This window comes from Coprobacillus sp. AF33-1AC (assembly GCF_003475785.1).
GTDB lineage: Bacteria > Bacillota_I > Bacilli_A > Erysipelotrichales > Coprobacillaceae > Faecalibacillus.
This window is the reverse complement of sequence record NZ_QRQB01000003.1, coordinates 1-57671: the sequence shown is the minus strand read 5'-3', so window position 1 is coordinate 57671 and position 57671 is coordinate 1. Positions and strand designations below refer to the sequence as shown.

Below are 57671 nucleotides of genomic sequence, written 5' to 3'. Positions count from 1 at the left end.
TATTAGGACTTGGAGTATTTGGTTCTACGGTAGCCACAACTTTAACGGATTTAGGTTGTGAAGTATTAGCAGTAGATAAAGATGTACGTTGTGTTGAAAGGGTAGCTGATCGTGTAACTAAAGCGGTTGTTGGTGATATTACTGATCGTGAAGAATTAGAAGAATTAGGTATAGGTGATTTTGATGCTGTTATTATTGGCGTTGGAAATCATTTTGAAGCAGCTGTTTTAGCGACAATGAATGTAAAAGATTTAGGAGCATCCTATATCGTAGCAAAGGCTAAAAATAAACCTAATATGCAAATTCTACAAAAGATTGGTGCTGATCGTGTGGTACGTGTTGAAAAAGAAATGGGTACCCGTATTGCTAAGTCATTACTGAGAAAGAATATTGTTGATTTAGTTGAGTTAGATGATGATCATTCGATTATTGAAATTAATGCACCACATCAATGGCTTGATAAAAAATTCATTGATTTAAATATTCGTCGTGTTTATAACATGAATGTTATTGGTATTAAACACGCCGGTGATGATCATTTAGTACTTAATATTGATCCTGAATATATTATTCAAAAGGGAGATCATTTTTTAGTACTTGGTATAACACATGAACTAGAAAGATTTGACTATATGACAGATTAAGATAGCAAAAGCTATCTTTTTTTGTAAGTAATTTTTTTTGTTATAATGAATAAAATTTATTTTTTCATTGGCAGTCATATAACGTTAAGATATGGTTAACAATGTTGAAATATATATACAATGAAAGTAAAATACAAATAGAGTAAGGAAGGCTGTATTTTTATGAAAATCATTGTTCTAGGGGCTGGTAAAGTCGGTAAGACTTTAATTGGTCATATGGCAAACGAGGATCATGATATTATTGTTGTTGATCAAAATGCTAAAAAAGTAGAAGAAGTTGTTAATTTATATGATGTAATAGGGGTAGTTGGTAATGGTGGTTCTTATGATATTTTACAAGAAGCAGGAGCTCAAGATGCCAATTTAATTATATGTGTTACGGCTTCAGATGAACTCAATATTTTAGCTGGTTTAATGGCAAAAAGAATGGGAACAAGACATACGATTGCCCGTGTAAGAAATCCAGATTATTCTTCACAACGTGAATTTATGCGTAATGAATTAGGATTTTCAATGATTATCAATCCAGAATTAGAAGCAGCACATGAAATAAGACGTGCTTTATCATTTCCTTCAGTAACGAAAGTAGATACATTTTCTCAAGGTAAAGTGGAATTAGTAGAGTTTATTGTTGAATCTGATAGTCATTTAGTTGGTCTTGCTTTGAATAATTTACATTTTATTACGAAAACGAATATTTTAGTTTGTGCAGTTAGCCATAATGAAAATGTGATTATTCCTGATGGTAATTATGTAGTCAAAGAAGGTGACCATTTATTTATTACGGGAACGCATCAAGATTTATCACATTTATGCTTAGATATTGGTGTGACGACAAGCCGAATTAAAAATGTGATGATTATTGGTGGGGGAAAAATTGCTTTTTATTTAACGAGATTACTCAGTGTTCAAGGAATTAAAGTTAAAATTATTGAAAAAGATGCAAACAGATGTTTACAATTAGCACAGAAATTACCCTATGCAACTATTATTCATGGTGATGGAAGTGATGAAGAATTATTACAGGAAGAAGGTATTGAACGCTGTGATGCTATTTTAGCGTTAACAGGATTAGATGAAGAAAATATTGTTTTATCTTTACAAGCTAAAAAGTTATTTAATAAAAAGACCATTGCGAAAGTAACAAGAATGAACTATACAAGTTTATCTGATATCTTGACAGTTGATAGTATTGTCGCTCCTAAAAAGATTGTAGCGAGTCAAATTATTCGTTATGTCCGTGCAAAAGTGAATAAAGATGATGATTCGTGTGTCAAAACACTTTATAAGATTGTTGATGGTGAAGTAGAAGCGATAGAATTTAAAGTAACAAATAAATTTAAATATTTACATAAACCAATTAATAAAATGAAAGTGAAAGAACATGTATTAATTGCTGCAATATGTAGGGGTAGAGATGTTATTGTTCCTAAAGGGGACACCACAATTGAATTAGATGACAGTGTGATTGTAGTTTCACGTGGTGAAACAATGAAAACACTGAGCGATATTTTAAGAGGTTAAGCTATGAATAGAAGAATGATTGTTTTTGTAATAGGTAAATTATTATCTTTAACGGGATTATTAATGATGATTCCATAATATACACCTTGATTTATCATGAAAATCAAGGTGTATATTATGGAATCATTGGTGTGATTGCTTTCATTTTAGGAGTTATGATTTCAAGAAAGCCCCCTAAGAAAAAAAATATTTATGCTCGTGAAGGATTTGTTATTGTAGCGTTAAGCTGGATTTTAATTTCTGCCCTTGGTGCTGTGCCTTTAGTCTTAACACATGAAATTCCTCATTATATTGATGCTTTCTTTGAGATGGTTTCTGGTTTTACTACGACGGGGTCCTCTATTTTAACTAACGTTGAAGCCTTGAGTCATACAAGTTTGTTTTGGCGTAGTTTTTCACACTGGATAGGTGGTATGGGAATTTTGGTTTTTGTCATTGCTTTTGTACCGATTGCTTCGGGAAGATCAATGCATATTTTAAAAGCTGAAGTTCCTGGACCGGTTGTAGGTAAACTGGTTTCTAAAGTTCGCGCGACAGCACGTATTTTATATGTTATTTATGCAGCCATGACTTTTATTGAAGTAATTTTACTATTGGCTGGAGGAATGTCTTTATTTGATAGTTTACTTAATGCCTTTGGTACGGCAGGTACAGGTGGTTTTGCTATTAAGAATGCCAGCATTGCTGCTTATCATAGTGCTTATTTTGATTGGGTTATTACCATCTTTATGATCTTATTTGGTATTAACTTTAATTTATTTTACTTTGTTTTAATTGGTAAGATTAAAGATGCTTTAAGAAGTGAAGAATTGCATTATTATTTAGGTGTTATTTTAATTGCTATCATTATTATTACCATCAATATTTTACCAATGTATAATAATATATTAGATGCTATTCGCTATTCAAGTTTTACAGTTGGTTCAACCATTACAACAACTGGTTTTGTTGTATGTGATTATGATAAATGGCCACTTTTATCACAAATGGTTATTTTAATATTAATTTTTGTAGGAGCGTGTTCTAGTTCTACTGGTGGAGGAATCAAAATATCAAGAATTGTGATGTATTTTAAAAATGCTAAAAGAGAGTTAAAACAATCTTTACATCCTCACAGTGTTCAAACTATAAAATTTGAAAATCAGCCCATAGATCAAGGTGTTATTCGTTCTATTCATGGTTATTTAGTTATTTATTTGATTATCTTTGTTATTTCTTTACTTATTTTATCTTTTTTTAAAATTGATTTTACAAGTGCTTTTTCTGCAGTTGCGACATGTTTAAATAATGTGGGTCCAGGAATGAATGTTGTTGGACCAGTAGGAAATTTCTCATCATTATCAGATATTTCTAAACTTGTTCTTTCTTTTGATATGTTAGCAGGAAGACTTGAAATTTTCCCAATGCTTTTATTGTTTGCCCCAAGTACATGGCGTAAATAGTATAGATAATGATAAATGGGTTAAAATAAGCATATGATGAAGTAGGTGAAATCATGAAAAATGAAGAATATATTATTAAAAATACTTTAAGATTGACGAAAAAATATGATGATGGTTTATCTAAGTATGCAACCAAGAATAGTCAATGTATTAAAGTAAAAAATACAATCAAACCTCATGATGAATTTGATATTCGTTGGCCATATGAAGAAGATATTGATCGTATTTTATATTGTAAATCATATCAAAGATATGTTGATAAAACTCAAGCTTTATCTTTTTTTAGGAATGCTCATATTTCTAAAAGATCCATTCATGTTCAATGGGTAAGTCGTATTGCTAGACAAATAGGTAGAGGTTTAAATCTTAATTTAGATTTATTAGAAGCCATTGCTTTAGGTCATGATTTAGGTCATGCTCCTTATGGACATATTGGTGAAAAAGTACTTAATGAATTATTACAAGAAAAAGGGTTTGGTTATTTTTGTCATAATGCAAATAGTGTAAGAAATATTTTGTTTTTAGAACGAGAAGGTATCGGTTATAATGTTTCCTTACAAGTATTAGATGGTATTTTATGTCATAATGGTGAAATGCTCTCTAAAAAATATGTGCCTGATTTAGATAAAAATGTAGCTCAGTTTTGGCAAGAATATGAAGACTGTTGGCATCAAGAAGGAACCAGCTTGAAGATTAGACCCATGACTTTAGAGGGTTGTGTAGTAAGAATTTCTGATGTGATTTCTTATATTGGTAAAGATATTGAAGATGCAATTACGGTAGGTATCATTGAAAGAAGTGATCTGCCTGAATCAATAACACAAGTTATTGGTAATGATAATAAAAGTATTATTAATAAACTTATAGGGGATTTGGTGATTCACAGTTATCAAAAGCCTTATCTTAGATTTTCTAGTGAAGTTTTCGATGCTTTAAGTGCATTGTTAGATTTTTTAACAACGCATGTTCATCATCATCCTATTTTATTACAAGAAAATATTAAACTTGAACGAATGATTAAAGAACTATATCATGTTTATTATGACCAACTTGTATCCGGTGAAGACTCACCCATTTGTCGTTATGTTCATAAAATGTTACCAACATATCAAAAAAATGATCCTGCTTTAATTGTGAGTGATTATATTTCGGGAATGACGGATAGTTATGTTTTAAGTGAATATCAAAGATTGTTTTTACCAATCCATCATGATGAAAAACTTTAATAAGTTTGTATTCAAGGACAGCAATTCGTGTTACAATAAAGTAAAGATAGGAGGTTACTTTTATGAAACTCATTATTGCGATTGTTAATTCAGATGATAGTTCTTCAGTACAAGGTGCTTTAACTGAAGCTGGATATTTTGTTACAAAACTATCAACAACAGGGGGATTTTTAAAGAAAGGAAATACAACTTTCTTTATTGGAACAAATCATGAAAAGGTAGATGAAGTCATTAATATTATAAAAGAACATTCTAAAAAAAGAGTGGAAAAAGAACCAACAGTACCACCAACAGAAATGGGAGAATTCTTTACTCCAATTATGGTAGATGTTTTAGTAGGTGGAGCAACAGTATTTGTTGTTGATGTTGATCGTTTTGAAAAATTCTAATAAAAAGTAGCGTTAGCTACTTTTTTTCATATATAATAGAAAAGGTGATAAAAATGGGGATAAAATTATTAAATAAAAAAAATTGGCAACAAGCCATAGTATTAGTCAATAAACAACTTGATAGTACAAATGATGAAACAGTAAAAAAACAATGGATGAAATACAACAACAAAGAATACTACATACATACTACTGTACTTACATATTTAGATGATCAAGGGGGAATGATCTCTTTAAATATGAAAACAGGTTTTATTCATTTTTTACTAGGTAATGAACTGTCAAAAAAAGAATTATTACAAGTAGCGCTTGATTTGACAACAATTGATTTATATGCAATATATCAAACATCAGATATATCATTATATAAACAATTTGGTTTTGTTCAAGAACAAAACCAAGTTCATTATACAAGAGAAACTAAAAAACGTTTTGATAGCTATGAACAAGTCTGTCACTTTATAGCGAGTCAAAAAGATCGGGTTTATAGTTTAGATAACTTTAAACATTATATGCAAGCTTTACATAATCCACAATTAGCTTTAAATTGTGTTCATATTGGTGGGACAAATGGTAAAGGTTCTACTACAAACTATATAAGAGAAGTATTACAAGATAGTGGTTATAAAGTAGGAACATTTACTTCGCCAGCAATGTATTCAAGATTAGATATTATTAGAGTACAAAATCAATTTATTGATGATGCAACGATGGTAAGATTTGCTAATCGTTATGTTGATTTATGGCTAAAATATGAAATTAGTATGTTTGAAATTGAAGTCTTTATTGCTTTGATGTATTTTATTGAACAAGGTGTCGATTTGGCTATTTTTGAAGTGGGTTTAGGTGGTAGTTTAGATGCTACGAATATTATTAGACCACTTGTAGCTGTTAATACCAACATTGGTATGGATCATGTCGATTATTTAGGACATACTTATCAAAGTATTGCCTATAATAAAGCAGGAATCGTTAAAGATGGAATTGATTATATTACAGGGGAAAGAAAAGCAGAATGTTTAGATGTTTTTAAAGAAGTATGTAAAAAGCATCATAGTAAGCTTATTCAAGTTCCTCAAGTACAAAATATGCAAGATGGTTATCAAGTAAGTTATGATTATCATGATTTACATATTGTTTTAAATACGCCAGCTCTTTATCAAGTTGATAATAGTATGCTTGCGATAAGTGTACTTGAATATTTAAAAGAACATAATGATTATCAGTTTAGTAAAGAAACATTACTTAAGGGATTATATGAAGCTTCTTGGCCAGGACGTTTTGAAAAGATTCATGAACACCCTTTAGTTATTTTAGATGGTGCACATAATAAAGAAGGAATTGCCCGTTTTGTAGAGGGAGCTAAAAAATACCAAGATATTAAAATTGTTTTTAGTGCTTTAAAAGATAAAGATACAAATCATATGATTGAACAATTGTTAACTTTAACAGATGATTTAACTATTACTCAGTTTCCTCATCCTCGTGGTACAACAGCTAAGGATTTAGCTAAAGATTATCCAGTCAAGATTGAAACAGATTTTAAAAAAGCTGTAGATGAAGCGTTTTGTCATCAAGGAACAGTTTTTATTACGGGTTCACTTTATTTTATTAGTCAAGTAAGACAATATTTACAAACAAAAGAAAGGGTATCTAAAGAATTAAAGTAAAAGCCATTAAAATGTTTACAATATGTAAGGAGGCTTAGTTATCATGCAAGATATTTATTATTTTAATGGGCAGGATATTACAATGAATGTATGTATTCAAATTCATAGAGTGATTAATCTTTTATAAGAACAGGAGCATATAGATTTTGAGGAAGCTGTTGGAAGATTTTATGGTTCAAGGACATACAAAACATTAACCCAAGTAGAAAACGGTTTATGGGCTGAAAATGCAGAATATATACTTGATCTTTTTAATGAAGAAAATAAGAGTATAGGTGAATAATGGGATATTTTCAAGGGTTATCTTGTTTTTATCCTTTTTTTGTAGTATGATGTCGATTGTATACAATTTGTATATAATATTAGAAAAAGGGGGAGTCTACTTTTTAAAGTAGCAATCATGTACGGTCATTGATCGGAATTAACGCCTGTGGACTAGAAAAGAGGACGAAGCAGGAAAGATTGATTTAAATTGTAGCAATCAAACAATGATTCAGATTATTTTAGGAATTTTAATCGTTTTGATTGGGGTGTTTGTTTTTTACAAATATCCGATGAAAAGTGATGTCAAGCAAATGGTGCTTGGAGCATTACTGGTCGTTTTATCCATTGTGTTAAAACGTTTAGCTATTATGGTACCTTTCTTAGGTTTTCCAAGTTTTAAGATTACCTTAGAAGTGTTTCCATTAATTGTTGCTGGTTTAACATTAAAACCAGGTTATTGTTATATTGTTGCTTTGGCAACAGATGGATTAGGTTTAATTCTTGCTAATGCAGGAGGATTTCCATTTTTTGGCTTTACTTTAAATGCCATTTTACAAACCTTAATTCCATGTTTTTTAAAACAAAATTTAGTGGGGGAAAAATGGGAAACAAAGATTGATAAAATTGTTTATGCAGGGATGAGTATTATTGCTTTGGCTGCTTCGCTTTATGTGGTTTTCTTAAATAAAGTAACAATCTCTGATCAAGTCTTTGTTATTACATCGTCAATGAAAATAACTATTATTGCCGTTGTATGGTTATTGATTATTGTTATATTTTTAGCGATGTATTTTTATAAAAAGAAAATATCTGCTAAGGAGTATCATCAATTTAATTTAGTTGTGATGTCAGTTATTTTAATTGATTTAGTCGTTACTTTTGTTTTAACTCCTTACTGGTTAGATGTGATGTATGGTATACCATTTTTTGCATCATCGTTTCTTAGAATGTTAAAAGCCTGTGTTATGATACCAGTGAGTATCATTGTGATTAACACAGTTTATCATATAATATCAAGAACATTAAAATTGGATTAACATCCAATTTTTTTGTTTATTCTGTTTAAATATGTCCATGCTATAAATGGAGATGAAGAAGATGAATATAGAAAAATATAATAAGGTAGCAAATAGTCATCAACCTCAAAAACATATCCTCAATCATACTTTGATGGCTTTTTTTTCAGGAGGAATCATTGGGATTATTGGAGAACTGATTTTGTGCTTCTATCAATATATATTTGATATATCTTTAAAAGAGGCAACACCTTTGATGATTATTACAATGGTTTTAATAGCCTCTATTTTAACAGGTTTAGGTATTTATGATCGATTGGGGGCAAAGTGTGGTGCTGGAACCTTTATTCCAATTACTGGATTTGCTAATGCGATGACTTCGAGTGCAATGGAAGGAAAAAGTGAAGGATTGGTTACTGGAATTGGGGCTAATATTTTTAAGTTAGGTGGCTGTGTGATTATGTTTGGTATCGTCTCGTCATTTATTTTAGGAGGAATTCGTTATGTCATCGGTTATTTCTGGTAATTCTTTTCTTTTAGAAAATGTCTATATTCAAAATTGTGCAACAACAGTCGGTCCTTTAGAACATCAAGGACCCTTAGGAGCTTATTTTGATCAAGCTTATCAAGATTATCATTTAGGTTATAAAAGTTATGAACAAGCAGAAATAGCCATGCTTCAAGATGCTATTGCATTAGTGTTAAAAAAATCTAAAGTAAAAAAAGAAGCGATAGATTTATACTATGGTGGTGATTTGAATAATCAGCTTGCAACAACTTATTATTTAGCACCCTTTTTAAAAAGACCAACAATAGGTTTATATGGTGCTTGTTCAACCCTTGCATTAGCTATTATTCAAGCTAGTTTGATGATTGAAAATCATGTCATTAATCAGGCAATCAGTTTTACTGCTAGTCATAATGCTACGGCTGAAAGACAATTTCGTTATCCCAACGAATATGGTATTCAAAGAAGGGAAACGATGACTTTTACAGGAACTGGTGCTGTAGCAGTTCATTTAGGTTTAAAACCATCTAAAATTAAAATTACTGCGGTAACTCTAGGTAAAGTTGTTGATTATATGCAAGATGACCCTAATGATATGCCTCGAGCTATGGCGCCAGCAGCCTATGATACTTATAAACAACATATGAAAGATCTTCATCGTCAAGGAATTGATTATGATTTGATTTTAACTGGTGATTTATCGCAAGCTGGTAAAAGTATTTTTGAAGATATGTTAAATGAAGAACATCTTCATTATAAATATTATGATGATTGTGGTTGTTTATTATATGATAAAAAACAAGCCGTTAATCAAGGTGGAAGTGGTCCCGTATGTTCAGGACTTGTGACTTTTGGCTATATCTATCAAAAAATGCTAGCAGGAAAATATCGTCGTGTTTTATTACTCGCAACGGGGGCGCTTTTAAATCCAGTGATGGTTAATCAAAAACTAACGATTCCTTGTGTTTGTCATGGTTTTGTTTTGGAGGTGGCTTCATGAATTTTTTACTGGCTTTTGTTTTTTGTGGTTTTGTTTGTGCACTAGGACAACTGATTTATGAATATACAAAATGGACACCGGGACATATTACGAGTTTATTTGTTGTCATTGGTTCATTTTTAGATTTGTTTCATATTTATGATCAGTTAGTAAAAATTTTTCGTGCTGGGGCACTTCTTCCGATTACAAGTTTTGGACATTCTTTAATGCATGGTGCTTTAGCTGCTACAGAGAAGTTTGGTATTTTTGGATTAAGTATGGGAATGTTTGATTTAACGGCGGCCGGTATTTCTTCAGCAATCTTATTTGCTTTTTTAGTGGCAGTATTGGTTAAACCTAAATCATGATGAAGAATCCATCTTTTGATCTTAATCAAAGGTATCTTGATTATCGTGGCCGTAAAATTGAGGTTGATTATGTATCAAGTCTATGCAGTGATGATTTAATTGCTTATTTGGTTGAAGGAATTGTCAATGATCGGGGAGAAACTTTAAAAGATTGTTTAAATAATGGAGATGTTAAAGAAGAAAATAATCCTGAAGTTTATCAGTATGATTTATTGTGTGGCTGTGCCATAGTTAAAGATGGTCAACATGTCTATGTTTTAGATACTAGACATTTTCCTAGTCGTTCAATTGAACAACCGGATACTGAAAAATCAGTAAGAGGGAGTAAAGATGGATTTAATGAAACTTTACTTAATTGTGTAGGACTTATTAGAAGAAGAATTAGAACTTTAGATTTAGTTATGGATAAACAATCAGTAGGTATTTATAATAAAATGGATATTTGTGTTTGTTATTTAAAAAGTCGGGTAGATCAAACAATGTTAGATGAAATCCTACATCGTATTAAAAATTTAAAAAATGATGATTTAATTATGTCTGATCGAGCTTTAGAAGAGTTGATCTTTGATCAAGGTTACAATCCTTTCCCATTAGTACGATATAGTGAAAGACCAGATATTGTGGCTACCCATATTATGCATGGTTATATTGCGATTATTTGTGATACATCAAGTTCTGTGATGATGCTACCGACGACATTATTTGAAATTTTAGAACATGTTGAAGAACATCGGCAAACACCGATTATTGGTACTTGTATTCGTTTGATTCGTTGTGCATCTGTTTTTCTTTCTTTGTATTTAGTGCCTATTTGGATGTTACTTTCATCAATGAATTTAACCAAAGTATATCAAATCTTATTAGTAGAACTGGCAATTGAATTGTTGAGGATTGCAACGATTCATACACCTGATTCTATTAGTAATGCGATGGGGATGATTGCTGCTGTATTACTTGGACAATTTGCAATTGATTTAGGTATGTTTTCAGCAGAGATACTTTTATATTGTGCGATTGGGAATGTTTGTGGTTTTGCTACACCTAATTATGAATTGTCACTTACGAATAAGTATTTAAAGATTGTCATGATTATTCTTGTAGGATTATTTGGTATTATTGGTTTTATTCTTTTTCAAATTGTGATGTATGGTTTTTTGATTTATTTAAGGCCTTTTGGTTTTTCTTATCTTTATCCTCTTATTCCTTTTGATGGTAAGAAATTAGGACAATTTTTAATTCGTAAACCTAAACAAGAAAAGTAAAATCTATTGAAGATTTTACTTTTTTATTTACGAATATGTCATTATTTGTTAGAATTTATGCATTGTGTAAAGAAGGTGAGCGCAAATGGTATCAGGACAAATAATAGGTAAAAATATTTTAGATATGCGTTTAGAATTTGAAATGTCACAAGTAGAATTAGCAAATCAATTACATGTCAGTAAATCATTAATTTCTGCTTATGAAAAAGGAAATCGTAAACCCTCATTAGATGTATTAGAAAGTATGGCTGCTTTATTTTATGTAGAAGTTGATTATTTTTTAAAGGAACATCATGAAGGTGAAGAAGTGAGTCAAAGTGTAGATGTTTCAGATTTAAAAAGTGATCAAAAAGAGCTTATTTTTAAAATGATAGCCGAATTTAAAAAGCAAAATTATTATGAAAGATTACTCATGGAGGAATCTTAAATTTTATGATATAATGACGACAAATGGGGTGAAATCATGGAATATCAAATTATTTTAGATGATTTTCAAGGTCCTTTGGATTTATTGTTACATCTAATTAAAGAAAAGGAAATGGATTTACAAACAATTGAATTATCAGTGATTATTGATCAATATTTAGAGTATATTCATATGATGGAATCCTCACAACTTGAAATCATGTCTGAGTATTTAGTCATGGCGGCAGATTTGATTGAAATGAAAAGTAAGATGTTGTTACCTAAAGCTAAGGTAGAAATTGAAGATGAATATCAAGAAGATCCTCGTGAAGCATTGATTAGAAGATTAATTGAATATAAACGTTATAAAGACGTTTTAGATGAACTGAAAGAAAAATATGAACAGCGTCAAACAATGTATATTAAACCAGCTGATGATATGGAAGAATATGTGGTCGATACTTCTACAATGATTCCAGATCATTTAGAAGTGTATGATTTAATGAAAGCAATGCAAAAGATGTTTCAACGAAAGGCTTTATTAAAGCCTTTAGATACGCATATTTCACGTAAAGATATTTCTATTGATCAAAGATCAGATGAAATTCGTGAGTTTTTAAAACAAAGAGTTCAAAAGAAAGTAAAATTAGAAGAATTATTTGATCGCGCAGATCGTTATTATTTCATTGTTACTTTTCTTTCAGTGTTGGTGTTAGCTAAAGATCACGAATTAGAAATCATTCAAAATGATCTATTTGATGATATTTATGTGGAGGGAAAATATGAATAATAGAATGTTTGATATTATTGAAGGAATGCTTTATTTAAGAGGGGATGAAGGCATTGATATAAAAGAGCTAGCACAAGTCTTAGAAATCTCTAAAAAAGAAGCTGTTCAAGCTATGGATCAATTTATAGAACATTATCAAAGACGAGGTTTTCATGGAATTCAAGTTGTTGATTTTGGAGGACGTTATAAATTAGCAACAAATAGTGAATATGTGATGTATTTTCAAAAACTTGTAGAACAATCCAAAGCCAGTTTATCTAATGCTGCTTTAGAAACCTTGGCTATTATTGCTTATAATCAGCCTATTACCCGCGCTAAAGTTGAAGATATTCGTGGTGTAGGTTGTGATGCGATGATAAGAAAATTGATTGCTAAGGCATTAATTAAGGAAGTAGGAAGAGAAGAAACACCAGGACTACCTATTTTATATGGAGTAACGGATGAGTTTATGGATGCTTTTTCTTTAACTTCATTAGACGAACTTCCTGAACTAGGAGATATCATTGAAACAGAAACAGATGAAGATATTTTTAGTACACGTTATCGAGAAGAAGTAGGTGAAGATGATGAAACTACTGAATCATCTAAAGACAATTAATAAACATAAATATTATGTAACAAAACTTTGTTTTCGTTGTGGTTTATATAAACAAGGTTTGCTTCATGATTTATCTAAGTATTCCTATACTGAATTAAAAACTGGAGCAAAATATTGGTGCGGAACTCGTTCTCCTAATTCTATAGAAAGAGAGACAATAGGTTATTCTTCAGCCTGGTTGCATCATAAAGGCCGTAATAAACATCATTGGGAATATTGGGTTGACTTTTCTCATCAAGGAGTGACAGCGGCAAGAATGCCTGATCGCTATGTCGTTGAAATGTTTTGTGATCGGGTTGCTGCAACATTAGTCTATCGTGGCAAAGATTTCGATAACAGTGCACCATTAGATTATTATTTAAAAACGCATGATTATTATGTTATGCATCCTGAAACAGATGCCATGATTAAAGATATGTTAGAACATTTAGCTAATAGTAATCTTGATGAAACGATTGCTTACATAAAAGAAAGATACTTATAAGAATCATTTGATTCTTTTTTATTTTATAAAGAGAATATCTTGTAAGAAATGATGAATTTGTTTATCATATACCTAGTTAAAGGAGAAGATTATGAAAATTACAGAGTTATTAAATATAGACGCTATTGATCTTCAACCTCATGTTTCTTCTAAGCAAGAAGCAATAGAACATATGGTTGATTTATTAGATCAAACAGGGTGTTTAAATGATAAAGAAAAATATAAAGAAAGTGTATTACAAAGAGAACAACAAAGTACAACAGGTATTGGTGATGGTGTTGCTATCCCTCATGGTCAAAGTGAAGGAGTAGCACAAGCTGCCTTAGGAGCCATGGTTGTAAAAGAAGGGTTAGATTTTCAAGCCTTAGATGGACAGCCTACTTATTTGTTTTTTATGATTGCTGCGCCAAAAGAAGCAGGAGGAGTTCACTTACAAGCTTTAGCTAAATTATCTACTTTATTAATGGATGAATCATTTAGACAAGCACTAATTCAGGCTCCTTCTAAAGAAGCGTTTAAACAATTAATTGATGAAAAAGAAAATGAAAAAACAGAAGTTAAACAACAAGTTCATCCTGATGTTTTAGCAGTGACAGCTTGTCCAACGGGAATTGCTCATACTTTTATGGCAGCTGAAGCTTTAAATCAAGCAGGAGAAAAATTAAATATTTCCATTAAAGTAGAAACAAATGGTCAAGAAGGAGTTAAAAATGGACTGACTCAAGATGATATTGATCATTGTAAAGCTATTATTGTTGCTGCTGATAAAAAGGTAGAAATGGCTCGTTTTGAAGGGGAAAATGTGATTCAAGTACCTGTTAAAGATGGTATTTCTAAAGCTGAAGAATTAGTTAAAAAAGCAATGAATCAAGAAGGTGTGATTTATCATCATGGACAAAATGAAAAAGAAAAAATCAACCCTATTCGTATTTTCTATAAACATTTAATGAATGGTGTTTCTCATGCTTTACCTTTTGCAGTGGCTGGAGGAGTCTTATATGGTGTTCTTCATTTATGTCAAAACGCTTTAGCGAATAGTACGCTACTATCAGTTTTAGCGATGATTTATCAATTATTAATGTTAATGATTATTCCTGTTTTAAGTGGTTATATCGCTGACAGTATTGCTGATCGTCCTGCGATGGTATCAGGATTTATGGGAGGGCTTATTGTTTGTCAAGGAATGGCAGTAAATACGATTCCTACATGGAATGGAACTTTTGTACCTTCATTATTCGTCGGTATTATAGCTGGTTTTATTGCTGGATATTTCTCTTTATTATTGAAGAAATTATTAAGTTATTTACCATCATGTTTAAAAGGTATTGAAGCATCATTATTACATCCAGTGATTTCTACTGGAGTAGTGATGTTAGTGATGATCTTTTTAAATCCTTATTTATATTATGTACATAATGGTATTTTAAATTTAGTTTATCAATTTGAAATTAATACACCAACTAAGATTCTTTTTGGGGCTGTACTAGGTATGATGATGGCTATTGATATGGGTGGACCTATTAATAAAACGGCTTATGTATTTGGTATTGGTATGATTATTAATCATGATTATACAACGATGGCAGCTATTATGGCAGGAGGAATGGTACCTCCACTTGTAATTGCTTTAACTGCTACATTAAAGAAAAATAAATGGTCTGGAAGAAGAAAAGAAGCTTTAATGAATTATATCAATGGTATTTCATTTATTTCTGAAGGAGCGATTCCTTTCATGCAAGAAAATCCACAAACTGTTTTAACAGCTTGTTGTATTGGTGCTGCAATAACAGGTGGATTATCTATGTATTTTAATTGTGGTATTGCTTCACCACATGGTGGATTATTTTTAATCTGGATGGTTGATTATCCGTTACAATATTTAATTTCTATTCTTGCAGGAACGGTGATTGGTTCGCTTTTATTACTTGTTCTTAAATCGAAAAAAGAAAATTCTTAATCTGGAATTTTCTTTTTTTTGTTTAAAAACATAAAATTATGTTGATTATAACAATATTATTTAATTTTTTTGTATTTTATGTATTGCTTTTTTAAAAAGACAATGTTATTATGTCTATACAAGATAAATATGTATAGATAAGTTAATCGTAATTAAACGGCAAAGCTATCGCAAGGTAGTGACGCAAAACTATAGGGTCTTACTAAGACAGCCAGTTGCAATCAGTAAGATTGTGGCTGGTTTTTTTTTAGGGAAGGAGCAAGCAGATGAAAAGACATCGTCAAGTATTTAAGAAATTATTAGAACTCAGTTTAACATTTGTTTTAATTTTCGCAACATGTATTACTCATACTTATGGTACCAGTGATTCTACAACTCACACTACAACCAATACTTTTATCAGTGATGGTGGCGAATATTCTCTTGCTTATATTTTAAGTCATTATAATGTATTTACTTTTGACTATTATAAAGGAACGCATGTTGTGGGACCAATGATCGTAGGTGGTGAAGCAGGAAGAACAACATTACAAGGAGATGGTAGTGGTTCTTTAGCCCTTGGTGGTTTATCAACTTCTTCATCGCAACCTTTTCCTCATCTTGTTCCATCTTATATTAAAGGGAAAGCTAGTATTGGAAATACCGTTACAACACGTTCAAATGTCCCCTTCTATTTAGGAACAGTCAATCAAAATAATAGTTATACATTAGCAGGTGCTAATGGTAACTATTATGATTATTACTTCAGTGATAATTATGTAGATTTTAATCAAGCTAAAAGTTTAATTAAAGCTGATGCTGATATTTATCAAAATTATGAAGGACCTTCACAAAATGGCGAAACGATAAAAAAGGTAGAAATTAATATTGGTGATGCGTTTCAATATTTTAAAAATAATCCAGATCAAGATAAATATGACTATCAAGACTATGTTGTTTATAAAGATGTGGTTAATAGTGAAATAAAATTAGCGGTTAAATTAAAATTAGGTAATAATTATCATTTTACAAGTTTTAATAATGTGAGCACAATTATTTATGATTATGAAGCCAATAGTGATCCTTCAGATAAAACAACAATTATTTCTTGTAATGACGATAAAATTGATTCTTTTCCAATTATTTTAAAATCACAAAGTGATGCAATGGGTAAATCTGAAGGTTTAACATTAGCTAACGAAAAATTTTATCAGTTTGATAGTATTGAAAGTGGTCAAAATTTATCAGTGACTTATATTTGTCCTAACGCTACCAATATTGAAATAGGAAACGAAAAAAATCATCCTGGAATTGGTAAACTTAATGGGCATTTGGTAGCTGTCAATGCTGATGTTAAGATCTTAAATGGTGATTATAACGGAACTTTGATTGTTAAATCAGTTGACTCTAAAGCAGAAGGACATATGTGGTCATATAAAGGAATTATTACTCCAGGTTCACTTGATTTAACCCTTAATAAAAAAGTTAACGGACAAGTACCTGATCAAACATTTGAATTTAGCTTACAACAAGTATCGGGACCTGATGATTCATCCATTACTCAACAATTTAGAAATAGTCTTGTGACGAGTCAAACCCTAAAAGATGGATCATTTAAATTTAAATTAAGTGGTTTTGACCGAGCTGGAACATACATATATCAAATTAAAGAAATGAATAATGATGGTTATTTATGTACACCTGAAGCCCTTTTTGCAAAGGTAGAAGTCACTCAAAGTGGAACGCTCATGCTACCTCGTTTAGTTGGTTATTATTTAGATGAAAATTGTACGCAAAGTGCAGAGGCAATATTTAATAATCTTTCAAAAACAAAGTTAACTTTACAAAAGGTTTGGAAAGATAAAGATAATCAAGATATGGAAGCACCTCGTGATTCTATTAACGTCAATGTTTATCGCCAAGCTTATAAACAAAATGGACATCAGGTACAAATAAGAATCTTACAAAATATAAATGGAACATCAAAAGAAATAAAAAAAGAAACAGTATTTGTTGATGGTGATTTAACTTTTATCGCTGATGCTTCTGTTTTAGCTACAGGACAGAGTTATTATGTGGGTGGTATTAAAAAGGTAACAACAACCAATGGGTCATTAGACATTTCAGAAAGTAAAAATCCGGTATTTGGTACTTTTGATCAATATGGTATTGAAAAAATTAATTTAAGTAAAATAACCAGTGATGCAACCATTGATATTGAAGTGAGTAGTCCTGATGAATATTCACCCGATAATGTTAAGTTAACAGATTTTTCTTATACATCAGGTTCTATACAAAAAATAGGAGAACCTGAACAATATAGCACAGTGACTTTACAAAAAGGACAAAGTTGGAAATCATCATTAGATGTACCAAAGTATAGTCAAGATGGCAATGTTTATCATTATTTTGTAGAAGAAGAACAGCTTGCTGATTATGATGTGACTTATTCAAATGGGGAAACATCATCATCTAAGGCAAGTGATGTTGAAGCTAAAGAAAATGAAACTTTAACGATGACTAATAAACAAAAAGAGACAGTAGAAAATCATTATTTAACAATAACGAAAGTTGACCAAAATGATCATAGTAAGAAGTTAAAGAATGCTAAGTTTAGTTTATATAACGGAAATGAAGAACTTAAAGTAAAAAAAGAAAATGATATCTATTTTTATGATCCTGCTGGAGATGATATATTGACCAGTGATGATCAAGGAATGATTAAAATTGATTTAGACTCTTTCAAGAGTTTAAATATAAAAGATTATGTTCTAAGGGAGAAGGAGGCACCTGAAAATTATTTAAAGACATTTGATGAAATAAAACTTCACTTCGATTGTGAAAATGATTGTTATTACAAGATTGATGATCATGAACAAGTGAAATTGAACGATCATCAAGAACATTGTTTAGAAATAAGCAATGTACAAAGAGATGCAGTTATTAAAGTGCCTAATACAGGATATAAAGAATATCCATATCTGATGTTAGGTATGGGATTAGTAATGATAAGTTTACTAGGATTGATGATTTATAGAAAACAAGGGGGAAAAGGGAATGTTTAAAAAATTATCTCGTTTATTTATTGCAGTCATGATGATTTTGAGTATGACAGTAGGTGTTCATGCTGATAATGCGAATACTGCTAATCTTACAATTGTGAAGGAAGGAGCAACTTTTACTACATATCAAGTATTAAAAGCAACACCTAGTGGTGATGTATATACTTATCAAGTAAATGATGCTTTTAAAGATTTCTTTAAAGGAACTTATACTTTTGATGAAACAAAAGGAATTATCAAAGATGGTAAAGTCTTTTTACCAAATGATCAATTAAATACAACTGTTACAACAAAACCAACAAAAGTAGTGTCAAGTAAAGAAATGGCTGCTTTTACAAAAGCATTACAAGATTATATTAAAGATAATGCTTCAAAAAGTTTTATTACAAAAGATATTCAAAGTGAAAATGCTACTGCTTTGGATATAGGATATTATTTAGTATTAGAAACCAATAACAACAAAGATGATGGTATTGTGGCTTCTAAAGCAATGATGGTTAATTTAGTGGAAGATAAAACAATTTATCCTAAAGATGATCAAGGAGAACTTACTAAAAAGATTCTTAAAGATAATACAGGATTAGACAAAAACAGTGCAGCAATCGGTGATAAAATTCCTTATGAAGTTTCTGCCGTTATTCCAACTTATGATAGTTCAGTTAAAGAAGTGAATTATACTTTTACAGATACAATGTCAAAAGGATTAAAATATCAAGATGATTTAAAAGTTAAATTAGGAGATACTATCCTTACTAAAGATACAGATTATACACTAACAGTTACAGGAGATGCAACTCAAGGTACAACATTAGTCATTAAAATAACAAACAATAATTTATTGTTAACGAGTACAGATAAAAAGATTGTATTAAATTATAGTGCTCAACTTACAAGTGATGCTGCAGTTAATGATGCAACAAAAAATAGTATTAAATTAGTATATAGTCGCATTCCAGGTGTTAATGAAACAACATTAGAAGATAGTACAGAAACTTATACTTATGGTTTAAAGATTATTAAAAAAGCAAATGATCATAGCGGTGAAACACTTGAAGGGGCAGAATTTGCTTTATTTAAAGGAGACGTTCAAATTGGTAAAGCAGTTTCTACTAAAACAGGTGAAGTAAACTTTACTGATATGAATGGTAAAACTTTAGGATTAGATGTAGGAACATATACTTTACGAGAAGTAAAAGCACCAAGTGAATATAGTACATTAGGAAAAGATGTTAAACTTACGCTTACAGCTAACACTGATTTATCAAAGAAACCAACAATGACAGTGACAACTGCAGATGGTGATATCAAAGAAGCAACAATAGAAAATGATCGTATTAGTATTGTTGACTATAAAGGTATTTCATTACCTGAAACAGGTGGATCAGGAACAACAATCTTCATGATTGTTGGTGGAGGTTTAGTTGTAATAGCTTTAGTAGCTTATGGAATTTATGAATTAAAAGGACGTAAAGACTAAAGAAAGAAGAAGGGATCAGGATGAAAAGAAGAATATTTCAGGCATTGATATTGATGATATTTATCTGCGGTATTGGATTTTTATCCTATCCCAGTCTTGCTAATTACATTAATAGTAAAAATGCAAGAGCAACGATCGTCAAATATCAACAGGATATGACTTCAAGTAGTGATCAAGAATTAAAAGCAATGATGGATGAAGCCTATGCTTATAATCAAAGTTTACCTTGGGCCTTTCCTGCTGATCCTTTTACTAAAAAGAATTTAATTGATACGAAAACAAGTCGTTTTAAGGATTTTAAAATGGTTCAATCAAGGGCATTGATAGGCTATATTGAAATTCCTAAATTAGATTTATATTTACCTATTTATTATGGAACAGATGGAAAAATATTAAATAAAGGAATTGGTCTTATTGAAAATACTTCGTTACCAGTAGGGGGAAAAGGAACCCATGCGGTATTAAGTGGTCATAGTGGTTTACCATCAATGAAGTTATTTACCGATATTGACCAATTGAAAGATGGGGATTTATTTTTTATTCATGTTTTAAATCAGCATTTTGCTTACCGTGTTAATCAAGAAAAAGTCGTTTTACCAACTGAAGTAAAAGACTTAATGATTGAAAAAGATAAAGATTATGTCAGTTTATTAACTTGTACACCTTATGGTGTTAACACACATCGTTTAATAATACGGGGAGAACGATGTGACTACGATTTTTCAAAGAAAGATGAAAATGTATCGGTCATAGAAAAAAATGAATGGTTATGGATGGTTGTTGGCGCATTAGCTATCATAATTATCATAACATTCACTATATATCATAAAAAGAAGGTGAGAAGATGAAAAAGATAATAAGATGCTTGATATTTGTATTGTTAGTGATGATGAATCTAGAGGGGGTTCAGGCATTAAACAGGGGAAGTATTAAAGTGACTTATCATGACGCTACAATTGGCTATATTGATCATATTGAAACAAAAGTATATAAGATTGGTAATTATGATGGGGGAAAAGTCACACTTTTAAATGAGTTTAAGGATTGTGGTATTGATATCAATACCATTAATCAAAAAGATGTCCTAACAAAACAAGTCAAATCATGTATTCAATATATTCATCAAAATCATATCAATACCACAATGACAAAAAGTTCAATCCAAGGCATTGTGGAATTTAACCAACTAGAAAGAGGTATTTATGTTATAGACGCTCATTACACACAAAATGACTACCAAATATCTATCGAACCCATGTTTGTAACATTACCCGAAAAAAGTGAAGCTCTCTATTATAATTATGATATTTCATTAAGACCAAAATTAATGATTACAATGTTAGCACCATATCAAGATTACACAGTTTTAAAAGTGTGGAAGGATCACAATGATGAAAAACATCTTCGTCCCCGTCAAATAAAAGTAGGCCTTTATAAGGATGAAAAACTACAAGAAACAATTACATTAGATGCTCTATCTAACTGGTCTTATACGTTTAAAGACCTTGACAGTGGAGAACATTGGCAAGTAAAAGAGTTAGATATTGACTCAAACTACCAAAGTCATGTTATTGAAAATGACAATCAGTTTATAATCGAAAATACCCTTAAAGAAAAACACTCTATAACCACTGGAGATAATGTGACTTTGACTTTCCATCTTATCTTAATTTGTGTAAGCAGTATTCTATTCTTTTCTCTAATCAAAAAGATAAGATTCAAGAAATAGCATGGGCTATTTCTTTTTTTATTTTCTCTATTAAATAGTAAAGAAATATAAAATAGTTATCATATGATGATGTTAGGAATGTGTATTTGTCTATCAAATCGATATGATATCCTTTCTAACAGAGAAACTGGTAAAGGAAGATGTGATATTATTCTAAAGGCAAAAGATGAAAAACGTACATCATTTGTTTTGGAGTTTAAATACTTAAAAGAAAAGAAAGATAACATACATGATGAGTTAGACAAGGTTGCATGTAAGGCTATTCAACAAATCAAAGATAATCAATATGGTCATGATTTAAAAGGAAAAGTAATTTATATTGCTTTAGCTCATCATGGAAAAGATGTGAGCATGAAATGGCAAGAAAAAAATGATATAACAGGCAATATGGACAAGAAAAAAACAATAGTAATGACTATTGTTTTTTTATCATAAATGACAATTTTATACATATATTAGGATTGCTTACAAGAATCCTTTTTTTTATATCTAAAAACTTGTTTTTAGATATAAAAATACAAAGTTAAACATTTAATTTATCTTGATTTTATCGGTATTTTTTTAAGTTTTAAGGACTTTATTGAAAGCGTGAAAAGACATCCGTATAGTGATGTGGCAGGAGTTAAATTTTAAATGTAAGGAGGGGTTTATTTTAGTGAGATTGATGGTCAAAAAGCAATTTAAGATTTGGATTATTTTGCTTTTGATGCTTTGTGGATCAAATTCTTTTTTAATAGGAATTTATGGACAAAGTAATCATCAAACAAAAGCAACACTGCTCAGTGATGGTGGAAGTTATACATTGTCACATATATTAGGTCATTATAATGTTTTTACCAGTGAAGATTATTATGGAACTCATGTAGTTGGACCAATGATTGTTGGTGGTCGAACTGGACGTACAACTTTAGATGGAGGACAAGGCTCCCTTTCAATAGGCGGTATTAGTCATACTAGTGGTACAGTCAAAGAGTTTAAACATGATGTACCGTCTTATTTTAAAAAGAAGACGATGATTGCTGGAAATACGGTGATTACATCAAGTGATGTACCACTTTATTTAGGATCGGAGAATCAAAATGTAACATCATGGGCTCTGCAAGGTCCAAATAATCAAGTTTATGATGACTATTATTTTACAGATGGCTATGTTGATTTCAATGAAGCAGTAAAACAATTAAAACAAGATGCTTTAAGTTATCAAAGTTATAGTGGACCAGATCATCAAGGTAAGATGATAAATAAAGTGGATCTTTCTTTAAAATTGGTTAATCAAGTTAAAAGTGAATTAGCTAAAAATAAAGATTACGTTTATGAAAATGAGTATTGTAAGATATTTAGAAATGAACAGAACAGATTAGAAAAAGATGGTTTAACAATTCAATTGAAGTTAGGTCATAACTATCATTTTGAATGTTTAAATGATTTTGATTGTATTATTTATGATTATGATCGTTATGATGATGAAACGACAACGATTATCAGTTGTGATGATCAAACCATAACTTCATTTCCTAAAATATTAAAAACACAAAAAGATGTGATGGGAAATGTCGCAGGAGGTGTGTGTTTAAATCAAAAACAATATCAAACAGCTTATCAGTTTGATACTTTAGAAAGTGGTTATCATACATCAATTATGTATTTATGTTTAAATGCTTCAATGATTAAGATACCTGGAGGACAGGGTAAATTAAATGGGCATTTGGTTGCCTTAGATGCTTTAGTGAATATTTATAGTGGTGATTATAATGGAACGATTGTCGCTAAAAGTGTTAATTCTAAAGCTGAAGGACATATGTGGTGTTATCATGGTATGACAACACCAGGAATACTTGATTTAAATTTAAAGAAGTTGGTAAATTCAAAGACTCCTGATCAACAGTTTACTTTTGAATTAAGTTGTTTAAAAGGTCCTACTGATTCAACTATTTATCAGTCACTTTTAAAAGAAACGTTAAAAACGAATAATCAAAGCAATGGGGTTATTCATTATCGTTTAAATGGTTTTAATCAAGTTGGAGAGTATATTTTTAAAGTGAGGGAACTTGATAGCAAAGGTTACAAGTGTACGCCAGAAGCCATTTATATTAAAGTTAAAGCAACATTAAATCATCAAACAATTGTCCCAACGATAGAGGGCTATTACCAAGATGAAGCAGGTAGTCAAAAATTAGATCAGCCTCATTTTAATAACGTTAATACAACAAGTTTAAAAGTACAAAAAAGATGGCTTGATGAAAATGGTCAAGATATGCAAGCACCAGTTCAACAAATCAATCTAGATTTGTATCAACAAGCTTACTTAAAAAAAGGTTATGATGTCAAAGTTAAAGTTCTTTTAAAACAAAACAATACTTTAACAACAGTCAAAGAAGAAAATGTTTTTGTTAAAGAAAAAGGAAAACTTTGTTTTCAAGTAGACAGTCGTGCTCGATATCAAAACCTTTATATTACGGGGATTGAAAAGATTAAGTGTAATCAAGGAACTGTAGTAGAAAAAAGAAGTGATCATCATCAGTGGAATACCCACTATGATGCAAGAAAAAATCTAGAAATTAAAGATATTCAAGGCAACGATGAAGTTGAAATCATTTATAGTGTTTCACCTGGAATACAAAGTTCTATAAATCCTCAAGATATTCATTTAACAATTCAAAGTTATGATCAAGGTGAATATCAAAAAGCAGGACCAGCTGCTTTAATTAAAACGATTCAATTAGATGCAAATCATCATTGGTTTCAAGAAATTAATGATTTAATAACCAATAAAGATAATCAAATTTATCGTTATTATGTTCAAGAAAAAGACTTATCTGGATTTAAAACAACTTATCAAATCAACGATAAGAATTCTAGTCTTGCTGGTGAGATAGAAACAGCCGGAAATGAGACTATTCAAGTTATCAATAAAAAAGAAAAATCTGCTTATTTATTGATTAAAAAAATAGGTCATGCAAATAAAAATCAAGGACTTAAAGATGCAGGGTTTACTTTATATGATGAAAAGAAACAACCTCTAAAATTTAAATTAAATCAAGGAACTTATTTCTATGATAAACAAGGTGATCCTTTATTGATCACTGATCAAAAAGGTTGTATTAAAATCGATTTAAACTCTTTAAAGAGTTTAAATATAAAGAATTACACGCTAAAAGAAGTCAAACTACCAGAAGGCTATAAAGGTTTATTTGAAGAAGTGAAACTTCATTTTGATGAAAATCATGATGATTGCTATTACAAAATAGACAATCAAAAAAATCAGGTATTTAAAAATCATGATATTCATACAATGACTTTAGAAAATGAAAAAGTAACGATTCAAGTACCAGATACGGGTTATGGTGGTTTAGACTTTAAAAAAGCAGGTATCTGTTTATTAATAGGTGCTATGAGTATGGAAATGATAAAACAAGTTAAAAGGAGAAAAAAGACAAAGTGCTAAAAAAGTTATTCAGTTTTGTTTTATTGAGTGTGATGTTTTTAGGTTCGCTTATTTCAGTTCAGGCTGCCTCTTTATCACAGGCTAATTTAACGATTTTAAAAGATGGAGCGACATTTAGTGTTTATAAAGTATTAGATGCTAAGGCGAGTAATGATGTCTTTGTATATGATGTCAATAAAGATTTTAAAGATTTCTTTAAACAGGGAAAATATAGTTTTGATAAAACAAAAGGAATTATTAAAGATGGTAAAGTCTTTTTACCAGTAGATAAAGTTAATACAACGGTAAGTAGTAAACCAACAAAAGTACAACCAAGCCAAGAAATGGCTGAATTTACGTTAGCTTTACAAACTTATATGCAAGAAAAAAATATTGTTGGTAATCAAGTAAAAGATAAAGAAGAAAAAGGTTTAGATTTAGGTTGTTATTTAGTCTTAGAAACAGCTAATAGCCAAAATAATGCGATTGTTGCTTCTAAAGCGATGATGATCAACTTAGTTAAAGATATGAAGATTTATCCTAAGGATGATCAAGGATGTTTAGTAAAAAGCATTGTTGAAGACAATAAGAAAATAAAGAAAAATGATGTAGGTGTAGGAGATAAAATTAATTATGTAGTTGATAGTGTTGTTCCTACTTATGATCAATCTGTAAAAGAAATTAAGTATTGTTTTACTGATGAATTCTCTAAAGGATTAAAATACAACCAAGATTTAAAAGTTTATTTAGGTGAACAATTATTAAAAGTCAATCAAGATTATTCTTTAAAAGTAACAGGTAGTGAAAAAACTAAAGCAACATTAGTCATTGATATTAAAAATAGTCAAAAATTACTATCTAGTGTGCGTAAAGATATGAAATTAGTTTACTCAGCAACTCTTACAAGTGATGCTTATATTGATAGTGGTTATGGTCATCCTAATGAAATGAAATTAGAATATACAAGAGGACCAAATCAATCTAATACTGTTTTAAAAGACCATACTGTAACTTACACTTATGGTTTAAAGATGATTAAAAAAGATGGTAAACATGATGGTGTTAATTTAGCAGGTGCACAGTTTGCTTTATTTAAAAAAGCAGATTTAACAAAACAAATTGGTAAAGCTATTTCATCAAAAGATGGTAAAGTGGCATTTACAACTATGGATAATCAAGCATTAGGCTTAGATGCCGGTGAATATGTGATTAAAGAAGTCAAAGCGCCTAGTGGTTATAGTGAATTAGGTAGTGATATTTATCTTACAATTAAAGCTAATAATCCATTAGATGGTAAAGCTACAATAAAAGCAACAAATAAAGAAGGACAAAGTATTGCTGAAGTAAAAGTCATCACTGCTTGTAATAGAAAAGATCAAACTTTAAGTATTGTTAACTATAAAGGAATTTCATTACCTGAAACTGGTGGTAGTGGAACAAAAGTCTTTATGTTAATTGGTGGTGCTTTTATTACTTTAGCAGCGATTATTTATGCTATTTATGAATTAAGACATCAAACAGAAAAATAAGGTATCATTTATGATACCTTTACTTTCATTAAAAGAAGGTGAATCAATGAGAAAAAGAATTTTAATAATATTTTGTATGTTCTTTGTTTTGATGTTAGGGAGTATCAGTGAAACAGGAGCTATTAATAAGGGTAAAGTTACATTAACATATCAAAATAGTGAATATACTTTATCAGATATAGATGTTTTATTATATAAAATTGCAAGTTATGATATCAAAAACTTAGGTAAAATTACACTTTTAGATGACTATCAAGATAGTCATCTGGATTTAAGTGATATTGAACATCAAGATGTACTTAAAGAAAAGACAAGATCATTAAAACAATATATTGATAAGCATGCTTTAAAAGAAAACCAATTAATTAAGGCAGATAATCATGGAAAAGCTGTTTTTAAAGACTTAGATGATGGAATTTACTTAATACAAGGACGTTATCGAGGGAATGACCTAGATGTATCTATTGAACCAGCATTAATCGTGATGCCTCATGTCTATGATCAACAATTTGTTTATCAATATGATCTTCATCCTAAAATGACGATTCAAAAAAGAAAACAATATCAAGATTATACTGTTTTAAAAATTTGGAAAGATCATAACAACAAAGAGCATTTAAGACCACAAGCTATTAAAGTAGGCTTATACGCTAATAAAAAGCTAGTACAAACAGTTAAGTTAGATGCTACGTCTAATTGGTCTTATACATGGAATCATTTAGATAGTACAAAAAATTGGTCGGTTAAAGAAATTAATGTAAATCGTAATTATATAAGTCATGTTAAACAAACTCATAACCAGTTTGTTATTGAAAATGAAATTAAAGATACAACGCATATTAAAACAGGCGACTATCAACCGATTATTATTTTTATGATACTATTTTTATTTTCTGCAATAACACTTATTTATTGGAGCATTAAAAAGAAAAACTAGCAGATTGCTAGTTTTTTTCTTGCCATTTCATGATGACATCTTTACCATGATGTGCCAAAGCAACATAAATTACTTTTCCTTTTAGTCCTTCATCATATCGATTATTTTTGATTTGTTGAATAGCTTTACATGCAAGTTTGTTTAACTCATCATGTATGTTATCTTTCTTTTCTTTTAAGTATTTAAACTCCAAAACAAATGATGTACGTTTTTCATCTTTTGCCTTTAGAATAATATCACATCTTCCTTTACCAGTTTCTCTGTTTGAAAGGATATCATATCGATTTGATAAACAGACACACATACCTAACATCATCATATGATAACTATTTTCATTAGTTAAATCATGATAGGATGGTAACATTAAAATGTTTTGATACTCGTTAATAAAGTTTTCCTGTTGTTCATGAGTGAGATAACGGCTCAGTCTCGTTAATTGTCCTTCATTTAAAGATAGGTAATATTCTGTCAGACTTCTAAATTCTGTTTGGACTTCTTTGTTAGGTATTTGAATGCTGTAATAATTGTCCATGAGATCTATGACTTTATTGATTGTTAAATATCCAGCATTAACAAACAATCCCCATAGCGTCGCATTATCCGCTACTTCATAAAAACTTGTTTGCATCGTCACAGTCGTTTCTAACTGACTGTTGATGATGAGGTGATTATACTCTCTTTTAAAACCATCATTAGCATGCAATAGTGCTTGTTTAATCATTGTATTAGCACTGGTATTAACCCAGTAGGGCACAAGTTCTTTTGCACTGGCATAATTTAAAATAGACCAGGGATTATAGATATCGTTATTTCCAATATGATAGCCATCATACATTTCTTTGACATGATCATTTAACTGTAAATGATAGTATTCCAGTAAGGTCTTTGTTTCATGACTGTCAAAACCAAAATATTGACTGTAAGGTTTATCTAGCACAGTATAAACAACCAGATTATTCAAATCGCTAAAGATATTTTCTTTAGCCACTCTTTGAATTCCAGTAAGCATGGCATATTTTAGACTGTCAGAAGTTTTAAGTGAGTTATGAAGCAAACCAGATAGTCCGCCTTTTATTTCATCATAAAATCCATTTACATGAGCTTCTATAAAAGGTGTATCGTATTCATCTATAAAGACCATAACCTTTTTACCATAGTAATCTTCCAATCGTTCCATTAAAAATGAAAGAGCATCGTTGATACCTGTTAAATCATTATCATATTGAACTAATACGTCATATAGATGATCATATTTTGCTTTTTTAAATCCTTGTAAATTTTCAAATACATAACTATGTTTGTCCCATTGATTTTGTATTTGTGTCTTAATGGTTGAAACAATAGTATCTTTATCTCTTTTGGCATCTGCAAAAGAAATAAAGATCGTAGGATATTGATTCATTTCATTTGCATAAGGGGTATCCATGATTTTAGTATCAATAAATAATTCTTTAGAATCTTTCGTTATATCGAAGAATTCGTTCATCATGGACATATTAATCGTCTTACCAAATCTTCTAGGTCTAGTAATTAACGTCACTTTACTTTTATTTTTTAAAAAGTCTTGTAGCATTAAAGATTTGTCTACAAAGTAATAATCATTTTCTCTTAATTCTCTATAATTAGATATTCCTATTGGTATAGCCTTCATTGCAGTCATCCTTTCTTTTCATATTATAAACTATTTTATGTTTCTTTACTATATTATTACAAATGAGATAAAAGAAAAAAGAGAAGCTTTACAAATAGCTTCTCTTTATATAAATATATGATTTTATAATTAATTTTGAGCTTTGATATATTGTAAATCAATCATTTTTTGGTTGACTTGTTTTGCTAGTAAAGTATTAAATGCATCATTACCATTTAACTTATCATCTTTTAAGAGACTTGATGGAATATAGTTATTATTTAAGTCTTGTTGATCTTGGGCTGTAGGTGTAATGTTAGCGTCAGCAAGTCCATGATCTAATAAATAAGCACGATATTCTAAGAAGTGATCTTTATGTTCTTCTTTTAACATGTTGTTTTGGTCTCTTACAGAGGCGTTTTGACGTCTTGAAGTTAAAGAGACGACGATATATTTTTGGGTCTTAATTTGGTTAATAATGGCCCTTTGGTAAGTAATGGTACGATAGATATCTAAGTTATTTTGATTATCGTATGTACCACTAAAGAGGACAACAATATCATTTTCATTAAAATCAGGAACATCACTCTCTACTTGAGTTAATTGATTAAGTGGCGTTTCTTTACCAGCTTCATTTCTTGTAAAAGTATGCATATTACGATTAGCGTCATAACTTAATGTACCTTTAATACCATTAATCGTGACATCGCTAAAGTTAGTACCTGTACTTTTTAAAACATCTAAAGGTTGATTTTGTTCATCATATAAAGGAACATCAACAGGGGTTTTACCTTGAGGAATAGTGATATTATTAACATAGATTTTAATACGTCCTACACGGATAGCTAAATCTAATGAAGTATCTTGATTACCACCTATTTTAATAACTTGACTATTACTCAATGATTCTAAAGTGAGGGGATAACTAGCAAAATCATTACCGATTGTTAAGCTATCGCCAATACAATAGATTCTTTGTTTTGGTGTTTCATCTTTTTTTGTTTCTGTTTTTGCTGTTTGTTCAGTTTTTGTTGTTTGATATTTTTTAGCGTTATTGTTAGTGACATGTCTGTCATAACCAATTAAACCAAGAATAATTGCAACTAAGACCAGAACACTAATAGGAAAAAGTGATTTTTTCATTTTAGTAATAGTAGTAATGATTTCCAGATGAAGTTTTTGCTTTAGTAAGCACACTACCTAGAACATTAACATTATTTCTTTGTAATTGTTTGATGCAGTTGGCAGCATCTTTTTTGTTGGTATCTTGGCTAGAAACAGCAAAAATAGTTCCATCTACAGCATTTCCTACAGGAATAGCATCAGAAATCATTCCTACAGGAGCACAGTCAATAATGATAAAATCAAAATATTTTTTAACTTCATTAATATAATCTTTAAAAGTATGAGATCCTAATAATTCTGAAGGATTAGGAACATGAATACCACCAGTTAATACTGTTAATTCACCAATAAATGATGGATGTTGTACCGTTTGGAAGTATTCATAATTAATCATATGTTTTTGTCTAAAATCAGCTAAAGCATCAGTTAAACCTTGTTTATTAGATAATCCCATATACTTATGTATAGTATTTTTTCTTAAATCAGTATCAATTAATAAAACCTTATTATACTTTGTCGCAAAGATATAAGCTAAATTAATAGATAATGTTGTTTTTGCTTCTCCTGATTGAGTAGAAGTAATACATATAGATTGAATATCTCGATCAACAGTAGAAAACTCTATATTTGTACGAATATGACGAAAGATTTCAGCATAGTCAAATTGACTATGTTTTCTTTGTTTATCAAGAATATTTAATGTTCTTCTTTTATTCACTCTTGCCATTGTTATCTCCTTTTAAATAGTTTTTTAAATAAAGACTGTTTTACTTCAATTGGTTCTACTTCTTCATTATTAATAATATGAAGAGGATTTTCATACATTAATGTATGAATTGTTTCATAATTATATTTCTTCACTAATAAATTAAAGACTTGTTGTAAACAAGGACTACGATGACCATCACAGCGATGAGTATCACTAGCGATAACATGTATACATCCTGCATCAAGTAATTGATAAGCAAACTTTTGCGCATGTTTACCATGATAACCTAGAAAGCTTGTCGCATTGACTTGGATAACATAACCACAATCAATGAAATCTTCTATTCTTTCTAAATCTAATTCATCTTTAAAGTATCTTTCTACATGAGCAATAATCGGTGTATAGCCTTTTAACTGAATTTCATATAAATAATCTTCTACTTCATTTTCATTCCCTAATTCATTTCTGACATCGAATTCAACTAATAAATAATCAGTATTTTCAATAAGAATATATAAATCATTTTCTAGCGCTTCTAGATAATCATGATTTAAAAATAATTCACATCCAGCTAAAACTTCTATACCATAGTTTTGTGCCAATAACTTTAAGTCTTCAATTCTTTTTTTGATTTGTTTAAGGTCTTCTTCATTTTGGTTACCTGGAACAACATGGGGTGTCGCTACGATTGTTGAGATACGATTTTCTTTTGCTTTTTCTAAAGCAATCTTGGCATCTTCTAATGAAGGCATCCCATCATCTATTTGCCAGGCATAATGACCATGGATATCGATAAAAGCCATTATTTATCCTCGAAGTAAGGAATAACACCAAGATTAGGAATACCTAAATAATTTTCAGCGTCTTCCTTAGTATGAATACGATTATCTAACATAAAACGGATAAAGATAATACCAATACTTACAATTAAACCAACTAAACCACCAATCACTAAGTTTTTAGTTAAACTTGGTGATACAGGTGTTGTTTGAAGTTTTGCTTCATCAACAGTCGTAATGTTATTAATATTTAATGTATCTTTAACTTCTTGAGTAAAAACACTGACTGTTGTATCAACGATCTTTTTAGATAATTGAGGATCATTCGTTGTAGCTGAAATAGAAATGATTTGCGTATCTGATTCATTAGAAACTGCAAGGGCTGATGAAACGACACCAGTATCGACTTTTAATTCTTGAGCGACTTTACTTTGAATACTGTTTCCATTTAATAAAGCTACATAGTTATTAGTCATTAAATTGTTAGATGTGATTTGTGAATAATCAACAACCCCTTCATTAACTTGAGGTTTAGGGAATATTCTTGCTGAAGAAGAATATTTCTTTTCAACAAAGAAAATAGTAAAGACCCCAACTAAAATGGCACATACTAATGTAGAGATAATGATAATATGTAAGTGACTTTTTAATACTTCAAACAGTTCACCTAAATTTATTTCAATGTCTTCATTTTGAATTTCTTGATTTTCTGTCATTATAGGACTCCTTTTATATATATATTACTTATAAATGAATAATTACGTCATGTTACATTATTATATAAAAGTAAGCAAAAATCAACATATTTATCCATTTTAAAGTTGATAACTTGCATAGATTAGTATATACTTTTGTATACAAAAAGATAGGCAAGTCTATTGAAAGATAGTACACGCAAAGCTAGAGGGTCTAAGCACGAAGATGTATGACAGCCAGTTGCATTTGTTAGTCTATCTTTTGATAGGCTTATTTTTGTAGAATATACCAAATTATGACATAATACTTGTTTATTTATCATATATAGATATAATAGGCATGATTATAAATGAACATTACGTCAATTGTTATTTATAAGGGGAGGGTAAATAATGACCAAGGAGAAAAGTCAGTTGCTTTTAAGAAGAGTATGTTTAATCGCATTTGATACAATAAGTATTATCATATCATTTTTCCTATCATCATTTATAGCCTACAATGGTCAGATTGAATTAAGCTTTTTAAAAAATACTTATTTAGTGTTAAGTATTTTATTAGTATTGAGCTTAGTTTTTTTTACCCATATGAAGCTATATGTGAGCTTATGGCGTTATGCTTCTGTCAATGAATTATTAAATGTCATCATCTCAGCGATGATGAGTTCAATTATTTATTGTGCTTTATGCATTATTCTTAATTTAAATCCACCAATTAGTACTATGTTTCTTTATTTATTAATACTGTTACTATTAATTGGAGGATCACGATTTGGTTATCGTTTTTTAAGATTATATGCTGGAAGACATGGTTTGTTTGGAAGAAGTGATGAAAACTGTAAACGAGTTATGATTGTGGGTGCTGGTAGTGCTGGTGAAAAGATTTTAAGGGAAACACTGGTTACTCCTAAAATTAATAAACAAGTGGTTTGTTTTATTGATGATGATCATACAAAACATAATCGAAGAATTCATAATATTCCTATCGTAGGGGATCGTTATGATATTGTAAAAAAAGCAATTGAATATAAAATTGATGAAATCTATGTTGCTTTACCATCAATTGATGATAAGCAAGTTTCAGAAGTCCTTAACATCTGTAAAGAAACCCGATGTAAACTAAAGAAATTACCAGGTATGTATCAGTTCTTAAATGATGAAATCATTTTAGAAAAACTAAAAGATGTAGAAGTACAAGATTTATTAGGTAGAGATCCAATCAAAGTCAATCTTGAAGAAATTATGGGCTATGTAAAAGATAAAGTTGTCATGGTTACTGGTGGTGGCGGTTCAATCGGTAGTGAATTATGTCGTCAAATAGCTAAGAGTGAACCTAAACAACTGATTATTGTCGATATCTATGAAAACAATGCTTATGATATTCAATTGGAGTTACAAAGAAAATATCCTGAACTTCATTTAGAAACAATGATAGCTTCAGTAAGAGACGCTAATAAAATTAGAGATTTATTTGCTTATTATCGTCCTGATATTGTTTATCATGCAGCTGCTCATAAACATGTTCCTTTAATGGAAGATGCACCTCATGAAGCGATTAAAAATAATGTCTTTGGTACTTTAAATGTAGCCAAAGCAGCAGATCATTATGGAGTAAAAAGATTTATTTTGATTTCTACTGATAAGGCAGTCAATCCAACGAATATCATGGGAGCATCAAAAAGACTATGTGAAATGATTGTTCAATCATTTGACAAAAAATCAAAAACAGAATTTGTAGCTGTTCGTTTTGGAAATGTATTAGGATCTAATGGATCAGTCATTCCATTATTTAAAAAACAAATTAAAAATGGAGGACCAATTACTATTACCCATCCTGATATTATTCGTTATTTCATGACCATTCCTGAAGCCGTATCTTTAGTATTACAAGCAGGAGCGTACGGACATGGTGGTGAAATCTTTGTCTTAGATATGGGTAAACCAGTTAAAATCTTAGACATGGCTAGAAACTTAATTAAATTATCAGGGTTAGAACCTGATGTCGATATTGAAATTAAGTTTATCGGGTTAAGACCTGGAGAAAAGTTATATGAAGAAATGTTGATGAAAGAAGAAGGTATGCAAACGACACCTAATAAGATGATTCATATTGGTAAACCAATAGAATTATCAGATAACTTCTTTAATCAATTAGACAATCTTTATCAATTAGCCTATGATGAAGATAGTGATATAAGAAAAGCAGTACATGAAATCGTAGATACATATCATTACGATGAAAAAACAACACATGGAGTGAAAGTCGCAGTTTAAAAAAGATAAAGAAAAGTAATCGTCGCAGGGTCGCGTTACTTACATTTATCGGTTATACATAGCCTAGTCGAATAACGATACGTTATTCGATGGGCGAAGCGTATCTAAAAGGAGGAAAAAGCATGTTTGATAATTGGTATGTCGTTCAAGTTAGATCAGGTAAAGAAGATGAAATCGTGAAAGCCTGTCATTTATTAGTTGATCGTAGTATTCTTCAAGAATGCTTTATTCCTAGATGTAAGAAAAAAAAGAAGTTTAGAGGAACTTGGAAAATCGTCGATGAAATCTTATTTAAAGGGTATATCTTTATGATTAGTGATCGTATTGAAGATTTATATACGGAACTAAAAAGAATACCCGATTTAACCAAGCTACTTGGTAATGATGGAAAAGATATCTTTCCCATCTATCCCCAAGAAGCTAAGTTTCTTACACGTTTTTCAGATATAAATCATGTGGTAGAATTTTCTAAAGGAATGATTATTGGTGATCAAATCACCATCATCGAAGGACCTTTACAAGGTTTAGAAGGAAAGATTACAAAGATAGATCGACATAAGCGTATCGCTTATATCGATTTAGAATTATTAGGTAAAATTAATCGGGTTCAAGTAGGACTTGAAATTATTAGTAAAAACTAAGAGATATAACATAACGTATGTAAAGACTATCTTCATAGTCTTTTTATTATACATAACTTATGTTATGTCTTTTAAGATAAAGAGATGGAGGGGTAAAATGAAAGATAAAAGAAATATACCATTTTCACCACCAGATATGAGTGAAGATGAAATTAATGAAGTAGCAGATACTTTAAGAAATGGGTGGATTACAACTGGTCCAAAAGTTAAAAAATTTGAAAGACAAATCGCAAATTATGTAGGTGTTAATAAAGCAGTATGTTTAAATTCACAAACCGCTTGTGCGGAAATGGCCCTAAGAGTACTTGGAGTAGGACCTGGAGACGAAGTCATTGTTCCTGCCTATACTTATACAGCGAGTGCTGCAGTTGTATGTCATGTGGGTGCTAAATTAGTATTAGTTGATGTACAAAAAGATAATTTAGAAATGGATTATGACGCATTAGAAAAAGCAATTACAGAAAATACAAAAGTTATTATTCCAGTTGATTTAGGTGGAGTACCTTGTGATTATGATAGAATTTTTGAAATTGTAGAAAAGAAAAAATACTTATTTAAACCAAATAATGAGATACAAGAAGCAATGGGAAGAATTTCCGTTAATGCTGATACAGCACATGCTTTTGGTGCTTCATGGCATGGTAAAATGTGTGGATCTATCGCTGATTTTAGTTCATTTAGTTTTCATGCAGTTAAGAACTTAACAACTGCGGAAGGTGGAGCGCTTACTTGGAGAACGATTGAAGGAATAGATGATGAAGATATCTATAAACAACTTCAATTGTTATCATTACACGGACAATCAAAAGATGCTCTAGCTAAAACAAAATTAGGATCATGGGAATATGATGTTGTGGCTCCATTGTATAAATGTAATATGACAGATATTATGGGTGGTATTGGTTTAGCACAAATGAGAAGATATCCAACAATGCTTAAAAGAAGAAAAGAAATTATTGAAAGATATAATGAAGCTTTTATTCCTTTAGGAATTGAAGTATTAAATCATTATGACGAAAATCATCAATCAAGTGGACATCTTTATATTACAAGAGTTTCAAACATCACTGGTGATCAAAGAAATGATATTATTACAAAAATGGCTGAAAGAGGAATTGCATGTAATGTCCATTACAAACCATTACCAATGCTTACAGCATATAAAAACTTAGGTTTTGATATAAAGGATTATCCAAATGCTTATAATCAATTTATTAATGAAATTACATTACCACTTCATACAAAATTAAGTGATGAAGATGTAAATTATATTATTGATAATTATAAAAAAATAATAAAAGAAGTATTTGAGGTGTAGCATACATGTATAAAAAATATGTTAAGAGAATAATAGATATTATAATTGGTCTTTGTGCTTTACCATTTGTCATAATAGTTGTTCTTTTTTGTGGAACGATAATTTATTTTTCAGATAAAGGTCCAATATTTTATAATTCGATTCGTCTTGGAAAAGATGGAAAACCATATAAAATGTTCAAATTAAGGTCAATGAAAGTAAATGCCCCTGATATTCGAAATACAGATGGATCAACGTTTAATGGGGATGATGATCCTAGAGTTACGAATATTGGACATTTTATGCGAAAAACTAGTTTAGACGAATTTCCACAGTTTTTAAATGTATTACTTGGCAATATGAGTATTATTGGTCCGAGACCAACAGTTCCTATTGAAGGATTAAATTTTCAAGAATTATCAGATATAGAAAAAAAACATTATATGGTTAAACCTGGAATTACAGGTTATAGTCAAGCATATTTTAGAAATTCTATTAATCAGGATGAAAAATTTGTAAACGATGCTTATTATGCAGATAATATTTCATTTTTTTTGGATATAAAAGTATTTTTAAAGACTATACAATCTGTAGTTGGACGAAAAAATATATACAATAAATAGTATTGAGAATAAGAAGGAAATAAATTATGAGAAAAAAAATATTAGCAATTATCGGGGCTGGTGAAGCGGCTTTTCCAATAATAGATAAAGCAAAAGAATTAGATATCTTGACAATTGGATTTGGAGAAAAAAATTCACTTGCTAGAAACAGGGTTGATTTTTTTATTGAAAAATCAATTTTTGATATTGCAGGAATTGTTGATGAATGTAGAAAACACAATGTGAATGGAGTGATTGCTTCAAGTGAAATTACCACTGAAAGTGCAGCGATTATTGCTGATGAACTGCAACTTCCAGGTAATGATATAAAAAATGGCTTTTTTGCGAGAAATAAATATTTAATGCGTGAACGTGTAAAAACCATTTCATCAATAAATCAGCCAAAATACTATATTTATGACGGAAATCCTGTAGAAAAATTTCCAGTAATGGTTAAAGCTGTAGATGCTTGTGGGAAAAAGGGAATTAAATTGGTGAAAAATGAGGTTGAATTCGAAGATGCGATAAAGTTATCTGCACAGATATCTTCTAATGGAGAAGTGTTAATAGAAGAATATCTAGATGGTGGAAAAGAATATTCAATTGAATGTATTGCATCAAATAGGGATTGCTTTATTATACAGGTGACTGAAAAAATAACATCTGGAGAACCATATTTTACTGAAATTGCTCATCACCAACCTGCTGATTTGAGTGATGAGATTAGGAAGAAAATAGAAGTAGCAACTAAAAATACACTTGAGGTCCTAGGAATTAAGTGTGGAATGGCTCATATGGAAATAAAAATTATTGATAACCAAATCTATTTTATTGAAGTTGGCGCAAGAGCTGGAGGGGATCACATTGCTGATGTTCTAACAGTGAATAGTACAAATTATGATTACTACAAGGCTGCAATAGATTGTTGTTTCGATTGTTTAGAAAAAAAAGAAATAAAAAATATTGCTTATACTGGTATTTATTTTCATTGTAAAGAAAACGAACATCTTAAAAGATTGTTTGCTGATGCGAATAAAGCGGATTGGTGTATAGTTAATACTGTCGAAAATGATTGTTTTTTGGATGCAAAGGGAAATGTTGAGGCTTCAAATTCGGGATATATTATATATAAATCAGATCATAGAATTACTTTAAAGGATACTTCTATTATGAATTTGCGAGCTGAAAGAATTAATGAGTATGAAAATGCATTTGATTTGATATGGAATCATAATAAAGAAATAGGTAGAACTCTTTCTGATGATGAACTTAAAAAAGGAATTGAGAAATTTTTGAACTTTGGAAATGTAATTTCAATTGTAGATGACAATCGCATAGTTGCATTTCTAATGCTATATTGTAACAATATAGAAACTTTAGAAGCATATATTTGCAATGTTTATGTTTTGAATGAATATAGGGGATTAGGTTTATCAAAAAAAGTATTAGAAAAAGCAATTAGCGTTTGCAAAAGTAAACATTTTACAACTATAAAATTGCATGTTGCTAAAGATAATATTACGGCTATAAATTTATATGAACAATACGGTTTTTTGGCGACTGGTAATAATAAAGAAAATGATAATGAACTACAAATGGAAATGGTTAAGTTTCTAGGATAAGAGGATGTACTATGAAAAAAATTATGATTATAGGTGCTAGTATCTTACAGCTTTCGGCTATTAAAAAAGCAAAGGAAATGGGGCTTAAAGTTATTGTAGTGGATATGAATCCAGATGCAATTGGTTTTAAAGTTCCAGGAGTAATTAAAGAAGTAATTAGTACTATTGATATTCCGTTAATTGTGAATGCTGCAAAAAGACACAACATAGATGGTGTCATGACACTTGCAACAGATATGCCGATGCGTTCTGTTGCTGCAGTTGCTAAAGAAATGAATTTAATTGCTATAGATGAGGATACTGCATATAAAGCTACAAATAAGATAGAAATGAGAAAAGCGCTTAAAGAATACAATGTTCCTATTCCGAAGTTCTTTAAAGTGTCAAATAGGGAAGAATATGAAAAAGTGGTGAAAGAATTTAATGTTCCATTTATTGTTAAACCTGCTGATAGTTCTGGTAGTCGAGGGATTTTTGAGGTTACAGATATCTCAAATTTGGAATTAATAAAAAATGCATATAACTATTGTAGACCCTTTTCAAAAGTAGGGGATGTTATTGTTGAAGAGTATATGCGTGGACCGGAAGTAAGTGTTGAAACACTTTCTATTAATGGAAAATGTCACGTAATTCAAATTACAGATAAAATTACAACTGGTGCTCCACATTATGTTGAAATGGGACATTCACAGCCAACAAAATACGATAAAGAAATTGCAAAAAAAATTGCTGAAGTTGCTAAATTGGCTAATAGAGCAATTGGTATAAAGAATGGACCTTCTCATACAGAAATTATTATAACGAAAGAGGGACCAAAAATTGTTGAAATTGGCGCTAGATTAGGTGGTGATAATATTACAACACATCTAGTTCCTCTTTCAACTGGTGTGAATATGGTAGAATGTTGTATAAAAATTGCTTTGGGTGAGCAACCTGATATTTCATCTAAATGGGATAAAGGATCTGCCATTAGATATTTTTCACAACATGCAGGTGTTGTTAATGAAATAGTTGGAATTGAAGAGGCAAAAAGAGTAGATGGAATAAAACAAATCAGCATCGTTCATGGTGTAGGTGAAACAATTACAGAAATTACAAGTAGTGGAGCAAGAATGGGATTCGTTATTGCTCAGAATGAGAATGCAGATACGGCTATAAAAAGCTGTGAGGAAGCATTAGATAAAATTAAAGTAATGATAGGATGATATTAGTATGTCTGGATATGTATTTATTGGAAATAGCACAAAACCAACTCAAGAAAAATTAAATGATAGATCAAATGTTAAGCTAGATAATGTTTCGATACCATGTTTGAAAAATGCACTTAATATGGGGTTTGATGTTATTGTAGGAATTAATAGAAATAAACCTGAAGAATTAAAAAGTATTGAATTGCCAGTTAAGTTTTATGATTCACATACTTATAGAAGTATTGTAAATTTACATGATAATTACATTGCATATAAGAATTTGTGCAATGTAATTGAGAAAAATGATATAGAAGTAATCCATTGTAATACACCAGTAGGTGGTCTTATAGGACGTTTAGTTGGTAAAAAGTATCATATAAAAAAAGTTATTTATACTGCTCATGGGTTTCACTTTTTTAAAGGTGCTCCTTTATTTAACAGAACAATACTTAAATGGGCTGAGCAAATTATGGCTCATTGGACAGATGCAATTATTACAATGAATCAGGAAGATTATGAGTCTGCCCAAAAATTCACATTAAAAAAAGGGGGAAAAATATACAAAGTACATGGTGTAGGTATAACATTATCAGATTTTCAAAATACTGGGAATAGAAAAGAAAAAAGAGTAGAACTCAATTTAAATGATGATGATATTGCTCTTATATCTGCAGGAGATTTAGTACCAAGAAAAAATTATACAGTTGCAATTGAAGCAATTGCACAATTAAATACGAAAAATATACATTATTTTATATGTGGTAGAGGACCTGAGTTAGAAAATTTAAAAGAACTTTCAATACAGCTAGGTATTGAAAATCAAATACATTTTCTTGGATTTAGAACTGATATCAAGGAGTTATTATTTGCTTCTGATATTTTTTTATTTTCTACTTTTCAAGAAGGATTGCCTCGTTCAATGATGGAAGCAATGGCATGTGGATTGCCATGCATAGCTTCAAATATTAGAGGAAACAATGATTTGATAATTCCATATGAAAATGGAATATTGTGTGATCCAAATAGTCCAAATGAATTTGCTGATGCTATTAATACTTTAATATATAATTCAAAATTAAGAGAAAAAATGTCACATCAAAATTTGCTTTTAATTAAAGATTATGATGTGGATAGAGTTAAAGAAGAAATAAGAGCGATTTATTCAGAGGTTATTGGAAAATAGTATGAGAAAGAAAAGATTATACAATTGCTTCAGAGTAATAAATATTCTTGAGCAGAAAGTGCTGTATGTCAAATAATTGATTTTGTGAAACTATTTTCAAATGAGCATGAAATGATTTATGTTTCGCCGTGTGCGCTAATTAAAAATGTATTAGAAAAGAAGAAAATTGTTATTTAGATTTAAATTTGTTTATAGAACGAAATGTTGCTACTAAATAATTCAAGTTAGATTTAATTATGTAAAAATTTAATAACTGGAATATGTTATCTGACTAGGAAAGATTACATGAAATTTAATAATACAATCAATATAAAAAAGAAATGTTTTAAAAAAGTTATAAAAATTATTAATTATTATAATTATATCTCATTTTATAGAATCATTTGATTTGTTCATTGATATAGAGAATAGTGGGGATATTTAGTTATATTATTTTAAAACATAATTAATATATGAAGAATTAAGTGAAAATAGTGTAAATGTATCTTTATCAAGATAATTCAAAAGTGATTATTTTTTATTAATCAGATAATTTATAATAAAGTATTGTGTGGGAATACAAATTAATAATTAAAATAAAAGACCTCTTCTAAAATAAGTTAGAATTCTTGCTAATTAAAGAATACATGATGCTTTCAAAACAATTGAAAACCAAAACTATTCTCTAAACAATAATTATGAGAAATGAGGTTTTTTAGTGTAAATAATTAGGATTTAGTAAACGAAAAAAATTATAGGATGGTGTTTTTTTATATGAAAAAAATATTGCATGTTTTACAAAGCAATACATTTTCCGGTGCTGAAAATGTTGTTGTTTATATCATCAATTCTTTAGAAAATGAATATAATTTTGTATATTCATCTGCAAATGGTCAAATTAGAGATGTTTTAGAAGAAAATAAAATACAATATAAATTAATGAATAATTTAACATACCGGGAACTAAAAACAGTCATAGAAAAAGTAAAACCTGATATTATTCATTCACATGACGTTAGAGCTGCTTTACTTTGCTCTATTTTAAAGGGAAAAAGGAAATTAATTGCACATATTCATGTTAATAATAATAATATGAAAAAAATAAATATCAAAACTATTGGATTGCTGTTAGCATCAGTGAAAATTGATTATTTTTTTTGGGTATCTAAATCATGCTATGATGGATTTGTATTTAAAAAATTCATATCAAAAAAGAGTGAGATTTTAGAAAATATTTTATCAAAAAAAAGTATTGAGGAAAAATGTTCTAAAGATAACAATGATTATTCATATGATGTGGTTTATGTTGGGAGACTGACTTATCAAAAAAATCCGGAAAGATTAATTAAAATATGTCAACACATATTAGAAAAAAATTCATCATTAAAAATTGGAATAGTTGGAACAGGAGATTTAGAAGATGTAGTAAAAAGCAAGATTAATCTGATGAATTCAAATAATATAAAATATTTAGGATTTCAAAGCAATCCATTAAAAATAATAAAAGATGCTAAAGTTATGATTATGACTTCACGGTTTGAAGGAACACCTATGGTAGCTTTGGAATCATTAGCATTAGGAACGCCAATAGTTTCTACTCCAGTAGATGGGATGAAACATCTTATTAAAAATGATTTTAATGGGTATTTGTGTTTTGATGATGAAGAACTTACTAAAAGTATTCTAGATATTATCGATGATAACCAACTGTATCAACAAATGAGTCAAAATTGTAAAAAACGATTCGATGATCTTTGTGATGAAAATAAGTATTTGAATAGAATAAGAAAGGAATATGACAATGGCTAAAATAGGATTGTTAATAACGAAACTCAATGGTGGAGGTGCAGAAAGAACAGCTGCTAATTTATCATGTTTATTTGATGAATATGGTGAAGAGGTGTATTTAATTACTTTTGATGGTTCAGATATTACATATCCTTACAAAGGAAATTTAATAGATTTATCATTAGGAATTAATAAAAATATATTTGATGCAATAAAGAAAAATATAAAAAGAATTATAAGTGTAAAGAAAATAAAAAAGAAATACAATTTAGATGTTTGTATTTCTTTTTTAGATACACCAAACTTAGTAAATGTTTTAAGCGGAGGCAAATGTAAAAAAATTGTTTCAATTAGAAATTATTTATCTCTAGAAAAGCCATCTTTTATTAGGAAAAAATTAATTAAGTTTGCATCTATCAAAGCGGATAAAACAGTATGTATATCGAAAAATGTGGAATATGATATGAGAGATTTTTTTAAGATCAAAGAGGAAAAACTATGTACAATATATAACCCAGTTGATATTGAAAAATTATTAGCAATGGAAGAAGATTATATTTTTGATGAAGACTTTCATCATTATTTTAATATAGTTACAATGGGTAGACTCACATATCAAAAAGGACAATGGAATTTGATTTATGCTATGAAAGATATTATTGAGCGACACCATAATGTACGATTATATATACTTGGTGATGGAGAATTAAAGAATGAATTAAAAGAATTAGTAGCAAAATTAAAATTAGATGATCATGTTTTCTTTTTAGGATTTATTTCAAATGCTCACAAATTTTTAAGAGAATGTGATTTATTTGTTCTGACTTCTTTGTTTGAAGGATTAGGTAATGTAATTTTAGAAGCAATGGCATTAGGGTTACCTGTTATTTCTAGTGATTGTAAAAGTGGACCACGTGAAATAATTGCACCAAATTCCAATATTACATCAGTTTGTGAAAGTATGGAAATAGGGGAATACGGAATACTAGTTAATCAGTTTTCTAAGGATAAAAGTAATGTTGATAATAATTTATTTTATTTGAAAGAAGCAATCGAGATGATTTATTTGGATCAAAATTTAAAGGTGAAGTACATAAAAAAATCAAGAATGAGAGCAAATGATTTTTCAAAAGAAAAAGTTTATAATGAATGGATGACATTAATATGATTATTTTATTTCTAATATTTTTTTTATTGATTGTTTCATTTGAGATAGTCAACATAATTAATTCAAATGAGATAAAATGTATAAATTTGATTAGGATAATTTATGCATTTTGTTATGGATTTATACCTTTGATAGTTTATATAAATAAATCAGACATATACAAAATAGATAGTAATTCATTTTTATTTTTTCTATTTTCAATCATTGGATATTTATTTTTAAATATTGGTTATTTATTTAAATCTTCAAAAAAAATTAAAATAAAAAAAGGACATTCTATTTTTTTGACGGCTAATGTTTGTTTGATAATCGTAGTTATTATGATATTAATTTGGACAAAACCATATGGAGGAGTAATAAAAGCTTTAGACTATGCAAATATTATAAGAATGGGTATAAGCAAAATAAATAACCCATACAGCTTTTTGTTAAGATTTTTTTCATTATCATTATTTTGTTCATATTTGTATTTTATAGAATTGTTAAAAAAAGAAAAAAAGTATAAATATATAAAATTAATGTTATTCTTTTTTTCAATTATGATTTCAATTTACACTATGCTAATAAATGACAGTAGAATTATGATTGGATTTTATTTGATGACACTAATGCTTATTAGTATCTTTGATAAGAAAAAAGAAGGAGTGCCATTAAAAATAATAGTGCGTAGAGTTGCTATATACTCTTTTTTCATTTTGGTAATAGTAATAAATGCGGATTATCTCTATAAAATTGTTAAGGGAGTTGCTTTTGAAGTAGAGAGTACGTCATTTATTGAAAAAGTTAGTAGCGAATTTTCATTTATAATTGAGGCAAGTAAAAATAGTATGAATTATGTATTTGCTTCAAATAAACTTCGTATAATTGATGATGTATTTTCAATTCCGTTTGCTGTTTTACCATCTAGCATCATAAAAAATCCTTTTGTATCTGTATGGAATTTTAATAGTAGTATTGCAGGAGGATATGGGCAATCTCCTACCGATATAATTTCTACTTCATTATATGAATTGTCTTTTGTTGGACCGGTTATAGTTCCTTTTTTTTATGGGATGTTTATAAAAATAATTGATAATATAAGTAGAAGTAAAAATGAAATTAATTATCAAGATGTAATATTTATTATTTTAATGATATTTGCAGCAAAATTCATAATTTACTTTGAATATTACAATGCTATTGCCAATTTATTTTTCTTGTTTATTGGACATATAATATTTAAATTGATAAATAGTAAAAAAATAAAAATTTATTAGAAACTTTAATTTACCATGTCTTATTTATAAAATACTAAAGAATTTATATATTTAAATTTTTCTTTTCTAAGCACCTTAAGATTTAAAATTTTGAAAATTAAATAATATTCTTTACTTATTTAATATGGTCAATTAAGTTAATAATTTTAAAATAAAATTATTTTGTGAAATGTAAATATTATAGTTTGTAAATCAAAAATAACCACTTTTTTAAAAAGTCTAACTTTATTCGTTTATGTAATGTTAAAATTGTAATTATCAATTTTTATATTCTATAATATTTAAGAAAGGAAATATCAATTATGAACAATAGAATATCAAATGCAACTAGATGGTCTTTTTTGACACAACTATTTTCTAAAATAGTAGCTCCTATTACAAATATGATTCTCGCGAGAATTTTGGCACCTGAAGTATTTGGAATTATTGCAACTATAACAATGATAACATCTTTTGCTGATCTTCTAACTGAGTCAGGATTTCAACAGTACCTTATTCAAAAAGAGTTTTCAGATAAAAATGCTATAAAAAATTGTGCTAATATTGCTTTTTTTATAAATTTTTGTATATCAAGTTTTTTGCTTCTTTTAATTTTTATAAATCGAGTTCATTTGGCAAAAATATTTGGTGATGTCACAATATATAACGCGCTATTTGTAGCAAGTTTACAACTTCCTATTACTAGCATTTCTTCAGTGCAAATGACACTCTTTAAAAGAAATCTCAATTTTAAACCGATATTTTATAGTCAAACAATAAGCTCTTTAGTACCTCTTATTATTACTGTTCCTTTGGCGTTGTTGGGTTTGGGGTACTGGTCAGTTATAATAGGAAATCTTTTTGGTACAGTCTTACGAGCTGTAATATTATCAGTATTATCATCTTATAAGTTGAAGTTTTATTTTAATTTAAATGAGTTTAAGGATATGATTCAATTTAGTTTTTTTGCTCTTTTAGAATCATTATCTTCTTGGCTTGTTAATTGGGCAGACACATTTTTTATTGGAATTTTATTTACGCCCTATTATTTAGGGCTTTATAAGAATTCAATTTCGATGGTAAATTCATTAATTGCTATTATTACTTCGGCATTTTTACCAGTTTTATACTCTGTATTATCGAGATATCAAAATGATAACTGTAAATATAATGCTTTTCTTATGGATTTTCATAGATTTATTTCATATATGGTATTGCCAATTGGTACAGGAGTTTTAATATTTGATAAATATTGTACCCTGCTTCTATTTGGGTCAAAATGGATAGAAGCATCTTTTATTGTGGGATACTGGGCTTTCTCAACAATAATTAGGACTCTATTTTTTAGTATATTTACAGAAGCATTTAGATCAATTGGTAAGCCTGTTATTTGTTTGCTTTTACAACTTTTAGATTTCTGTATAATGGTATTTATATTTTTAATATTTAGCAATATTGATTTTCATAGTTTTGTTATTTTGAGATGTGTTAGTAGATTAATTGTTATTGGCCCATCGATTATTTTGTTGAACAGATATTATCATATAAGACCTATGCATATAGTTATGAACATTATTGTTCCAATAATTGGGTGTGTTGTTATGGTATTCATTAAAGAAACTTTTGTATTATTACACGTGAGTTTTTTTAATAATATATTTGGAATATTTATATGTGCTTTTGTATATACGATTTTTATTTTTATATTTGCAAGAAAGGATGTATTTAAATTAATTCACGAATTTGTATTATAATTTAATGAGGTATTTTTATGGAAAAAGTAAGTATTGTAATGTTGACCTATAATGCTCCACGTTATATCAAGCATACATTGAATACACTAGCGAAAACAAATGGAAATTATGAGCTAATTGTATTTGATAATGATTCGAAAGAAAAAACAAAAAAGTTATTGAATAAATATAAAAAAATAGGAAAAATTGATAAATTAGTTTTTTCTAATAAAAATTTATTATTTGCAGGTGGGAATAATGAAGCAGTTAAATATGCATCTGAAGACAGTAAATACATATTACTGTTAAATTCAGATGTTGAGATAAGAAATAGAAGTTGGTTAGAGAAAATGATGAATATACATAAATTAGGAGTCACTGCATGTCAAGTTTGTTCATATGATGACAATAGACCAGATGGGTGGTGCTTATTAGTTGATAAAGATTTATATTTGAGATATCAATTAAATTCAAAAAAATTTACTTGGTTTTATTCTATTTCGGATTTTTGCTCAAGATTACAGAATGATGGATACTCTATACAAACAATAGAATATTATAATAACTTTATCTATCATTTTGGAGGGAGTTCGGAAATTAATCCAAAATATATTAGTAATTGTCCATTTAATATAAACAATCTATTTAAACATAAATGTGAAATTGTTAATAAAATTAATGTTTATGAAAATGATAAAATAGCAAGAAATTACTTTTTTTATTTATATAATTTTTTTGAAAAAATAAAAAAGAAATTAAAAAGAATATTAAGGAGTTAAATCGAAAATGAAATTAGCAGTCGCAGGAACAGGATATGTAGGATTAAGCATTGCTACATTATTAGCACAGCATCACGAAGTGATGGCTGTGGATATCATAGAAGATAAAGTAAATAAGATTAATAATAGAATTAGTCCTATTAAAGATGAATATATCGAAAAATATTTAAAAGAAAAAGAATTAAATCTGACAGCAACATTAGATGCTAATGCCGCTTATAAAGATGCAGAGTTCATAGTCATTGCTGCACCAACTAATTATGATTCAAAGAAAAATTTCTTTGATACAAGTGCAGTAGAAAGTGTTATTAAACAAGTTATGGAAATTAACCCCAATGCTATTATGGTGATTAAAAGTACAATTCCTGTGGGATACACACAAAGTATTAGAGAAAAAACAGGAAGTAAAAATATTATTTTTTCTCCTGAATTTTTAAGAGAATCTAAAGCACTATATGATAACCTTTATCCATCAAGAATTATTGTTGGTACAGATATGAATGATGATAGATTAGTAGAAGCTGCTCATACATTTGCTTCTCTATTACAAGAAGGGGCTATTAAAGAGGATATAGATACTTTATTTATGGGATTTACTGAAGCTGAAGCAGTAAAATTATTTGCTAATACATATTTAGCTTTAAGAGTATCTTATTTTAATGAACTTGATACATATGCTGAATTAAAGGGTTTAGACACACAACAAATTATTAATGGTGTATGTTTAGATCCAAGAATTGGATCTCATTACAATAACCCATCGTTTGGTTATGGTGGTTATTGTTTACCAAAAGATACGAAACAATTACTAGCTAACTATGAAGATGTACCACAAAACTTAATCGAAGCTATTGTTGAAAGTAATAGAACTAGAAAAGACTTTATTGCTGATCAAGTATTAGAAAAAGCTAATTATTATAGTTATGATGATAACAATACTTATGATGAATCAAAGGAAAATGAAGTAATTATTGGTATATACAGATTAACAATGAAATCTAATAGTGATAACTTTAGACAATCTTCTATTCAAGGTGTCATGAAAAGAATTAAAGCTAAAGGTGCTAAAGTGATTGTTTATGAACCAACATTAGAAGATGGAACAACATTCTTTGGTAGTGAAGTTGTTAATGATTTAAATAAATTTAAATCATTAAGTCAAGCAATCATAGCTAATCGCTATGATACTTGTTTAGATGATGTAGAAGAGAAAGTATATACAAGAGATTTATATGGAAGAGATTAAAAAATTAAATAGCACGACTAGAATTGAGGAAATAGATTTATTAAAGGCTTTTGGTATTATATTAATGATAATGGGGCATATTGGATTTGGTAATATTTTTGATGTATGGATACATTCATTTCATATGCCTATGTTTTTTATTATTTCGGGTTTTCTTTGGAAAAGAAAACATACAAGTTTTAAATTGTTTTTTGAAAAAAAATTTTTTTCTTTATTAATTCCATATTTTATTTTTTCGGTATTTCATTTGATGGTGTGGATAATAATTCAATTTTTAACCATTAAATATATAGATTTTACTTCTGTAGTTAGTGCTGTATATCATATTTTTTTATTTAATACAGAAGGAATGCCTATATGTGGAGCATTATGGTTTTTAACAGCATTATTTTTTGTAAATATATTTTATTTCTCTATTGATAAAATAAAGAACAAACATTTAAAATATATAGTAATAATTTTACTGTCCTTAGCAGGTTGTATTATTCCTAGGTATTTTAGATTACCTTTAGGTATAGATATTTCCCTAATGGGTGTGGGGTTATTTCAAATTGGAACAATATTAAAAAAGAATGTTGAAGTTTTTAAAATAGAAACTAATATATATACAGTCTTTTTATGTGTTTTATTAGGCAGTGTAATTTGTTTTTATAATTCTTCAATCAATATTCGAAATGGAGTATATGGAAATATTATATTATATTACATATGTGCATCCTTAATGACGATTGGATGGTATGCGTTTTTTAGATTATTTTTTAGATGGAATACGTTAAGAAGAATTATGACATATATTGGTAAAAACTCTATCGTTTATTTATGTTTAAATCAGTTATTATTACTTCCATTTAACAAAATATGCTTACTTGTATCACATAATTACATTTTGGTAATTGTTAAAATTATAATTCTATTTTTGACTTTAGTCATTTTACGTATTTTTTCTTTTTTAATAAATAAGAATTTCAAATGGATACTAGGAAAATAAATTTGTATATTTTTCCAAGGTTTAAAGAATATAATTAACATTTTTTAAAGAATAAATGCAGATATTGAATTAAAGTACTTTCAAAAAAGATAAAAGACAATTTTTGATGGTATATAAAGTAGGGAAAACTATATTTTTATATAAAAGCTGCTTTTCATTTAAAGTTAAATATTTTGTAAACATGATGTCTATCTACATCTAAATTTTATAATGAAAAAAGTCTATATTATTGGTTAATCTAATCGGAATAGTTGGTCAATTGTTTTGAGATTGAAGATAAGATTAATTGTTTTCTATGTCATAATGATAAAATACGGTTTAAATTTAAGATGTTATGCTTTAATAGTAGATTATTGTTTAAATTATTTCGTAATTTGTATGGTATTTGTGAATAAAATAATGTCATTCATGACAATAAGTAGAAAAAAAGCTAACACTAGATGTATAATTATAGTGTTAGCTTTTAATTTTTTACTACATGAAAGCGCTTAATTTTAAAAATTAACAACATGATTATTTTAATTTTTTATGAGGGGGTATTCATATCATTGTTTTATCTACGAGAGAATGGGCACTCATAACATGGATATTTATTTTGTTTATATATGTTCTATATAATAAATCAACTAGAGAATCATTTTTTGTATTAATAAAGTTGTTTTTCACAAGTAAAATTAGAATACTTTGGTTTACAAGTCTTATGTATGTTTTTTTCATTACTTTTTTGTTTTATCAGTTACCTTGTTGGGATAGTTCATACATAAAAGATATTGTTGAATGGTTTCTTTTTACAGGTTTAATATGCTGCATGAATTCAGTAGCAGGCGATACAGATGAGACATATATTAAGAAAATTTTAAAGGATAACTTCAAATTAATTGTTATTATTGAGTTTCTTATGAGCACATTTACATTTAATATATGTATTGAATTAATAAGTATTCCAATTGTCATAATTATTATGACAATGAGTCTTATTTTAGAACATAAGAATGAATATAGGAGTGCTCAGACATTTTTAAATTTTGTTTTGTCTTTAATCGGATTTTTGATAATAATAGGCACAATAAAAGTTGGAATTCATGAGTATAAAAATTTAAATATTCTAAACACCTTTATAAGTTTTATGATACCTCTAATATATTTAATATTATTTATACCCGTTATGTATTTATTTGAACTATGGTCAAAATATGAAAACCTATTTGTTAAAATGTCATTTGTTGGTGAAAAGGAAAAAAATATTCAAAGAAGGAGACAATGGCTTGTATTTAAAGAATGTAAACTCTCTATTCATAAAGTTTTACTTTTTCAAAAAAGATTTTGTATGAAAATTTTAACAGATGAATTTGAAACAATATTAGATGATTTTAAAACTGAATTGAGTAATGAAAATAAATAGTTCTAATATGTCTTTTAATATAAAGAATTTGATTACAAAGTTTAATATTAAAATTTTTTAAGGAAGGAAAAGATGATGAAAATAGCAACAAAAGAGTTTATAAGAGATTATATGAATATTAATGATATAAGTACAGAATTAAGAGAAATTGTATCTATATATAGTACAATAGATATGACGGATTATTTGGTTGCGATAAAAAAATTTTATAACTTGCTTGATTATACTTATTTAAAAGATGGTATTATGTTGTATATCTATAATGATTATATACTCACATTTGATTTTAAATTTAAAGAAATAAAAGATATATATGATTACGCAAAAGAAAATCAACTTTTCCATGTGTGCAATTATCTTGCGGATTTTTTAACATCATATCATTATTCGTTAGAATCAAATACATATAAACAATCTCAAAATTACGATTGTATAAAAAAAGAATTTTATAAGTTCTTTGATAGAAAAGAATTTTATGGAGATGGCATGTATTTAGAGCATAGTTATGATTATTATAAGGATTTTATTGCTTGTAAAAATTTTGAATATGATCACAATTTTTTTTGTGATAGATTATATAAATTATATAATAAAAATAATATTCATCCTAGGTACAATGAATTATTTGAATATATTTTAAATAATGATAATTTATTACTTAAAATAATTGAATTTGATCCAAATTGTAAACAGAATGCATCTATTTACAATACTAATATTATAGATGGATTTAAAGAGACTAATATTAATGGTTATCATTATGATGCTATTATAAATCTAACTTTAAAAATGTATTATAAAGATATTTTGGATGAGAATTCTTTTATTACGGTGTGTAATAACTTGATTAAGTCAGTCAATAAAATAACTGAAATGATGAATAATGAGATTAAAAATACTGTTTTATTTATCTCTGATGTAGATCAAATATTAAATTATTTAAATCAAATAAAAAGATGTCAAAGATATTACGATATATATAAATTGACAATAGAAAAATGTATAAAAACTTTATTATATTGTAAAAGAAGATATTTAAAAAGTGATAGCGTTAATTGCGGATTGGAAAAATTTCAATATGAATTTAATCCAAATAGTGATGAGATAGAAAGGATAAAGGAAGATTTATCTAACAATTTACAAACTATTTTTTTGTATTTGAAGGTCGATTTTGATCAAATGCTTACAATTGCAATTAAGACATTTTCTGAATCTCCAGTTCCTATGTTGGTTCAATATGTATGTTTAGATTCTGAACAAGGAACATATATGAATTGGGATAATGATTTTGATTCATCCTTTTCAAAATATTATCACGAAAAAGGGATACAAATAGTAGAATCATTATCCGATGAACTAGATAATGTATATCATGGTAATTATTATTATTTAATGTTACGTCATTTAAGTACAACATTTACTTTTAGTGGAAGTATTATAGCAACAACATTTAAGAAGTTTTTAGATGATAATTTAGAAGAATATATTTGCAAAAACTTTTTAGAGGAAACAGATTTGGTTTTTCAAAATGACTACGTTTTATGTTGCTATTTGATTATATGCATAGAGCAGTTAATTTGCGAACAAATAGAAAATATACAATTAAAATGTAATTTTCAAAATATGTCGGCTAATATAGAAAATTTATTTGATTATTGCAAAGATAATAAATTATCTAGAGATATCTACATGTTTGTCTATTATGTTTTATATGAAAGATATGGCTTGAATTATAGAAATAATTTTATGCATGGAAATTTTATTCATAAAAAGAATCTAACAGTTGAGCTACTCTATCTCTTTTCTTGCTTAATTGGATTATTTGTAGTAGGTGATAAAGATGAAAAGAAAAATTAAAATTGATCCAAATATGATTGAAAATTTTTCTTCTTTGTCAGACAAAATAATAGAAAATGAAATAAATAAAACTAATGAAATCTATGAAGTATTTCGTCAGCAATACTTAGATTGGAAAAAAACTTTAACAAATACTATTAAATGTACCAATAATAAATCAATATTATTATATATAATGTTTGTTACTGTTGAAATATACATAAAGTCTGAAGTGATAAGATGTTGCAATATAAATCATTTTAAAGATGTGATAAAAGATGTACATTACAAAAATGAAAATTCTTTCTTTAAACTTAGTTTTATTGGTCATGATTTATATGAATTTTTTCGATTTCTAGAAAAAAATCAGGATAAACGTTTTTTAAAAATAAAAAAACTTTTAGAATTAGAGAAAAGAATTATGTTAATAGATGTTTATAAAAATATAAATAATAACTATACATCATTACGGTATAATTGTGATAATAATGGAAACTATTTATTAAAAAATGAAGCAAATCTTGCAAGTAATGTGGATAAAGAAAGAATAGAAGAGGTAATTAAATATGTTTTATGATGATTTTTTTCAAAAATGCCATACTAAAGAACTAGATAATTTTATTCATGAAGATGATATTTTACTTTTTAAATCTAATAACATTGCAGTGTTGTATTATTTTTTTCCGTTGATTGAAAGATTAGCTATTGAATTATTAGATCTAACCTCTTTGGTAAATATAGAGCATAAAGATCAAGGTACAATTAGAACAGTTAATTCATTATTGCATCAAGAAAAGACGAAAGAAATATTAGGTAATAGTTTAATAAAAAAACTGGAAAAATATTTTAAAGATGATGGGATTAGGAATAAAATAATGCATTATAATAATGACATTAATAAAATTCAAATTGATAAAGAGGATATGCAAATTATAAAATATATAACAATACAATTAGCTAGTTTGTATGAAGAAGAGTTAAAGAAAATTGATAGTATCAAAATAGAACGAATAGATTTAATAAAAAAATAGCAGATACATGTACAAAATAACTTGTTAGTTTTGAATAATTCAATAGTCATTTTAATAAATAGAACATTAATTAGTTAAATGTCGTTCATGCAGTAAATATGTGCATATACGCATAATAATGGAAAATAAAAAGTTCTAATTTTATTATTTTAATGACAGTTCTTATCATATTATGAAGATTTTAAAGGATGATGAATATAATGGGTAAAGTATTTATTATAAAAAATAATAATGATAACAATGATATATATAAGTTTGCAAAAGAAAGTTATGACAAAAAAATTGAACGTTATTACAATATAAAAATGAAAGACAATGTAGAAGACAGTACAAATTTAGAAAGGAATAATGTAATTTTATTTATTACATATAAAAATGCAAAAGACAGAGATATTAATGATATATTTATTGGAAAATTGATACGCTTTAATGAACAACATAATATTGTTTATAAAAATATGATACATCTAGAAAGTAAATATCATGATAGAGTTATTAAAAGTCTGATAGATAAAATTGATTTAGATTTAGAGGCGGATTTTGATGATGGATGCTATGTTTTAGCAAATGAAATGAAAACTTTATATGAAGAATTAAGAGAAAGAATTTATGTTGTTGAGAATAAGGACAATGAATGTTTGCTTTCTAATATAGAGAATAATTTATATGTTGAAAATAACAATTTACATAAATTGGCTCAGAATGATAATCAGGCTATACGATTATATTTTAATAATGATATAGATAAAAGAAAAACAAATTTCCAAAATGATAGAGAAAGTATTGTTAGTTGTATGTCCTTTAGAAGATTAGTAGACAAAACACAAGTTTTTACTACAAAAAAAGGAGATTATTATAGAACAAGAATGACACATACATTAGAGGTTAACCAAATAGCTAAAGCTATAGCTTATGCGTTAGATTTAAATTTAGATTTAACAGAAGCAATTGCAGTAGCACATGATTTAGGACATACGCCGTTTGGTCATCAAGGTGAAAGAACTCTTGATAGAATTTTGTGTGGAAAGATTGATGTTGGAATACCAGCAACACAAAATATGTTTAAAAATAGATGGTTTGGAGGATTTAAACATAATTATCAAAGTGCTAAAATTTTAACGAAAATTGAAGAAAAATCAGTAAAATATCCAGGACTAAATGTATGTGCTCAAGTTGTTGAAGGTGTTTTAAAACATACTAAATTGAAATCAAATATCAATATAAATGATTTTGTATCCAAAGAATATATTGATAAAATATTTATTGATGATCCTATTTGTTCTTCATTAGAGGGACAGGTTGTAGCTATTGCTGATGAAATTGCACAAAGAGGCCATGATGTAGATGATGCGCTCACATCCGGAGTAATGACCATAAATGAATTAAAAGACAGATTAAAAATAAATAAATGTAATGATTTATTACATAAGATTACAAAAGAATGTCAATTAATAGAAAAAAGTTGCTTAATAGTTGATAAAAATAAATTAAAAATTTCAAAAATTGTTTCTATAATTGTTAATTATTTTACTCAACATGTTATAGATTCATCTTTAGAAAATTTAAGTCAAAATGACAGTGAATTATATAGTCAAAAATTGCCTGCAATTAGATTTTCTGATGATGATGAAAAAATTAATAAGTATTTAGAAAAAGTAGTACAAAAAAAAGTTATTTGTAATACAACTGTTGCAAGTGCTGATTATAATGCAAGTGTTATTATAACCAAATTATTTTCTTGCTATTATAATAATCCTAGATTATTGCATGAGGGAACACAGCGTAAGATTTTTTTAGAAATGTTAAGACATGAGAATGTTGGCGTTTCTAATAGTGCAGTTTTTTTGGGAGATGGTGATATAGATTTAATAAATGATGAGATTGAAATAATTACAAAGCAAGAAATCAATGAAAAAATTATAGACAGATATCTTAATGATTGTAATGAAAATCTTAATGAAAATGATGTTATAGTTTATGAAAAAAGAAGAATATTAATTCGATCAATAACTGATTATATTGCGGGGATGACAGATGGGTATGCATTAAATGAGTATGAAAAATTAAAATGATTTAATATAAGAGGATATATATATGAGAGCAATTAATATAGTTACACATTGTGCAACTTGTGAAGATTTAGACGAAAGGGATTTAAAAAGATATAACGTATGTGAATCTCATAAGGAAAAGAGTAATGTTAGAAGTAGTGAAGAAGATGATTTAAGGAAGTTCGTTTTGAATTCAAAATTTAATAATTATACACTATATGACCATTATTTTTGGAATTATACTATACCACAAATATCAAAAGAATTTGATCTATTAAGGATAGGAGAAAATAGTGTTATTAATATAGAACTAAAACGAGAGGCAAATGAGGATAAAATAAAGAAACAACTAAAGCAAAATAATTACTATTTAAAAGCATTAAATAAACAGGTATATACATTTTGCTATATAACTTGTAATAATATATTATATGAATATCATTCAGAAGATGATAGTTTGCAAATTATAAAATTTGATGATCTAAATATAAATTTACAAAATCAAGAAATGTTAATAGATAAAGGCATTGATGACATGTTTGAACCATCAAAATTTTTAGTATCGCCATTTAATAAGATGAATGAATTTTTAAATGACGAATATTTTTTAACTGATCAACAAGTAAATATAAAAAAGATATTTTACAAATATTAGAAGGTAAAGAAGAAAAATCAGTAAGTATTACAGGACCCGCAGGCTGTGGTAAGACTTTATTAATTTACGACATAGCAAAAGAATATATGAGGGATAATCAAGTGGTTGTTATACATTGTGGAATGTTAAATGAAGGACACAATGCATTGAATGAAAAAAATTGGCAGATATTTCCAATTAAAAATTATGAAAATATTCCTTACGATAAAACAGATATTATTGTATTAGATGAGGTACAGAGAATAGATGAAGGACAGCTAAATTTTATTTTTGAAAAAATGAAAGAAAATAAAATTTGTGGAATCTTTTCATATGATCCTTTGCAAATGGATAGGTTACACTTTATTGGACAATTCTAAAGAGAACTGTTTAT

General features: G+C 28.4%; 50 protein-coding genes and 2 riboswitches (1 of these 52 running past the window's edge). Of the genes, 45 read left to right on the top strand and 5 right to left on the bottom strand.

Features of this window, described 5'->3' with window-relative positions; genetic code table 11:
- From DWZ53_RS02135 to DWZ53_RS02015, 24 genes are all read left to right on the top strand, one after another.
- Positions 1 to 644 carry the 3' portion of a TrkA family potassium uptake protein gene (locus DWZ53_RS02135; RefSeq protein ID WP_118431543.1) on the top strand. It extends 22 nt beyond the left edge of the window, so the window shows 644 of its 666 coding nt (coding positions 23–666); its start codon lies beyond the left edge, outside the window; the stop codon is at positions 642 to 644.
- A 162-nt stretch (positions 645 to 806) separates the two neighbouring features.
- On the top strand, positions 807 to 2168 hold the full coding sequence (gene trkA / locus DWZ53_RS02130) for a Trk system potassium transporter TrkA (RefSeq protein ID WP_118431541.1): 1362 nt from the start codon (positions 807 to 809) through the stop codon (positions 2166 to 2168).
- Between the two features lie 155 nt (positions 2169 to 2323).
- On the top strand, positions 2324 to 3610 hold the full coding sequence (locus tag DWZ53_RS02125; protein WP_233541811.1) for a TrkH family potassium uptake protein: 1287 nt from the start codon (positions 2324 to 2326) through the stop codon (positions 3608 to 3610).
- 53 nt (positions 3611 to 3663) lie between these two features.
- The gene (locus DWZ53_RS02120) at positions 3664 to 4836 is read left to right on the top strand and encodes a deoxyguanosinetriphosphate triphosphohydrolase family protein (protein ID WP_118431539.1); all 1173 of its coding nucleotides are present in this window, start codon (positions 3664 to 3666) and stop codon (positions 4834 to 4836) included.
- Between the two features lie 62 nt (positions 4837 to 4898).
- Positions 4899 to 5225, top strand: coding sequence for a cyclic-di-AMP receptor (locus DWZ53_RS02115; protein ID WP_118431537.1), 327 nt, complete (start codon positions 4899 to 4901; stop codon positions 5223 to 5225).
- A 53-nt stretch (positions 5226 to 5278) separates the two neighbouring features.
- Positions 5279 to 6895 (top strand): folylpolyglutamate synthase/dihydrofolate synthase family protein, encoded by a 1617-nt coding sequence (locus DWZ53_RS02110; RefSeq protein ID WP_118431535.1) that lies wholly within the window; start codon positions 5279 to 5281, stop codon positions 6893 to 6895.
- A gap of 488 nt (positions 6896 to 7383) precedes the next feature.
- Positions 7384 to 8196: a folate family ECF transporter S component gene (locus DWZ53_RS02100; RefSeq protein WP_118431533.1), complete on the top strand. Its 813-nt coding sequence runs from the start codon at positions 7384 to 7386 to the stop codon at positions 8194 to 8196.
- A 61-nt stretch (positions 8197 to 8257) separates the two neighbouring features.
- Complete coding sequence (gene spoVAC, locus DWZ53_RS02095; protein WP_118431531.1) at positions 8258 to 8701, top strand: stage V sporulation protein AC; 444 nt, start codon at positions 8258 to 8260, stop codon at positions 8699 to 8701.
- Entirely contained in the window at positions 8679 to 9683 is a 1005-nt protein-coding gene (locus DWZ53_RS02090) for a stage V sporulation protein AD (protein ID WP_118431529.1), read from the top strand. Before spoVAC ends, DWZ53_RS02090 begins: the two co-directional genes overlap by 23 nt.
- The gene (locus DWZ53_RS02085) at positions 9680 to 10030 is read left to right on the top strand and encodes a SpoVA/SpoVAEb family sporulation membrane protein (protein WP_118431527.1); all 351 of its coding nucleotides are present in this window, start codon (positions 9680 to 9682) and stop codon (positions 10028 to 10030) included. Before DWZ53_RS02090 ends, DWZ53_RS02085 begins: the two co-directional genes overlap by 4 nt.
- Positions 10027 to 11292 (top strand): spore germination protein, encoded by a 1266-nt coding sequence (locus DWZ53_RS02080; RefSeq protein WP_233541810.1) that lies wholly within the window; start codon positions 10027 to 10029, stop codon positions 11290 to 11292. The genes DWZ53_RS02085 and DWZ53_RS02080 overlap by 4 nt, the downstream gene beginning before the upstream one ends.
- 85 nt (positions 11293 to 11377) lie before the next feature.
- A complete protein-coding gene (locus DWZ53_RS02075) occupies positions 11378 to 11719 on the top strand; it encodes a helix-turn-helix domain-containing protein (RefSeq protein ID WP_118431523.1) in 342 nt (113 codons plus the stop codon).
- Between the two features lie 36 nt (positions 11720 to 11755).
- On the top strand, positions 11756 to 12487 hold the full coding sequence (locus DWZ53_RS02070) for a segregation/condensation protein A (protein ID WP_118431521.1): 732 nt from the start codon (positions 11756 to 11758) through the stop codon (positions 12485 to 12487).
- The gene (gene scpB, locus DWZ53_RS02065; protein WP_118431519.1) at positions 12480 to 13085 is read left to right on the top strand and encodes an SMC-Scp complex subunit ScpB; all 606 of its coding nucleotides are present in this window, start codon (positions 12480 to 12482) and stop codon (positions 13083 to 13085) included. The genes DWZ53_RS02070 and scpB overlap by 8 nt, the downstream gene beginning before the upstream one ends.
- Positions 13054 to 13569 carry a DUF5662 family protein gene (locus DWZ53_RS02060; RefSeq protein ID WP_118431517.1) on the top strand — a complete coding sequence of 172 codons (516 nt, stop codon included), beginning with the start codon at positions 13054 to 13056 and terminating at the stop codon, positions 13567 to 13569. Before scpB ends, DWZ53_RS02060 begins: the two co-directional genes overlap by 32 nt.
- Before the next feature lie 91 nt (positions 13570 to 13660).
- Complete coding sequence (locus tag DWZ53_RS02055; protein WP_118431515.1) at positions 13661 to 15526, top strand: fructose-specific PTS transporter subunit EIIC; 1866 nt, start codon at positions 13661 to 13663, stop codon at positions 15524 to 15526.
- A 148-nt stretch (positions 15527 to 15674) separates the two neighbouring features.
- Positions 15675 to 15749, top strand: a riboswitch (cyclic di-GMP riboswitch).
- A gap of 43 nt (positions 15750 to 15792) precedes the next feature.
- Positions 15793 to 18570 (top strand): collagen-binding domain-containing protein, encoded by a 2778-nt coding sequence (locus tag DWZ53_RS02050; RefSeq protein ID WP_118431513.1) that lies wholly within the window; start codon positions 15793 to 15795, stop codon positions 18568 to 18570.
- Positions 18563 to 20044, top strand: a complete 1482-nt coding sequence (locus DWZ53_RS02045) for a SpaH/EbpB family LPXTG-anchored major pilin (protein WP_118431684.1) — start codon at positions 18563 to 18565, stop codon at positions 20042 to 20044. The genes DWZ53_RS02050 and DWZ53_RS02045 overlap by 8 nt, the downstream gene beginning before the upstream one ends.
- 20 nt (positions 20045 to 20064) lie before the next feature.
- Entirely contained in the window at positions 20065 to 20892 is an 828-nt protein-coding gene (locus tag DWZ53_RS02040) for a class C sortase (protein ID WP_118431511.1), read from the top strand.
- Positions 20889 to 21773, top strand: a complete 885-nt coding sequence (locus tag DWZ53_RS02035; RefSeq protein WP_118431509.1) for a Cna B-type domain-containing protein — start codon at positions 20889 to 20891, stop codon at positions 21771 to 21773. The genes DWZ53_RS02040 and DWZ53_RS02035 overlap by 4 nt, the downstream gene beginning before the upstream one ends.
- Positions 21774 to 21836: 63 nt before the next feature.
- Complete coding sequence (locus tag DWZ53_RS02030) at positions 21837 to 22208, top strand: PD-(D/E)XK nuclease domain-containing protein (RefSeq protein ID WP_118431507.1); 372 nt, start codon at positions 21837 to 21839, stop codon at positions 22206 to 22208.
- Between the two features lie 229 nt (positions 22209 to 22437).
- Positions 22438 to 25218, top strand: coding sequence for a collagen-binding domain-containing protein (locus tag DWZ53_RS02025; protein WP_233541816.1), 2781 nt, complete (start codon positions 22438 to 22440; stop codon positions 25216 to 25218).
- Positions 25212 to 26726 (top strand): isopeptide-forming domain-containing fimbrial protein, encoded by a 1515-nt coding sequence (locus DWZ53_RS02020; RefSeq protein WP_118431503.1) that lies wholly within the window; start codon positions 25212 to 25214, stop codon positions 26724 to 26726. The genes DWZ53_RS02025 and DWZ53_RS02020 overlap by 7 nt, the downstream gene beginning before the upstream one ends.
- A gap of 46 nt (positions 26727 to 26772) precedes the next feature.
- Complete coding sequence (locus tag DWZ53_RS02015) at positions 26773 to 27663, top strand: Cna B-type domain-containing protein (protein WP_158568157.1); 891 nt, start codon at positions 26773 to 26775, stop codon at positions 27661 to 27663.
- 7 nt (positions 27664 to 27670) lie between these two features.
- Here DWZ53_RS02015 and DWZ53_RS02010 read toward each other — a convergent pair whose 3' ends face one another.
- The 5 genes from DWZ53_RS02010 to DWZ53_RS01990 all read right to left on the bottom strand — a co-directional run bounded on the left by DWZ53_RS02010 (position 27671) and on the right by DWZ53_RS01990 (position 32622).
- Positions 27671 to 29314 carry an AAA family ATPase gene (locus tag DWZ53_RS02010; RefSeq protein ID WP_118431499.1) on the bottom strand — a complete coding sequence of 548 codons (1644 nt, stop codon included), beginning with the start codon at positions 29312 to 29314 and terminating at the stop codon, positions 27671 to 27673.
- Between the two features lie 129 nt (positions 29315 to 29443).
- Complete coding sequence (locus tag DWZ53_RS02005; RefSeq protein WP_147365875.1) at positions 29444 to 30490, bottom strand: hypothetical protein; 1047 nt, start codon at positions 30488 to 30490, stop codon at positions 29444 to 29446.
- Entirely contained in the window at positions 30438 to 31145 is a 708-nt protein-coding gene (locus DWZ53_RS02000) for a CpsD/CapB family tyrosine-protein kinase (protein ID WP_118431495.1), read from the bottom strand. Before DWZ53_RS02000 ends, DWZ53_RS02005 begins: the two co-directional genes overlap by 53 nt.
- Positions 31146 to 31147: 2 nt before the next feature.
- Positions 31148 to 31930, bottom strand: coding sequence for a tyrosine-protein phosphatase (locus DWZ53_RS01995; protein ID WP_118431493.1), 783 nt, complete (start codon positions 31928 to 31930; stop codon positions 31148 to 31150).
- On the bottom strand, positions 31930 to 32622 hold the full coding sequence (locus DWZ53_RS01990; RefSeq protein ID WP_118431491.1) for a YveK family protein: 693 nt from the start codon (positions 32620 to 32622) through the stop codon (positions 31930 to 31932). The genes DWZ53_RS01995 and DWZ53_RS01990 overlap by 1 nt, the downstream gene beginning before the upstream one ends.
- Positions 32623 to 32764: 142 nt before the next feature.
- Positions 32765 to 32850, top strand: a riboswitch (cyclic di-GMP riboswitch).
- A 144-nt stretch (positions 32851 to 32994) separates the two neighbouring features.
- On the opposite strand from DWZ53_RS01990, the gene DWZ53_RS01985 reads away from it, so the two are divergent.
- The 21 genes from DWZ53_RS01985 to DWZ53_RS01885 all read left to right on the top strand — a co-directional run bounded on the left by DWZ53_RS01985 (position 32995) and on the right by DWZ53_RS01885 (position 57657).
- A complete protein-coding gene (locus DWZ53_RS01985; protein ID WP_118431489.1) occupies positions 32995 to 34872 on the top strand; it encodes a nucleoside-diphosphate sugar epimerase/dehydratase in 1878 nt (625 codons plus the stop codon).
- A 122-nt stretch (positions 34873 to 34994) separates the two neighbouring features.
- On the top strand, positions 34995 to 35513 hold the full coding sequence (gene loaP / locus DWZ53_RS01980; RefSeq protein ID WP_118431487.1) for an antiterminator LoaP: 519 nt from the start codon (positions 34995 to 34997) through the stop codon (positions 35511 to 35513).
- Positions 35514 to 35610: 97 nt separating this feature from the next.
- Positions 35611 to 36831 (top strand): DegT/DnrJ/EryC1/StrS aminotransferase family protein, encoded by a 1221-nt coding sequence (locus DWZ53_RS01975; protein ID WP_118431485.1) that lies wholly within the window; start codon positions 35611 to 35613, stop codon positions 36829 to 36831.
- 5 nt (positions 36832 to 36836) lie between these two features.
- Complete coding sequence (locus tag DWZ53_RS01970) at positions 36837 to 37433, top strand: sugar transferase (protein WP_118431484.1); 597 nt, start codon at positions 36837 to 36839, stop codon at positions 37431 to 37433.
- A gap of 26 nt (positions 37434 to 37459) precedes the next feature.
- The gene (locus tag DWZ53_RS01965) at positions 37460 to 39034 is read left to right on the top strand and encodes a GNAT family N-acetyltransferase (RefSeq protein WP_118431482.1); all 1575 of its coding nucleotides are present in this window, start codon (positions 37460 to 37462) and stop codon (positions 39032 to 39034) included.
- A gap of 11 nt (positions 39035 to 39045) precedes the next feature.
- Positions 39046 to 40239 (top strand): ATP-grasp domain-containing protein, encoded by a 1194-nt coding sequence (locus DWZ53_RS01960; protein ID WP_199589033.1) that lies wholly within the window; start codon positions 39046 to 39048, stop codon positions 40237 to 40239.
- Between the two features lie 7 nt (positions 40240 to 40246).
- Complete coding sequence (locus DWZ53_RS01955; protein ID WP_118431480.1) at positions 40247 to 41407, top strand: glycosyltransferase family 4 protein; 1161 nt, start codon at positions 40247 to 40249, stop codon at positions 41405 to 41407.
- Positions 41408 to 42160: 753 nt separating this feature from the next.
- Complete coding sequence (locus tag DWZ53_RS01950) at positions 42161 to 43195, top strand: glycosyltransferase (RefSeq protein WP_158568156.1); 1035 nt, start codon at positions 42161 to 42163, stop codon at positions 43193 to 43195.
- The gene (locus DWZ53_RS01945; protein ID WP_158568155.1) at positions 43188 to 44342 is read left to right on the top strand and encodes a glycosyltransferase; all 1155 of its coding nucleotides are present in this window, start codon (positions 43188 to 43190) and stop codon (positions 44340 to 44342) included. The genes DWZ53_RS01950 and DWZ53_RS01945 overlap by 8 nt, the downstream gene beginning before the upstream one ends.
- A complete protein-coding gene (locus DWZ53_RS01940) occupies positions 44339 to 45598 on the top strand; it encodes a hypothetical protein (protein ID WP_118431474.1) in 1260 nt (419 codons plus the stop codon). Before DWZ53_RS01945 ends, DWZ53_RS01940 begins: the two co-directional genes overlap by 4 nt.
- Positions 45599 to 45900: 302 nt before the next feature.
- Entirely contained in the window at positions 45901 to 47331 is a 1431-nt protein-coding gene (locus tag DWZ53_RS01935) for an oligosaccharide flippase family protein (protein ID WP_118431472.1), read from the top strand.
- Positions 47332 to 47348: 17 nt separating this feature from the next.
- The gene (locus tag DWZ53_RS01930) at positions 47349 to 48089 is read left to right on the top strand and encodes a glycosyltransferase family 2 protein (RefSeq protein WP_118431470.1); all 741 of its coding nucleotides are present in this window, start codon (positions 47349 to 47351) and stop codon (positions 48087 to 48089) included.
- A 7-nt stretch (positions 48090 to 48096) separates the two neighbouring features.
- Entirely contained in the window at positions 48097 to 49335 is a 1239-nt protein-coding gene (locus tag DWZ53_RS01925; protein ID WP_118431468.1) for a nucleotide sugar dehydrogenase, read from the top strand.
- Positions 49322 to 50323, top strand: coding sequence for an acyltransferase family protein (locus DWZ53_RS01920; protein WP_118431466.1), 1002 nt, complete (start codon positions 49322 to 49324; stop codon positions 50321 to 50323). The genes DWZ53_RS01925 and DWZ53_RS01920 overlap by 14 nt, the downstream gene beginning before the upstream one ends.
- A gap of 808 nt (positions 50324 to 51131) precedes the next feature.
- Positions 51132 to 51725: a hypothetical protein gene (locus DWZ53_RS01915; protein ID WP_199589031.1), complete on the top strand. Its 594-nt coding sequence runs from the start codon at positions 51132 to 51134 to the stop codon at positions 51723 to 51725.
- A 72-nt stretch (positions 51726 to 51797) separates the two neighbouring features.
- Positions 51798 to 53582 carry a hypothetical protein gene (locus tag DWZ53_RS01910; RefSeq protein WP_118431462.1) on the top strand — a complete coding sequence of 595 codons (1785 nt, stop codon included), beginning with the start codon at positions 51798 to 51800 and terminating at the stop codon, positions 53580 to 53582.
- Positions 53566 to 54138 (top strand): hypothetical protein, encoded by a 573-nt coding sequence (locus DWZ53_RS01905; protein WP_118431460.1) that lies wholly within the window; start codon positions 53566 to 53568, stop codon positions 54136 to 54138. Before DWZ53_RS01910 ends, DWZ53_RS01905 begins: the two co-directional genes overlap by 17 nt.
- On the top strand, positions 54128 to 54592 hold the full coding sequence (locus DWZ53_RS01900; RefSeq protein WP_118431458.1) for a hypothetical protein: 465 nt from the start codon (positions 54128 to 54130) through the stop codon (positions 54590 to 54592). Before DWZ53_RS01905 ends, DWZ53_RS01900 begins: the two co-directional genes overlap by 11 nt.
- A 200-nt stretch (positions 54593 to 54792) precedes the next feature.
- Positions 54793 to 56664 carry a deoxyguanosinetriphosphate triphosphohydrolase family protein gene (locus DWZ53_RS01895; RefSeq protein WP_158568153.1) on the top strand — a complete coding sequence of 624 codons (1872 nt, stop codon included), beginning with the start codon at positions 54793 to 54795 and terminating at the stop codon, positions 56662 to 56664.
- A gap of 22 nt (positions 56665 to 56686) precedes the next feature.
- A complete protein-coding gene (locus DWZ53_RS01890) occupies positions 56687 to 57298 on the top strand; it encodes a hypothetical protein (protein ID WP_118431454.1) in 612 nt (203 codons plus the stop codon).
- The gene (locus tag DWZ53_RS01885) at positions 57283 to 57657 is read left to right on the top strand and encodes an ATP-binding protein (protein WP_118431452.1); all 375 of its coding nucleotides are present in this window, start codon (positions 57283 to 57285) and stop codon (positions 57655 to 57657) included. The genes DWZ53_RS01890 and DWZ53_RS01885 overlap by 16 nt, the downstream gene beginning before the upstream one ends.
- Positions 57658 to 57671 lie beyond the last annotated feature (14 nt).

Excerpts from the sequence above, each read along its gene's own strand:
- trkA (WP_118431541.1), top strand. The coding sequence starts at position 807 with ATGAAAATCATTGTTCTAGGGGCTGGTAAAGTCGGTAAGACTTTAATT.
- DWZ53_RS02125 (WP_233541811.1), top strand. The coding sequence starts at position 2,324 with ATGATTTCAAGAAAGCCCCCTAAGAAAAAAAATATTTATGCTCGTGAA.
- DWZ53_RS02120 (WP_118431539.1), top strand. The coding sequence starts at position 3,664 with ATGAAAAATGAAGAATATATTATTAAAAATACTTTAAGATTGACGAAA.
- DWZ53_RS02115 (WP_118431537.1), top strand. The coding sequence starts at position 4,899 with ATGAAACTCATTATTGCGATTGTTAATTCAGATGATAGTTCTTCAGTA.
- DWZ53_RS02110 (WP_118431535.1), top strand. The coding sequence starts at position 5,279 with ATGGGGATAAAATTATTAAATAAAAAAAATTGGCAACAAGCCATAGTA.
- DWZ53_RS02100 (WP_118431533.1), top strand. The coding sequence starts at position 7,384 with ATGATTCAGATTATTTTAGGAATTTTAATCGTTTTGATTGGGGTGTTT.
- spoVAC (WP_118431531.1), top strand. The coding sequence starts at position 8,258 with ATGAATATAGAAAAATATAATAAGGTAGCAAATAGTCATCAACCTCAA.
- DWZ53_RS02090 (WP_118431529.1), top strand. The coding sequence starts at position 8,679 with ATGTCATCGGTTATTTCTGGTAATTCTTTTCTTTTAGAAAATGTCTAT.
- DWZ53_RS02085 (WP_118431527.1), top strand. The coding sequence starts at position 9,680 with ATGAATTTTTTACTGGCTTTTGTTTTTTGTGGTTTTGTTTGTGCACTA.
- DWZ53_RS02080 (WP_233541810.1), top strand. The coding sequence starts at position 10,027 with ATGATGAAGAATCCATCTTTTGATCTTAATCAAAGGTATCTTGATTAT.
- DWZ53_RS02075 (WP_118431523.1), top strand. The coding sequence starts at position 11,378 with ATGGTATCAGGACAAATAATAGGTAAAAATATTTTAGATATGCGTTTA.
- DWZ53_RS02070 (WP_118431521.1), top strand. The coding sequence starts at position 11,756 with ATGGAATATCAAATTATTTTAGATGATTTTCAAGGTCCTTTGGATTTA.
- scpB (WP_118431519.1), top strand. The coding sequence starts at position 12,480 with ATGAATAATAGAATGTTTGATATTATTGAAGGAATGCTTTATTTAAGA.
- DWZ53_RS02060 (WP_118431517.1), top strand. The coding sequence starts at position 13,054 with ATGAAACTACTGAATCATCTAAAGACAATTAATAAACATAAATATTAT.
- DWZ53_RS02055 (WP_118431515.1), top strand. The coding sequence starts at position 13,661 with ATGAAAATTACAGAGTTATTAAATATAGACGCTATTGATCTTCAACCT.
- DWZ53_RS02050 (WP_118431513.1), top strand. The coding sequence starts at position 15,793 with ATGAAAAGACATCGTCAAGTATTTAAGAAATTATTAGAACTCAGTTTA.
- DWZ53_RS02045 (WP_118431684.1), top strand. The coding sequence starts at position 18,563 with ATGTTTAAAAAATTATCTCGTTTATTTATTGCAGTCATGATGATTTTG.
- DWZ53_RS02040 (WP_118431511.1), top strand. The coding sequence starts at position 20,065 with ATGAAAAGAAGAATATTTCAGGCATTGATATTGATGATATTTATCTGC.
- DWZ53_RS02035 (WP_118431509.1), top strand. The coding sequence starts at position 20,889 with ATGAAAAAGATAATAAGATGCTTGATATTTGTATTGTTAGTGATGATG.
- DWZ53_RS02030 (WP_118431507.1), top strand. The coding sequence starts at position 21,837 with ATGATGATGTTAGGAATGTGTATTTGTCTATCAAATCGATATGATATC.
- DWZ53_RS02025 (WP_233541816.1), top strand. The coding sequence starts at position 22,438 with ATGGTCAAAAAGCAATTTAAGATTTGGATTATTTTGCTTTTGATGCTT.
- DWZ53_RS02015 (WP_158568157.1), top strand. The coding sequence starts at position 26,773 with ATGAGAAAAAGAATTTTAATAATATTTTGTATGTTCTTTGTTTTGATG.
- DWZ53_RS02010 (WP_118431499.1), bottom strand. The coding sequence starts at position 29,314 with ATGAAGGCTATACCAATAGGAATATCTAATTATAGAGAATTAAGAGAA.
- DWZ53_RS02000 (WP_118431495.1), bottom strand. The coding sequence starts at position 31,145 with ATGGCAAGAGTGAATAAAAGAAGAACATTAAATATTCTTGATAAACAA.
- DWZ53_RS01995 (WP_118431493.1), bottom strand. The coding sequence starts at position 31,930 with ATGGCTTTTATCGATATCCATGGTCATTATGCCTGGCAAATAGATGAT.
- DWZ53_RS01990 (WP_118431491.1), bottom strand. The coding sequence starts at position 32,622 with ATGACAGAAAATCAAGAAATTCAAAATGAAGACATTGAAATAAATTTA.
- DWZ53_RS01985 (WP_118431489.1), top strand. The coding sequence starts at position 32,995 with ATGACCAAGGAGAAAAGTCAGTTGCTTTTAAGAAGAGTATGTTTAATC.
- loaP (WP_118431487.1), top strand. The coding sequence starts at position 34,995 with ATGTTTGATAATTGGTATGTCGTTCAAGTTAGATCAGGTAAAGAAGAT.
- DWZ53_RS01975 (WP_118431485.1), top strand. The coding sequence starts at position 35,611 with ATGAAAGATAAAAGAAATATACCATTTTCACCACCAGATATGAGTGAA.
- DWZ53_RS01970 (WP_118431484.1), top strand. The coding sequence starts at position 36,837 with ATGTATAAAAAATATGTTAAGAGAATAATAGATATTATAATTGGTCTT.
- DWZ53_RS01965 (WP_118431482.1), top strand. The coding sequence starts at position 37,460 with ATGAGAAAAAAAATATTAGCAATTATCGGGGCTGGTGAAGCGGCTTTT.
- DWZ53_RS01960 (WP_199589033.1), top strand. The coding sequence starts at position 39,046 with ATGAAAAAAATTATGATTATAGGTGCTAGTATCTTACAGCTTTCGGCT.
- DWZ53_RS01955 (WP_118431480.1), top strand. The coding sequence starts at position 40,247 with ATGTCTGGATATGTATTTATTGGAAATAGCACAAAACCAACTCAAGAA.
- DWZ53_RS01950 (WP_158568156.1), top strand. The coding sequence starts at position 42,161 with ATGAAAAAAATATTGCATGTTTTACAAAGCAATACATTTTCCGGTGCT.
- DWZ53_RS01945 (WP_158568155.1), top strand. The coding sequence starts at position 43,188 with ATGGCTAAAATAGGATTGTTAATAACGAAACTCAATGGTGGAGGTGCA.
- DWZ53_RS01940 (WP_118431474.1), top strand. The coding sequence starts at position 44,339 with ATGATTATTTTATTTCTAATATTTTTTTTATTGATTGTTTCATTTGAG.
- DWZ53_RS01935 (WP_118431472.1), top strand. The coding sequence starts at position 45,901 with ATGAACAATAGAATATCAAATGCAACTAGATGGTCTTTTTTGACACAA.
- DWZ53_RS01930 (WP_118431470.1), top strand. The coding sequence starts at position 47,349 with ATGGAAAAAGTAAGTATTGTAATGTTGACCTATAATGCTCCACGTTAT.
- DWZ53_RS01925 (WP_118431468.1), top strand. The coding sequence starts at position 48,097 with ATGAAATTAGCAGTCGCAGGAACAGGATATGTAGGATTAAGCATTGCT.
- DWZ53_RS01920 (WP_118431466.1), top strand. The coding sequence starts at position 49,322 with ATGGAAGAGATTAAAAAATTAAATAGCACGACTAGAATTGAGGAAATA.
- DWZ53_RS01915 (WP_199589031.1), top strand. The coding sequence starts at position 51,132 with ATGAATTCAGTAGCAGGCGATACAGATGAGACATATATTAAGAAAATT.
- DWZ53_RS01910 (WP_118431462.1), top strand. The coding sequence starts at position 51,798 with ATGATGAAAATAGCAACAAAAGAGTTTATAAGAGATTATATGAATATT.
- DWZ53_RS01905 (WP_118431460.1), top strand. The coding sequence starts at position 53,566 with ATGAAAAGAAAAATTAAAATTGATCCAAATATGATTGAAAATTTTTCT.
- DWZ53_RS01900 (WP_118431458.1), top strand. The coding sequence starts at position 54,128 with ATGTTTTATGATGATTTTTTTCAAAAATGCCATACTAAAGAACTAGAT.
- DWZ53_RS01895 (WP_158568153.1), top strand. The coding sequence starts at position 54,793 with ATGGGTAAAGTATTTATTATAAAAAATAATAATGATAACAATGATATA.
- DWZ53_RS01890 (WP_118431454.1), top strand. The coding sequence starts at position 56,687 with ATGAGAGCAATTAATATAGTTACACATTGTGCAACTTGTGAAGATTTA.